This is a genomic window from Methylobacterium sp. Leaf93, assembly GCF_001422345.1.
Taxonomy (GTDB): domain Bacteria; phylum Pseudomonadota; class Alphaproteobacteria; order Rhizobiales; family Beijerinckiaceae; genus Methylobacterium; species Methylobacterium bullatum.
In genome coordinates, this window is sequence record NZ_LMMS01000006.1 from 55,255 (window position 1) to 102,040 (window position 46,786).

At 67.8% G+C, this 46,786-nt stretch carries 55 protein-coding genes and 1 tRNA gene (1 of these 56 cut by a window edge); 33 read left to right on the forward strand and 23 right to left on the reverse strand.

The features are described from left to right. Both ftsY and ASF26_RS06780 read left to right on the forward strand, forming a co-directional pair. A protein-coding gene (gene ftsY / locus ASF26_RS06775) for a signal recognition particle-docking protein FtsY (protein WP_056251237.1) crosses the window boundary here: on the forward strand, window positions 1-297 show its final stretch. It extends 1,095 nt beyond the left edge of the window; 297 of the gene's 1,392 nt are visible here — the last part of the coding sequence; its start codon lies off the left edge, out of view; its stop codon occupies window positions 295-297. A gap of 141 nt (window positions 298-438) precedes the next feature. Beyond that, a complete protein-coding gene (locus tag ASF26_RS06780; protein WP_056251398.1) occupies window positions 439-1,056 on the forward strand; it encodes a septation protein A in 618 nt (205 codons plus the stop codon). 18 nt (window positions 1,057-1,074) lie between these two features. On the opposite strand, the gene ASF26_RS06785 is transcribed toward ASF26_RS06780, so the two are convergent. Genes ASF26_RS06785 through ASF26_RS06795 form a run of 3 tightly spaced genes read right to left on the reverse strand, consistent with a single transcriptional unit; the run spans window position 1,075 to window position 2,609 of the window. Then, complete coding sequence (locus tag ASF26_RS06785) at window positions 1,075-1,677, reverse strand: DsbE family thiol:disulfide interchange protein (RefSeq protein ID WP_056251240.1); 603 nt, start codon at window positions 1,675-1,677, stop codon at window positions 1,075-1,077. Further along, window positions 1,674-1,829 (reverse strand): heme exporter protein CcmD, encoded by a 156-nt coding sequence (gene ccmD, locus ASF26_RS06790; protein WP_056251243.1) that lies wholly within the window; start codon window positions 1,827-1,829, stop codon window positions 1,674-1,676. The genes ASF26_RS06785 and ccmD overlap by 4 nt, the downstream gene beginning before the upstream one ends. Before the next feature lie 3 nt (window positions 1,830-1,832). Then, window positions 1,833-2,609: a heme ABC transporter permease gene (locus ASF26_RS06795; RefSeq protein WP_018044167.1), complete on the reverse strand. Its 777-nt coding sequence runs from the start codon at window positions 2,607-2,609 to the stop codon at window positions 1,833-1,835. 225 nt (window positions 2,610-2,834) lie between these two features. On the opposite strand from ASF26_RS06795, the gene ASF26_RS06800 reads away from it, so the two are divergent. Next, window positions 2,835-3,446 (forward strand): heme-binding protein, encoded by a 612-nt coding sequence (locus tag ASF26_RS06800; protein ID WP_056251247.1) that lies wholly within the window; start codon window positions 2,835-2,837, stop codon window positions 3,444-3,446. Here the strand turns inward: ASF26_RS06800 and ccmB are convergent, their stop codons facing one another. Next, entirely contained in the window at window positions 3,447-4,103 is a 657-nt protein-coding gene (ccmB, locus tag ASF26_RS06805; protein WP_056251403.1) for a heme exporter protein CcmB, read from the reverse strand. Window positions 4,104-4,111: 8 nt separating this feature from the next. Further along, entirely contained in the window at window positions 4,112-4,768 is a 657-nt protein-coding gene (gene ccmA / locus ASF26_RS06810; RefSeq protein ID WP_056251251.1) for a heme ABC exporter ATP-binding protein CcmA, read from the reverse strand. A gap of 548 nt (window positions 4,769-5,316) precedes the next feature. Here ccmA and acnA point away from each other — a divergent pair. Beyond that, window positions 5,317-8,016 carry an aconitate hydratase AcnA gene (gene acnA, locus ASF26_RS06815; protein ID WP_056251252.1) on the forward strand — a complete coding sequence of 900 codons (2,700 nt, stop codon included), beginning with the start codon at window positions 5,317-5,319 and terminating at the stop codon, window positions 8,014-8,016. A gap of 150 nt (window positions 8,017-8,166) precedes the next feature. Here acnA and ASF26_RS06820 read toward each other — a convergent pair whose 3' ends face one another. Continuing rightward, the gene (locus tag ASF26_RS06820; RefSeq protein WP_056251256.1) at window positions 8,167-9,291 is read right to left on the reverse strand and encodes an AI-2E family transporter; all 1,125 of its coding nucleotides are present in this window, start codon (window positions 9,289-9,291) and stop codon (window positions 8,167-8,169) included. A gap of 358 nt (window positions 9,292-9,649) precedes the next feature. On the opposite strand from ASF26_RS06820, the gene ASF26_RS06825 reads away from it, so the two are divergent. The 9 genes from ASF26_RS06825 to ASF26_RS06865 all read left to right on the forward strand — a co-directional run bounded on the left by ASF26_RS06825 (window position 9,650) and on the right by ASF26_RS06865 (window position 17,258). Beyond that, a complete protein-coding gene (locus tag ASF26_RS06825; RefSeq protein ID WP_018044158.1) occupies window positions 9,650-9,952 on the forward strand; it encodes an acyl carrier protein in 303 nt (100 codons plus the stop codon). A gap of 73 nt (window positions 9,953-10,025) precedes the next feature. Further along, window positions 10,026-10,523, forward strand: coding sequence for a 3-hydroxyacyl-ACP dehydratase FabZ family protein (locus ASF26_RS06830; RefSeq protein WP_056251258.1), 498 nt, complete (start codon window positions 10,026-10,028; stop codon window positions 10,521-10,523). Then, window positions 10,520-11,671: a beta-ketoacyl-ACP synthase gene (locus ASF26_RS06835; protein ID WP_056251262.1), complete on the forward strand. Its 1,152-nt coding sequence runs from the start codon at window positions 10,520-10,522 to the stop codon at window positions 11,669-11,671. Before ASF26_RS06830 ends, ASF26_RS06835 begins: the two co-directional genes overlap by 4 nt. A gap of 129 nt (window positions 11,672-11,800) precedes the next feature. Beyond that, window positions 11,801-13,102, forward strand: coding sequence for a beta-ketoacyl-ACP synthase (locus ASF26_RS06840; RefSeq protein ID WP_056251265.1), 1,302 nt, complete (start codon window positions 11,801-11,803; stop codon window positions 13,100-13,102). Continuing rightward, window positions 13,099-13,863: an SDR family oxidoreductase gene (locus ASF26_RS06845; protein ID WP_056251268.1), complete on the forward strand. Its 765-nt coding sequence runs from the start codon at window positions 13,099-13,101 to the stop codon at window positions 13,861-13,863. Before ASF26_RS06840 ends, ASF26_RS06845 begins: the two co-directional genes overlap by 4 nt. Window positions 13,864-13,876: 13 nt before the next feature. After that, entirely contained in the window at window positions 13,877-14,152 is a 276-nt protein-coding gene (locus ASF26_RS06850; RefSeq protein WP_056251272.1) for an SH3 domain-containing protein, read from the forward strand. Window positions 14,153-14,361: 209 nt separating this feature from the next. Beyond that, window positions 14,362-15,387 carry a zinc-binding dehydrogenase gene (locus ASF26_RS06855; protein ID WP_056251277.1) on the forward strand — a complete coding sequence of 342 codons (1,026 nt, stop codon included), beginning with the start codon at window positions 14,362-14,364 and terminating at the stop codon, window positions 15,385-15,387. Window positions 15,388-15,484: 97 nt separating this feature from the next. Beyond that, window positions 15,485-16,489 (forward strand): lipid A biosynthesis lauroyl acyltransferase, encoded by a 1,005-nt coding sequence (locus tag ASF26_RS06860; RefSeq protein ID WP_056251280.1) that lies wholly within the window; start codon window positions 15,485-15,487, stop codon window positions 16,487-16,489. Between the two features lie 40 nt (window positions 16,490-16,529). Beyond that, a complete protein-coding gene (locus tag ASF26_RS06865; protein ID WP_056251283.1) occupies window positions 16,530-17,258 on the forward strand; it encodes a DUF1223 domain-containing protein in 729 nt (242 codons plus the stop codon). A gap of 28 nt (window positions 17,259-17,286) precedes the next feature. On the opposite strand, the gene ASF26_RS06870 is transcribed toward ASF26_RS06865, so the two are convergent. The 3 genes from ASF26_RS06870 to ASF26_RS06880 form a co-directional block, all read right to left on the reverse strand. Beyond that, a complete protein-coding gene (locus ASF26_RS06870; RefSeq protein ID WP_056251288.1) occupies window positions 17,287-18,552 on the reverse strand; it encodes an aminopeptidase in 1,266 nt (421 codons plus the stop codon). Between the two features lie 91 nt (window positions 18,553-18,643). After that, the gene (locus ASF26_RS06875) at window positions 18,644-18,937 is read right to left on the reverse strand and encodes a DUF2218 domain-containing protein (protein WP_026175995.1); all 294 of its coding nucleotides are present in this window, start codon (window positions 18,935-18,937) and stop codon (window positions 18,644-18,646) included. A gap of 315 nt (window positions 18,938-19,252) precedes the next feature. After that, entirely contained in the window at window positions 19,253-20,698 is a 1,446-nt protein-coding gene (locus tag ASF26_RS06880; RefSeq protein ID WP_082477547.1) for an FAD-binding oxidoreductase, read from the reverse strand. A gap of 168 nt (window positions 20,699-20,866) precedes the next feature. Here ASF26_RS06880 and ASF26_RS06885 point away from each other — a divergent pair, with 168 nt between their 5' ends. The 3 genes from ASF26_RS06885 (at window position 20,867) to ASF26_RS06895 (ending at window position 22,245) form a co-directional block, all read left to right on the forward strand. Further along, on the forward strand, window positions 20,867-21,565 hold the full coding sequence (locus ASF26_RS06885) for a fumarylacetoacetate hydrolase family protein (RefSeq protein WP_056251296.1): 699 nt from the start codon (window positions 20,867-20,869) through the stop codon (window positions 21,563-21,565). After that, window positions 21,562-22,041, forward strand: a complete 480-nt coding sequence (locus ASF26_RS06890; protein ID WP_056251299.1) for an NUDIX domain-containing protein — start codon at window positions 21,562-21,564, stop codon at window positions 22,039-22,041. Before ASF26_RS06885 ends, ASF26_RS06890 begins: the two co-directional genes overlap by 4 nt. A 129-nt stretch (window positions 22,042-22,170) precedes the next feature. Further along, window positions 22,171-22,245: transfer RNA gene (locus ASF26_RS06895), tRNA-Gly, on the forward strand. Between the two features lie 333 nt (window positions 22,246-22,578). On the opposite strand, the gene ASF26_RS06900 is transcribed toward ASF26_RS06895, so the two are convergent. The 10 genes from ASF26_RS06900 to ASF26_RS06935 form a co-directional block, all read right to left on the reverse strand. After that, window positions 22,579-23,040 (reverse strand): hypothetical protein, encoded by a 462-nt coding sequence (locus tag ASF26_RS06900; RefSeq protein WP_056251302.1) that lies wholly within the window; start codon window positions 23,038-23,040, stop codon window positions 22,579-22,581. A gap of 34 nt (window positions 23,041-23,074) precedes the next feature. Next, window positions 23,075-23,296 carry a hypothetical protein gene (locus ASF26_RS06905; RefSeq protein ID WP_244475855.1) on the reverse strand — a complete coding sequence of 74 codons (222 nt, stop codon included), beginning with the start codon at window positions 23,294-23,296 and terminating at the stop codon, window positions 23,075-23,077. Window positions 23,297-23,372: 76 nt separating this feature from the next. Beyond that, entirely contained in the window at window positions 23,373-24,164 is a 792-nt protein-coding gene (locus ASF26_RS06910) for a hypothetical protein (RefSeq protein ID WP_056251309.1), read from the reverse strand. 62 nt (window positions 24,165-24,226) lie between these two features. Continuing rightward, on the reverse strand, window positions 24,227-24,421 hold the full coding sequence (locus ASF26_RS06915) for a hypothetical protein (protein ID WP_056251407.1): 195 nt from the start codon (window positions 24,419-24,421) through the stop codon (window positions 24,227-24,229). After that, on the reverse strand, window positions 24,418-24,852 hold the full coding sequence (locus ASF26_RS06920; RefSeq protein ID WP_056251313.1) for a hypothetical protein: 435 nt from the start codon (window positions 24,850-24,852) through the stop codon (window positions 24,418-24,420). The genes ASF26_RS06915 and ASF26_RS06920 overlap by 4 nt, the downstream gene beginning before the upstream one ends. Next, window positions 24,849-25,079, reverse strand: coding sequence for a hypothetical protein (locus tag ASF26_RS06925; RefSeq protein ID WP_056251317.1), 231 nt, complete (start codon window positions 25,077-25,079; stop codon window positions 24,849-24,851). Before ASF26_RS06925 ends, ASF26_RS06920 begins: the two co-directional genes overlap by 4 nt. Beyond that, window positions 25,076-25,231, reverse strand: coding sequence for a hypothetical protein (locus tag ASF26_RS22570; RefSeq protein WP_156462899.1), 156 nt, complete (start codon window positions 25,229-25,231; stop codon window positions 25,076-25,078). The genes ASF26_RS06925 and ASF26_RS22570 overlap by 4 nt, the downstream gene beginning before the upstream one ends. 30 nt (window positions 25,232-25,261) lie before the next feature. Continuing rightward, on the reverse strand, window positions 25,262-25,435 hold the full coding sequence (locus ASF26_RS22575) for a hypothetical protein (RefSeq protein WP_156462900.1): 174 nt from the start codon (window positions 25,433-25,435) through the stop codon (window positions 25,262-25,264). 2 nt (window positions 25,436-25,437) lie between these two features. After that, on the reverse strand, window positions 25,438-25,737 hold the full coding sequence (locus ASF26_RS06930; RefSeq protein WP_056251320.1) for a hypothetical protein: 300 nt from the start codon (window positions 25,735-25,737) through the stop codon (window positions 25,438-25,440). Further along, entirely contained in the window at window positions 25,734-25,955 is a 222-nt protein-coding gene (locus tag ASF26_RS06935; protein ID WP_056251323.1) for a hypothetical protein, read from the reverse strand. Before ASF26_RS06935 ends, ASF26_RS06930 begins: the two co-directional genes overlap by 4 nt. 137 nt (window positions 25,956-26,092) lie before the next feature. On the opposite strand from ASF26_RS06935, the gene ASF26_RS06940 reads away from it, so the two are divergent. From ASF26_RS06940 to ASF26_RS06970, 6 genes are all read left to right on the forward strand, one after another. Then, window positions 26,093-26,386, forward strand: coding sequence for a helix-turn-helix transcriptional regulator (locus ASF26_RS06940; protein WP_056251325.1), 294 nt, complete (start codon window positions 26,093-26,095; stop codon window positions 26,384-26,386). A gap of 185 nt (window positions 26,387-26,571) precedes the next feature. Beyond that, complete coding sequence (locus ASF26_RS06945; RefSeq protein ID WP_056251328.1) at window positions 26,572-28,251, forward strand: AAA family ATPase; 1,680 nt, start codon at window positions 26,572-26,574, stop codon at window positions 28,249-28,251. A 26-nt stretch (window positions 28,252-28,277) separates the two neighbouring features. Next, window positions 28,278-28,523, forward strand: coding sequence for a hypothetical protein (locus tag ASF26_RS06950; protein ID WP_056251331.1), 246 nt, complete (start codon window positions 28,278-28,280; stop codon window positions 28,521-28,523). A gap of 51 nt (window positions 28,524-28,574) precedes the next feature. Continuing rightward, window positions 28,575-29,174 (forward strand): hypothetical protein, encoded by a 600-nt coding sequence (locus ASF26_RS06955; protein ID WP_056251334.1) that lies wholly within the window; start codon window positions 28,575-28,577, stop codon window positions 29,172-29,174. 320 nt (window positions 29,175-29,494) lie between these two features. Then, complete coding sequence (locus ASF26_RS06965) at window positions 29,495-30,286, forward strand: metallophosphoesterase (protein WP_056251341.1); 792 nt, start codon at window positions 29,495-29,497, stop codon at window positions 30,284-30,286. Between the two features lies 1 nt (window position 30,287). Beyond that, complete coding sequence (locus ASF26_RS06970; protein ID WP_056251344.1) at window positions 30,288-30,608, forward strand: hypothetical protein; 321 nt, start codon at window positions 30,288-30,290, stop codon at window positions 30,606-30,608. Between the two features lie 224 nt (window positions 30,609-30,832). On the opposite strand, the gene ASF26_RS06975 is transcribed toward ASF26_RS06970, so the two are convergent. Next, window positions 30,833-31,738, reverse strand: coding sequence for a BRO family protein (locus tag ASF26_RS06975; protein ID WP_056251347.1), 906 nt, complete (start codon window positions 31,736-31,738; stop codon window positions 30,833-30,835). Continuing rightward, window positions 31,735-32,367 (reverse strand): hypothetical protein, encoded by a 633-nt coding sequence (locus tag ASF26_RS22935; RefSeq protein WP_162240219.1) that lies wholly within the window; start codon window positions 32,365-32,367, stop codon window positions 31,735-31,737. Before ASF26_RS22935 ends, ASF26_RS06975 begins: the two co-directional genes overlap by 4 nt. A 204-nt stretch (window positions 32,368-32,571) precedes the next feature. Here ASF26_RS22935 and ASF26_RS06985 point away from each other — a divergent pair, with 204 nt between their 5' ends. From ASF26_RS06985 to ASF26_RS06995, 3 genes are all read left to right on the forward strand, one after another. Next, window positions 32,572-32,835 (forward strand): helix-turn-helix domain-containing protein, encoded by a 264-nt coding sequence (locus tag ASF26_RS06985; RefSeq protein WP_147840852.1) that lies wholly within the window; start codon window positions 32,572-32,574, stop codon window positions 32,833-32,835. Between the two features lie 802 nt (window positions 32,836-33,637). Continuing rightward, on the forward strand, window positions 33,638-34,876 hold the full coding sequence (locus tag ASF26_RS06990) for a hypothetical protein (RefSeq protein WP_056251353.1): 1,239 nt from the start codon (window positions 33,638-33,640) through the stop codon (window positions 34,874-34,876). A gap of 598 nt (window positions 34,877-35,474) precedes the next feature. After that, a complete protein-coding gene (locus tag ASF26_RS06995) occupies window positions 35,475-35,828 on the forward strand; it encodes a hypothetical protein (RefSeq protein ID WP_056251355.1) in 354 nt (117 codons plus the stop codon). Between the two features lie 517 nt (window positions 35,829-36,345). Here the strand turns inward: ASF26_RS06995 and arsH are convergent. After that, complete coding sequence (gene arsH, locus ASF26_RS07000) at window positions 36,346-37,098, reverse strand: arsenical resistance protein ArsH (RefSeq protein ID WP_056251359.1); 753 nt, start codon at window positions 37,096-37,098, stop codon at window positions 36,346-36,348. Window positions 37,099-37,145: 47 nt separating this feature from the next. Between arsH and ASF26_RS07005 the strand changes: the two genes are divergently transcribed. From ASF26_RS07005 to ASF26_RS07040, 8 genes are all read left to right on the forward strand, one after another. Next, window positions 37,146-37,493, forward strand: coding sequence for a metalloregulator ArsR/SmtB family transcription factor (locus tag ASF26_RS07005; protein ID WP_056251363.1), 348 nt, complete (start codon window positions 37,146-37,148; stop codon window positions 37,491-37,493). Further along, a complete protein-coding gene (arsC, locus tag ASF26_RS07010) occupies window positions 37,493-37,918 on the forward strand; it encodes an arsenate reductase (glutaredoxin) (RefSeq protein ID WP_056251366.1) in 426 nt (141 codons plus the stop codon). The genes ASF26_RS07005 and arsC overlap by 1 nt, the downstream gene beginning before the upstream one ends. Window positions 37,919-37,954: 36 nt before the next feature. Then, complete coding sequence (locus ASF26_RS07015; RefSeq protein ID WP_056251369.1) at window positions 37,955-39,250, forward strand: arsenic transporter; 1,296 nt, start codon at window positions 37,955-37,957, stop codon at window positions 39,248-39,250. A 7-nt stretch (window positions 39,251-39,257) separates the two neighbouring features. Next, entirely contained in the window at window positions 39,258-40,421 is a 1,164-nt protein-coding gene (locus ASF26_RS07020) for an MFS transporter (protein ID WP_056251372.1), read from the forward strand. Window positions 40,422-40,465: 44 nt separating this feature from the next. After that, complete coding sequence (locus tag ASF26_RS07025) at window positions 40,466-40,861, forward strand: hypothetical protein (RefSeq protein WP_056251375.1); 396 nt, start codon at window positions 40,466-40,468, stop codon at window positions 40,859-40,861. 82 nt (window positions 40,862-40,943) lie between these two features. After that, complete coding sequence (locus ASF26_RS07030) at window positions 40,944-41,339, forward strand: FixH family protein (protein WP_056251379.1); 396 nt, start codon at window positions 40,944-40,946, stop codon at window positions 41,337-41,339. Beyond that, complete coding sequence (locus tag ASF26_RS07035; protein WP_056251383.1) at window positions 41,336-42,841, forward strand: efflux RND transporter periplasmic adaptor subunit; 1,506 nt, start codon at window positions 41,336-41,338, stop codon at window positions 42,839-42,841. The genes ASF26_RS07030 and ASF26_RS07035 overlap by 4 nt, the downstream gene beginning before the upstream one ends. Further along, the gene (locus ASF26_RS07040; protein ID WP_056251387.1) at window positions 42,838-46,005 is read left to right on the forward strand and encodes a CusA/CzcA family heavy metal efflux RND transporter; all 3,168 of its coding nucleotides are present in this window, start codon (window positions 42,838-42,840) and stop codon (window positions 46,003-46,005) included. The genes ASF26_RS07035 and ASF26_RS07040 overlap by 4 nt, the downstream gene beginning before the upstream one ends. A 170-nt stretch (window positions 46,006-46,175) precedes the next feature. Here the strand turns inward: ASF26_RS07040 and ASF26_RS07045 are convergent, their stop codons facing one another. Continuing rightward, complete coding sequence (locus tag ASF26_RS07045; protein WP_056251390.1) at window positions 46,176-46,586, reverse strand: response regulator; 411 nt, start codon at window positions 46,584-46,586, stop codon at window positions 46,176-46,178. Between the last annotated feature and the right edge of the window lie 200 nt (window positions 46,587-46,786).

Sequence of the window (46,786 nt, forward strand, 5' to 3'; positions counted from 1 at the left end):
CTGCGGGTCATCCGCAAGATCGACGCCGAGGCGCCCCATGCGGTGCTCCTCGTCCTCGATGCCACCGTGGGCCAAAACGCCCTGAGCCAGGTCGAGCTGTTCTCGAAGGCGGCCAACGTCACCGGCCTCGTCATGACCAAGCTCGATGGCACAGCGCGGGGCGGCATCCTCGTGGCGCTCGCCGCGAAGTTCGGCCTGCCGGTGCATTTCATCGGCGTCGGAGAAGGCGTCGAGGATCTCGAACCCTTCGCCGCACGCGACTTTGCGCGGGCCATCGCGGGGTTGGACAAGGACTAGATTCATGGACGGGCGCTCCGGCGACCTGCGCGAAAAGGGCTCGCGCTAGGAAAGCCGGGGCGACTGTCCTACATCCGGCGTCCCGCCCGGCGCCGCTCTGCGTCCGGGCGTGCCGAACCACGAGCCGCTCACGATATGACCCTGCCCATCGAATCCGTGCCGCCGCGCCGCCATCTCGATCCGGTGCCGAAGCTCGCCCTGGAAATGGGGCCGCTGGTGCTGTTCTTCCTGCTGAACTCGTTCGGCACGCGGTTCGGCTTGAGCGAGGACAGCAGCACCTTCCTGGCCATCGGGGTGTTCGTGGTGGCGACGGTGGTGGCCTTGGCCATCCATTTCGCGCTGCTGCGACGGCTGCCGATCATGCCGCTGGTCTCCGGCATCGTGGTGCTGGTCTTCGGCGGCATGGCGCTGGCGCTGCACGACAAGACGTTCTTCGTGATCAAGCCGACGATCGTGAACGCCCTGTTCGGCACCATCCTCCTCGGCGGCCTGCTGTTCGGGAAGTCCCTGCTGTCGGTGGTGCTCGACTCGGTCTTCGACCTGACCGATGAGGGCTGGCGCAAGCTCACCTTCCGCTGGGGATTGTTCTTCCTGGCGCTCGCCGCCATCAACGAGGTGGTCTGGCGGACGCAGACCTACGCCTTCTGGGCCAATTTCAAGGTGGTCGGCATCATGCCCCTGACCATCCTGTTTGCCCTGTCGCAGACCCCGCTCCTGATGCGCTACGATCGCAAAGCCGAGGCGAAACCCGACGTTTAGGAAAAGCCCGTCGACGGATCAGGGTTTCGCGGCGGACGTCTTCTCTGCCGCCCGGATCTTTTCGAGCACGGCGGCATAGTTCTCCGCCGTGACGATCCCGACGAGCTTGTCGCGGATCAGGCCGTCGGGGCCGATGATGAAGGTTTCCGGCACGCCGTAGACGCCGAAATCGATGCCGGTGCGGCCGGTGGAATCCATGCCCACCGCGCGGAACGGGACGCCGCTGCGCGACAGGAAGCGCCGGCCGTTCTCGGGGGCGTCCTTGTAGTCGATGCCGACGAGGTTCACGCCCGGCTCACGCGCCAGTCGCATCAGTTGCGGATGCTCGATCTGGCACGGGGCGCACCATGACGCCCAGAAATTGACCACCGTCACACGGCCCTTGAGGTCGGCGCTCGACAGGCCCGGAACAGCTTGGCCTTCCCCGCCGACGAGGTTGGGCAACGCCGGCAACGCGAAGGCCGGCACCGGCCGCCCGATCAGCGCCGAGGGAATCGCGGCCGGGTCGGCGCCGGACCGAAGGCGGATGAAGAAGACCAGGGCCAGCGCCGCGAAGATTACCAGCGGCGCGATGACGAGGAGCGACCGGCGCGCCGGCGCCGACGAGGATGCGGCGCTCACGGGCGCTCCCCCGCATCGCCTTGAAGGGCGGCGAGCGCATTTTTCTGCGCCCGCTGATCGCTCAGCGAGCGCCAGATCAGGGCGCCGATGACGAGGGCGGTGAAGGCGTAGGCGCCGAGGATGAAGCCGGCATGCGGCCCGAGGGAAGCCATCGCTCAGACTCCCCGGATCGCCTGGCCGAGGGGCCGGGCCGGACGCGGATCGGCATCCAGTCGCTCGGCCTCGCGGATGGTGAGCGCCCTGACCCGGCGGCGCAGGATCTCCGTGCGCATGGCGTAGAGATGCAGCGTGATCCCGAGCAGGGTGAAGGCGAGGATCATCTCGAGCAGCGGGTAGAGCATCGAGGGATCGATGCTGGAGCCGCCCATCCGCATGATCGAGGCCGGCTGATGCAGCGTCGACCACCAGTTCACCGAAAACTTGATGATCGGCAGGTTCACGGCGCCCACCAGCGTCAGGATCGCGATGGCGCGCGCCGCCCGGTTCGGGTCCTCGATGGTGCGCCAGAGGGCGATGATGCCGCAATAGATCAGGAACAGGATCAGCATCGAGGTCAGCCGCGCGTCCCAGACCCAGTAGGTGCCCCACATCGGCTTGCCCCAGAGCGAGCCGGTGACGAGGCAGATCAGGGTGAAGGCGGCCCCGATCGGCGCGGCGGCGCGCTGCGCCACATCCGCGAGGGGGTGGCGCCAGACCAGGGTGCCGATCGCCGAGAGTGCCATCGACCCGTAGAAGAACACGCCGAGCCAGGCCGCCGGCACGTGGATGTACATGATCCGCACGGTCTCGCCCTGCTGGTAATCGGGCGGGACCACGAACCAGGTGAGGTACAGGCCGATTGCGAGCAGCACGGCCGAGAGCCCCGCGAGCCAGGGCATCACGGGGCCGGTCCAGCGCAGGAAGTGACCGGGATGGGCAAGACGTGTCCACATGGTTCGTGGACCTAGCCCAAGGTGCGGTGCAGCATCAATGCGGGCGTTACGCGCAGTCCCAGCCGCGTCGATCATTTCTTCGCGCACGCCCTCGATCTCGTCTATCCAGACGCCGCCCATTTCACCCGCGCGTTCCGTGGCTGGACCGGCCTGCCGCCGACGGAACGGCGCCGTTTGGCGTTGGGATGGGAAACGCGGCCGTCGATGGGGCGTTGAGCCGGCGCCATGCTCGACAAAGCCCTCTACTACGCCCTGACCTTCTTGGAATCGCTTCTGTCCGTGGTCGGCATCCGTGCCACCTACGAGCAGCCGCGCTACGAGGTGGTCGAGCAATTGCCCCGCAACGTCGAGATCCGCCGCTACGAACCGCGTGTCGCGGTCGAGACCGACATGGCGGGACCGGGCGATGCCGAGGCGTTTCGCCGGCTGTTCCGGTACATCACCGGCGCCAATGGCGGAGCCGACCGCATCGCGATGACGGTGCCGGTGGAACAGGGCACCCTGATTGCCATGACCGTGCCGGTGGAGCAGGGCGGCGATCTGCGCGTCATGCGCTTCTTCCTGCCCGCCGCCATCGCGAAGGACGGTCCGCCGGTTCCAACCGACCCGGAGGTCCGAATCGCCCGGCTCCCCGCCGCGACCTACGCGGCGCTCCGCTTTTCCGGCACTCTCGACGCCAGGGCGCGCGAAAAACGTGAGGCGGTTCTCCGGCAGGTCCTGGCGAAGATTGCCCGCGAGACGACGGGGCCTTCGAGCGTGCTGAGCTACGATCCGCCCTTCGCGATCCCTTTCCTGCGGCGGAACGAGATCGTCATCCCGGTCGCCGAAGGGCGCTGATCATTCCGACCAGCGCAGGGCCGCCGCCGCCGCGAAGGTCCCGATCACCGCCGCGATCAGGCTGAGGGCCGACAGGATCAGCAAGGGCGTCGTGAAGGGCACCGTGCCGCCGGACGCCGCCTCGGTCGCGGAGACGCCGAAGATCAGCGTCGGGATCATCAGCGGCAACACCAGGACGGCGAGGATCAGGCCGCCCCGACGGATCGACGCGGTGAGCGCCGCACCGACCGCGCCGATGAAGGTCAGGGCCGGCGTGCCCACCAGCAGGGTGAGGGCGGTGGCGCCCATGGCGGTGCCGTCGAGGGCGACAAGCAGCCCGAAGAGCGGCGAAGCGAGAGTTAATGGCAGGCCGGTAGTGAGCCAATGGGCGATCACCTTGGCGAGCACCACCATCTCCATCGGAGCCGGAGCTCCGGTCATCAGGTCGAGGGAGCCGTCCTCCTCGTCGGCCTGGAACAGGCGGTCGAGGCCGATCAGGGTGGCGAGCACCGCCGCGAGCCAGAGGATGGCCGGACCGATCCGCGAGAGCAGGTTGAGGTCGGGTCCGAGCGCGAAGGGCACCAGGGCGACGATCATCAGGAAGAACACCAGCGACAAGGCGCCAGAGCCGCCGACACGGGCGGCGAGCTGCAGGTCGCGGGCGATGAGGGCGCGCATCACGCCGATCACCACCACACCTCCGAATCGGCCGCATTCGCGCCGGCCGAGGTGGGTGCCGGTTTCAACGCCTCGTCGATGCGCAATTCACGGGCATCCTCCAGACCGAGGGATTGGTGGGTGGCCGCCACGATGAGGCCGCCCTCGGCCCGGTGCCGCGCCATCAATCCGGCGAGCACGGCCTGTGACGCGGTGTCGAGGGCCGCCGTCGGCTCGTCGAGCAGCCAGAGCGGACGCCGGCAGACGAGAAGCCGGGCGAGGGCGACGCGGCGGCGCTGGCCGGCGGAGAGGTAGGCCACCGGCAGGCGCAGGGCATGGCCGAGACCGAGTTCGTTCAGCGCTTCGGCCGGGCTCGCGGTGGGGGCGCCGAGGAGGTCGCGGGCGAAGGTCAGGTTCTCCTCCGCCGTCAGCGGGCTCTTCAGCCCGTCGCGATGGCCGACCACGTGAAGACATTCGGCCAGCGTCGCCTCACCGACTTCGGCGACGGCGATGGTGCCGGCATCCGGCTTCAACCGGCCGGCGAGCAGGCTGAGCAGGGTGGATTTTCCCGCGCCGTTGCGCCCCGTCACCATCAAGGCCTCGCCGGGTCCGAGCGCGAAGGACAGACCCGAGAAGATGCGGCGGCCGGAGCGGCGGGCGGCGAGGTTCGTAGCGGTCAGCCGCACGGGGATCCCTGTTGTCGAGGTCGATACCGAATGCCCCCTCCCTTCTGCGGGCTACGGCATCCACGCATTTCGGGAAGAGCGCGGCCCTCCTCCCCCTTGTGGGGAGGAGTTGGAGGTGGGGGTGGTCGGGCGACCCTCAGCTTACGGAGGCTGGCGGAGCCACCCCCACTCCTAACCTCTCCCCACAAGGGGGAGAGGGACGCGCTCTGCCTTCAAAGAGCAGAGGGGTAAACTCAGTAGCCTCAGCGGGAGAGGGTCGAAGAACGAGGACTGCATAACCCGCATGTGCCCCACCGTCCACGCGAGGCCCGACACTCCTGCACTCGTGTCACAGCAGGGCGTAGCGGCCAGTTTCGAAGTGTTCTATACGGGGCCCAGGCTGCGCCGCGCGAGTCCCGAGCGTCCAAATCGCTCGTCGCGCAACATCCTGTCCGGGCACCCCCGGAGCGGCGCGCGCTTTTTTTAGAAGCGCTCCAGCCGAACACGACTTCGTGGCGCAGGTCATGCCTGCGCGTGTTCGACAACCGCTCGTGAGGAAGAAACAAGCCGTGGCATCACTCGACAGCTTTCACTCCCGCCAGACCCTCACCGTCGGCGATAAATCCTACACCTACTACTCGATCCCCCATGCCGAGCAGGCCGGCCTCGCCGATGCGACGGCTCTGCCCTTCTCGATGAAGGTCATCCTCGAGAACCTGTTGCGGTTCGAGGACGACCGCTCGGTGAAGAAGGACGACATCTCCGCCACCGTCGCGTGGCTCGGCAACCTCGGCAAGGTCGAGACCGAGATCGCGTTCCGTCCCTCGCGCGTGCTGATGCAGGACTTCACCGGCGTGCCCGCCGTGGTGGATCTCGCCGCGATGCGCGACGCCATGGTCGCTCTCGGCGGCGACCCCCAGAAGATCAACCCGCTGGTCCCGGTCGATCTCGTGATCGACCACTCGGTCATCGTCGACGAGTTCGGCACCCCGAAGGCCCTGGCCGACAACGTGGCGCTGGAATACGAGCGCAACGGCGAGCGCTACACCTTCCTGAAATGGGGCCAGTCGGCCTTCGACAACTTCTCCGTCGTCCCCCCCGGCACCGGCATCTGCCACCAAGTGAACCTCGAGTTCCTGTCGCAGACGGTGTGGACCAAGACCGAAGACGGTACCGAGCTCGCCTATCCCGACAGCCTCGTCGGCACCGATTCGCACACCACCATGGTCAACGGTCTGGCCGTGCTCGGCTGGGGCGTGGGTGGCATCGAGGCCGAGGCCGCCATGCTCGGCCAGCCGCTCTCCATGCTGATCCCGGAAGTCGTCGGCTTCAAACTGTCGGGCAAGCTGCCCGAGGGCACCACCGCCACCGACCTCGTGCTCACCGTGACGCAGATGCTGCGCAAGAAGGGCGTGGTCGGCAAGTTCGTGGAATTCTACGGCCCCGGCCTCGACGACATGGCGGTGGCCGACCGCGCCACGATCTCCAACATGGCCCCCGAATACGGCGCCACCTGCGGCTTCTTCCCCATCGACCAGAAGACCATCGACTTCCTCAAGGTGACCGGCCGCGCCGACGACCGGATCGCCCTCGTGGAGGCCTATGCCAAGGCCCAGGGCATGTGGCGCGACGCGCAGACCCCCGACCCCGTCTTCACCGATTCCCTCTCCCTCGACATGGGTGACGTGCGTCCGTCCCTGGCCGGCCCCAAGCGGCCGCAGGACCGGGTGCTGCTGGACGGCGCAAAGCCGGGCTTCGCCCAGTCCATGGAAACGGAGTTCAAGAAGGCCGCCGACATCGCCAAGCGCTACCCCGTCGACGGCGCGAATTACGATATCGGCCATGGCGACGTGGTGATCGCCGCGATCACGAGCTGCACCAACACCTCGAACCCGAGCGTGATGATCGGCGCGGGGCTGCTGGCCCGCAACGCCGTCGCCAAGGGCCTGCGTTCCAAGCCCTGGGTGAAGACCTCCCTGGCGCCGGGCTCCCAGGTGGTCGCCGAGTATCTCGAGAGCGCGGGCCTGCAGGCTCCCCTCGACGCCCTCGGCTTCAACCTCGTCGGCTTCGGCTGCACCACCTGCATCGGCAATTCCGGCCCGCTGCCGGCGCCGATCTCGAAGGCGATCAACGACAACGACGTGGTCGCGGCGGCCGTGCTCTCCGGCAACCGCAACTTCGAAGGCCGTGTGAACCCCGACGTGCGCGCCAACTACCTGGCCTCGCCGCCGCTGGTGGTGGCCTACGCGCTCGCCGGCTCGATGCAGATCGACATCACCACCGAGCCGCTGGGCATTGGCTCCGATGGCCAGCCGGTCTATCTCGCCGACATCTGGCCCTCCACGGCGGAGGTCGCCGAATTCATCGAGGCCAACATCACCTCGACGCTGTTCAAGTCGCGCTACGCCGACGTGTTCAGCGGCGACCATTACTGGAAGGCCGTGGAGGTCACCGAGGCCGAGACCTTCAAGTGGGATTCGACCTCCACCTACGTGCAGAACCCGCCCTATTTCGAGGGCATGACCAAGACGCCGGCGCCGATCACCGACATCGTCGAGGCCCGCATCCTCGGCCTGTTCCAGGATTCCATCACCACCGACCACATCTCTCCGGCGGGCAACATCCGGGCGGCCTCGCCGGCCGGCACCTACCTGCAGGAGCATCAGGTCCGGGTGCAGGACTTCAACCAGTACGGCACCCGCCGCGGCAACCATCAGGTCATGATGCGCGGCACCTTCGCCAACATCCGCATCAAGAACCAGATGGTCCGGGACGAGAACGGCAATGTGGTCGAGGGCGGCTGGACCCTGTTCCAGCCCTCCGGCGAGCGGATGTACATCTACGACGCCGCCCAGAAATACGCCGAATCGGGCACGCCGCTCGTGGTCTTCGCCGGCAAGGAATACGGCACCGGCTCGTCGCGCGATTGGGCGGCCAAGGGCACCAAGCTCCTCGGCGTCCGCGCCGTCGTGGCGGAGAGCTTCGAGCGCATCCACCGCTCGAACCTCGTGGGCATGGGTATCGTGCCGCTGGTGTTCCAGGGGGACACGTCCTGGGCATCGCTCGGCCTGAAGGGTGACGAGACCGTCAGCCTTCTCGGCCTCTCGGGCGACATCAAGCCGCGTCAGACCATGATCGCCGAGATCACCTCCGCCGACGGCACCAAGACAGAGGTGCCGCTCACCTGCCGGATCGATACGCTCGACGAGCTGGAATATTTCCGCAACGGCGGGATTCTTCCCTACGTCCTGCGCTCGCTGGCGGCGTAAGGCCACGATGCGAGGAAGGCCCTTCCCGGTCAGGGGAGGGCCTTTCGTCCTAGAAATTCTACCGGAATCTGAGCCGGCTTCGTAATTCTCGGAAGCACCGTCAGATGGCGGTCGTTTCGGCCGTCCGATGGCGGTTGCGGGCGGCTCGAATTACGGTCCGCGCGGGTCCTGGGATGCGGCCTGCGCCACGTCCCCATTGGTGAATTCCCGCCACAGCAGCACCAGAGCCGCCATCACCGCCGGGCCGAGGAAAAGCCCGAGCAGGCCGAATGTCTCGACCCCGCCGAGGATGCCGAGCAACACCCAGAGGAAGGGCAGGCGGGTGGTGCCGCCGATCAGGACCGGCCTGACGAAATGGTCGGCGACGAAGGTCACGACGAAGCCCGCCGCCGCCACCACCACCGCCGGGATCACCGCCCCGCCAGCGAGAAGAATCAGCGCGGCGATGCCGAAGACCAGCGGCGCCCCGAAGGGGATCATCGCCGCCACCGCCGTCAGCGCGCCGAGCAGGACCGGATGCGGCACGCCCGCAAAATAGTAAACGATTCCAAGGATTACGCCTTCGCCGAGGCCGACCAGGACGAGCCCATCGACGGTGCCGTGGACGGAGGCCACCATCTGGCGCGCCACCCGCTCGCCACGCGGGCCGAACAGGCGGCCACTCGCCGTCAGCGACTGCTTGATGACAGTCCGCCCGTCGCGAAACAGGAAAAACAACGTCAGCAGGGTGAAGCCGAATAGCACAACCCGGCGAACCACTTGAGCCCCGAGGCTCTTGGTCAGGCCGATCGTGGTCGAGTTGTCGAGCTTGTGCAGGATCTCGGAGCCGGCGGACGGGTGGCTGAGATTCTCGTTCCACCAGGCACCGGCCCTGGCCGCGCCGTAGGGCAGATGGGACAGGAATTCGGGGGCTGGAATCCCGCTCTGCTCCACCGACTTCACCCAGGCCATCGCATCATGAGCTTCCCGCGCCGCCTGGACGCCGAGGATCACCAGGGGCGCCAGGAAGACCAGCGCCACAGCCAGGGTGAACAGGCTCGGCAGCAGGATGTTGTGCCCCCCGGGCGGCCACCGCCGCTCGGCCTTCGCGTAGAGCGGCCAGAGCGCGATGGCGAGGATCACGGCCCAGGCCAAGGCCGGAAGGAACGGGTGGAGCACCCACAGGCCGAGGGCGGACAGCGCCAGGACCAGGGCGATACGCGCGCCTCCTTGGGCGCGGCTGCGATGGTCCGCCGGCGGGCCCGCTGCATCGACGGGGAAAAAGGGCACTTCCATTCTCGCTACCTCTGACGGCCCTGCGGAGCATATCCGGCGCCGCACCTCGCTGAGGAAGCAATGGGCGCACAACCCGCTGGGCGTGCGCTCGCATGTAGGTCAGCGGACGGGAGGACGGAATGGTCGGGCTTGATGTGTCACCGCACGAAGGCGCGAGCGCGGCCAAGGTTGCCCGCCACCACCCCCTCGTGTAAGGGACCGCCTTCGATCGGAAGCGGCGCGACGCCGCTTCGGGGGCATGCTGCGCGACCCGGGGGGCGCCGGGCTCACGCGCCAGCCTCGGACCGGCCGCGCCCGCCATGGGATCCGACACCGGATCCGCCACGGCGCGCCATAGAGAAGAAAACGGCGAGAACGCATGTCTGACCAGCCGACCACCGCTACGTTCGACCGCGTCGCGGACATCATCGCCGACACCGCCGACATCCCGCGCGACACCATCTCGCCCGAGAGTCACGCCATTGAGGATCTTGGCATCGATTCACTCGCTTTCCTCGACATCGCCTTCGCGGTGGACAAAGCCTTCGGCATCAAGCTGCCGCTGGAGCGTTGGACCCAGGAAGTCAACGAGGGCAAGGTGCCGGCCGAGGAGTATTTCGTGCTCAAGAACCTCTGCGCCCGCATCGACGCCCTGGTGGCCGAGAAGGCCGCCAAGGCTTGAAGGGCGAGCCCGGCCGGGCTGACCTATTGAGAGTCCAGCGGAGCCTCTAGTCCCCAGCGGAGCCTTTGACGCCATGCGCCTCGAATATTTCGAGATGATCGACACGGTGACGAGTCTCGACAAGGCCGCCGGCCGGATCGAGGCGCTAGCTCACGTGCCGATGGAGAGCCCGGTCTTCGAGGGTCACTTTCCCGGTCATCCCCTGGTGCCCGGGGTACTCCTCACGGAGACCATGGCCCAGGCCTCGGGATACCTGCTCCTCGCCCATCTCGACTTCGTGCAGATGCCGTTCCTAATGGCGGTCGACAAGGCGAGGTTCCGCTCCTTCGTCGGCCCTGGGGCGACGCTCGTCGTGCAGGCGAGTCTGGAGCATGACGGCTCAGGCTACGCGGTGACCAAGGCTTCCATCAGCCACGAGGGCAAACCTCTGGCCGATGCAGAGTTGCGCTTCCGGACGATGCCGTTTCCCGAAGGGCTCGATGCTCCCATGCGCGAGCGCGCCCAGCGGATCGGCCTGATGGATCGCGCCATAGCATCGGGGGCGCCCCCCGGCGGGGCGGTTCCGGCATGAGCAAGACCAGCATGAGTCAGCGCGACGTCGTCGTCACCGGTATCGGCCTCGTCTCCTGTGCCGGCGAAGGGATCGCCGCCCACCTCGAAGCCTTTGCGGCGGGTAGCCCGAAGGCCGTGGATACGGAGCGCTTCGCGCCATATCCCGTCCATCCGGCCCCGCCACTCTTGCTCGATGGACAGATCCCCAAGAAATCCGACCAGCGGCAGATGGAGGCGTGGCAGCGCCTGGGCGTCTACGCGGCCGGGCTTGCCCTCGACTCGGCTGGAGTGAAACAGGACGCCGCCTTCAAGGCAGCGATGCATCTCGTCGTCGCCTGCGGCGGTGGCGAGCGTGATACGGCGGTGGACGGTGCGATCCTGACCGGCCTGCGCGACGCGGCCGACCCGGGCGCCTATCTCAACGAGCACCTTCAGAACGATCTGCGCCCGACCCTCTTCCTGGCACAACTCTCGAACCTGCTCGCCGGCAACATCGCCATCGTCCATGGCGTCACGGGCGCCTCACGCACGTTCATGGGCGAGGAGGCTTCGGGCGTCGACGCATTGCGCAATGCCCAGAGCCGCATCGCTTCGGGCCAGATCGACACGATGCTGGTGGGCGGTTCCTACAGCGCGGAACGTCCCGACGTTCTCGTCGTCCACGAGATGGGCGGATACCTGCGGAAGGGCGATTACCGGCCGGTTTTCGAGCGCGAGGGTGAAGGCGAGGCCGGCTTCATTTTGGGAAGTACCGCCGCCTTCCTCATGCTGGAAGCCGCCGAGACCGCAGCGGCGCGCGAGGCGACGATCTTCGCCCGCCTGCTCCCAGTAAAAAGCGATCGCCCCCGGCGCGAGGCCGGCAGCGTAGGGCGTAGCCTCTCCACCTTGTGGGGCGAGGCCGCTTCCAAGCCGGATCTGGTGATCTCGGGCGCCACCGGCGTCAAGGAGATCACCGCCGAGGAGCGTGCTGCCCTCGACGTACTCGTACCCGGAACCCCCGTCACAGCCCTCGGGGACCTGACCGGCCATTCGCTCGAAGTTACGGCGCCGCTGGGGGCAGCGCTCGCCGCAGCACTCATCTCGGAAGGAAGGGCGCGCGAGATCACGATCACCACCGTCGGCCATCGCCGTGGTGAAGGCGTGATCCGGTTAAGCGCGCTGTCGTGACCGGCAGGGATACGGCTGTCAGCAATCAGAAATTCCGCTAAGACCGATGCAACCGTGATCGATCGGCCCGAATGTTCGGGGCGGAGCATCTTCAAGGCCGTTCGGTCGGAACGATAGCAAGACGGCGCTATGACGAACTCCTCTCCCCGCGATTCACGAAGCTTCCGAGACAGCCATGGCCGGCCATTGGTCGCAGTGACGGGCCTCGGCATCGTCACGTCCCTCGGGCAGGGACAGGCCGACAATTGGGCTGCGCTCACCGCCGGCCGGTCCGGCATCCACAGCATCGCCCGTTTTTCCACCGATGGCCTGCGCACCCGTATCGCCGGGACGGTGGATTTCCTCGACACCGACCCACTCGTGGCGCCCGCATTGTCGCAGCGCTTCGCCGAGGAAGCGGCCGAGGAAGCGATCACCCAGTCCGGCATTGGTGCGAAGGGTGATTTCCCCGGCGCGCTGTTCATCGCCGTACCGCCTGTGGAAATGGAATGGCCCCAGCGCCAGTCCCTGGCACAGGCGTCCGGCCAGAACGGCGACATCACCTATTCCGACCTCCAGCGGGCGGCATCGAGCGGACAGTTCGACGCCTGGCACGATCTCTTCATCTTCGCTACCGTTGCCGACAACATTGCCGACCGGTTCGGCACCAAGGGTTCGCCGATCTCGCTGTCCACCGCCTGTTCCTCTGGCGCCACCGCGATCCAGCTTGGCGTCGAGGCGATCCGGCGGGGCGAGATGCAGGCGGCTCTCTGCATCGGCACTGACGGTTCGGTGAACCCGGAATCACTGATCCGCTTCTCGCTGCTCTCCGCGCTCTCGACCCAAAACGATCCACCGGAGGGGGCGTCGAAGCCTTTCTCGAAGAATCGCGACGGTTTCGTCATGGGGGAGGGGGCCGCTGCCCTTGTCCTGGAGAATGCCGAATCCGCACGGGCGCGGGGTGCGACGATCCTCGGCTACGTCCTCGGCTGCGGCGAGAAGGGCGACGGCTTCCACCGCACCCGGTCGAGCCCAGACGGTGCGCCTGGCATCGCCGCCATTCGCGCTGCCCTGGACGATGCCGGCACCGAGCCGGATTCCATCGACACGATCAATGCACACGGCACGTCAACGCCGGAGAACGACAAGATGGAGGCATTGGGCTGCGCAGCCGTGTTCGGTGAGCGGATCCGCACCCTGCCGATTTCGTCGAACAAGTCGATGATCGGCCATACGCTGACCGCCGCGGGGGCAATCGAGGCGGTGATCTCGCTCCTCACCATCGCCCATGGCCGCATCCCGCCGACGATCAACTATGCGCTCCCGGACCCGGCCCTGTCCCTCGACGTGGTAACCACGGCCCGCGACGCCCGGGTCAGCCGCGTTCTGTCCAATTCCTTCGGCTTTGGCGGGCAGAACACCTGCCTCGTCCTTGGGGACGAGCCCGTATGACGACGGAAACCACTCGGCGCGTTCTCGTCACCGGGGGGGCCTCCGGGCTCGGCTCGGCCATCGTGCGGGCACTGGTATCTGCCGGCTACGACGTCGCCTTCACCTATCGCTCCTCGGGCGATGCGGCGGAGCGCCTCATGGCCGAACTCAGTCAGACCCATCCCGGACGGTCGATTACCGTCCACCCTCTCGACCTCGCCGATCGCGATGCCCTGGAGGCTTTCTGCGAGGCCCAGGAAGGGGAAGCGTTCTACGGCCTCGTACATAATGCGGGCCAATCCTACGACGTGTTGGCCGCGATGATGGCGCAAGACAAGGCCGAAGCGGCGATGCAGGTTAACTTCTGGTCGCTGACCCGCATCGCGAAGGCACTGGTGCGCGGCATGATCCGAGGACGTTCCGGCCGCATCGTCGCTATTGGTTCGGTGGCAGCTCTACAGGCCAATCCAGGCAATGCTGCCTATGCGGCGACGAAAGGTGCGCTGAGCTCCTATTGCAGGACGTTGGCGATCGAATCAGCCAAGCGCGGGGTGACGGTCAACGTCATTGCGCCGGGCTTCATCGATACCGAGATGATGGCGCCCTATGCCGCGCATCGTGACGGCATGGAGAAACAGATTCCCTCAGGACGCTTCGCCAAGCCGGAGGAAGTAGCGGCGCTCGTGGCCTTCCTTATGGGAGATGCCGCAGCCTACATCACCGGCGCGGTTCTGCCGGTCGATGGCGGGCTGACGGCGATGATGGGTGTTCACCGGACCTGAGGCGGATGATCCTATGCGCTTCCGCCTCATCCTCGCGCTGGCTCTGAAAGCGGTTCCCGCCTTCGCCGAGACCGGCGCTTTCCGCGTCGACGGGCTTCCGCGCGGTGACGGGTTGAGCATCCGCGAGACCCCGGACGCCTCGGCGCCCGTGCTTGGCCAAGCGCCGGAAGGGGCGCGCCTGCGCGGCTTCGGCTGTACCAACGAGACGCCGAGCGGCCTCACATGGTGCCGGGTCAAGGCTGGCCCGATCCTTGGCTGGGCGCGGCGGCGCTACCTTGCGCCGGATTGAGCCGGGACGGCTTTCAGTCGATAAGGCCGCCTATCCATTCCAATCCCTCTTCCCCGAGGTGCGGAGTTATTGCGGAGGCCTCCAAGGAGGGCTCCAGATGGCACATGAGCCCTGGAGCCCCCCTTCGAGGCCTGCTGATGCGGGCGCCTCAGGACGAGGTGGTGCGAAGGAGGCTCGGGGTCCGAAGCGCCTGACGAGAGACGAGACCGATGCAAGCCCTCCAACTCTTCGGTGACCGTGACCTTCGCCTCGGCGAGGTCGATCCGCCTGCCGCTCCCGGCCCGGGCGAGGTTCAGATCCGCGTGCGCGCCGTGGGCTTGAACTTCATCGATGTCTGGGGCTTTCGCGGCATGGCCTTCGCCAAGCGCAAGATGCCTCTGACGGTGGGGGCCGAAGCCTCGGGCGAGATCGTCTGCGTCGGCGAGGGCGTGACGGATCTCCGCGAGGGCGACCGCGTGGTGATGTACGGCGCGCAGACCTGCGGCCGCTGCAAGGCCTGCCGGGAAGGTCGCGACAACCTGTGTGAGGACGTCTCCGGCGTCATGGGCTTCCATATCGACGGGTTCGCGCGCGAGCGCGTCACCATGCAGGCCCGTCTCGTGGTAAAGGTGCCCGATGGGGTAAGCTTCACCGATGCAGCCTGTGCGCCGATCGCCTTCGGCACCGTTCAGCACATGCTGTTCGACAATGCCAAGCTCGAACCCGGCGAGAGCATCCTCGTCCATGCCGGTGGCTCGGGCATCGGCACCGCCGCGATCAAGATGGCCAAGGCTATCGGCTGCACCGTGTTCACGACGGTAGGCGACGACAGGAAAGGCGAGATGGCAAAAGCCCTCGGCGCCGATCACGTGATCAATTATCAGAACGAACGCTTCGAGGGTGAGGTTCGCCGCCTGACTAAGCGAAAGGGCGTCGATGTGGTGTTCGAGCATGTCGGTCCTGACACTTGGAACGGCTCGCTCCTTTGCCTCAAGCGAGGCGGCCGCCTCGTCACCTGCGGCTCCACCTCCGGCGTCTCCACCACTATGAACCTGATGCAGTTGTTCCAGCAGCAGTACCGCATCACCGGCTCCTTCGGGTGCTCCATGGCCAACATCCGCCAGTCCCTGGCGAAGATGGCGGACGGGATCACGCCGGTGGTGGACACGGTCCTCCCCCTCGGGGACTTTTCACAGGGGCTGGAACGCCTGGAATCGCGTAAGGTGTTCGGTAAGATCCTGGTGGCGATCGACTGACCTATCGTTGGGGCAAGCATGACTCGCATTCACCTCAGGCTGCCACTTCTCCAAAAAATGTTCTACACGAGCATGATAGCCACTTCCGGATAGTCTCGTGCTGCGTCTTGCCCTCGTCCTGAACCGCCATCTGCCCCGGATGGCGGGGATTGCCATGATTCCGCTGGTCCGCTGCCTGTTCTGGTTAGCGCGGATGCTGGGGACCGAGCGGGCGAGCCGGACTGGCGGGGCGATTGCGCGAAGGGTGGGGCCGATCCTGCCGGCGAACCGTATCGCATTGGCGAATCTGCGTGCTGCTTACCCCGAGAAGGATGAGGCCGCGATCAGGGCGCTCGCGACCCAAGCTTGGGACAATCTCGGCCGGACGGGGGCAGAATACGCCCATCTCGCCACCCTGTTCGATATCGACCCCGACGATCCGGCGAGTCAGCGGATGACCGTTGCCGGCGCCGAACATTTCGAGGCCTTGCGCGACGACGGCAAGCCGGGTCTCATCTTCGCTGCCCACCTCGCAAATTGGGAATTGCCAGCGATCTGCGCCGCTCGCTACGGGCTTGAGGCTACGGCGATCTTTCGCCCCCCCAACGACATCGCCTCAGCCCGCCTCGTCGCCGAGGTGCGCCGCGAGACCATGGGCGGGTTGGCGGCAGCGGGGCAAGGCGCCGTATTTTCGATGCAGGGCGTCGTGGAACGCGGCGGCCATCTCGGCCAGCTCATCGATCAGCATTTCACCCGCGGTGTGGTGGTGGAGTTCTTCGGCCGACCCGTTCTGGTGAACCCTTTGCTCGCCAAGCTCGCCAAGCATTACGAATGCCCCGTTCACGGGGTCCGCGTGGTGCGCAAGGACAATGCCCGCTTTCATCTAGAACTCACCCCACCCCTCGATCTGCCCCGTGATGCCAAAGGCGAGATCGACGTCCAGGGCGCGATGCAGGCGATGACCCGCGTGGTCGAGCAATGGGTCCGGGACAATCCCGGCCAGTGGCTCTGGATGCACAGGCGCTGGCGCCCGAACATGCTGCCAAAACCCAAGGTTGCCCCGCCGACACAGTCGGACTCATCCACGGCCCATCGAGACAACGTGTCTTCCGTTCCAGGCTGAGGCGCTGTCACATAGGTATATGGGCCGATCCGCTTCACGCATGCGCCGCTCCGCGCCAAGCCTCCTCGCGCTGACCATTGTCCTGACGCACATGGTGGGTCCGGCTCGCGCCGAGCCGCCCCGCGCGGTGATCGAACTCTTCACCAGCCAAGGTTGCGGCGCCTGCCAGCAGGCCTCCCGGATGATGGGAGAGTACGCTCAGCAGCCCGACGTCATCGCCCTGACAATGCCGGTCACCTACTGGGACTATCTCGGCTGGAAGGACGAGTTCGCGATTCCGGCGTTCACCGAGCGCCAGCGCGCCTATGCTCTCAGCCACGGTGAGCGCCAACTCTTTACGCCCCAGGCCATCATCAACGGCGAGCCGTCCCCGGTCCGGTCGGACCGGGCATTCCTGGACCGCAGCCTTCGTGCGGCACGACAATCGAGCGGCCTCATCGTATCGGTGAAGGCAACGGACCAGGGGAACCGTATCGCCATCGATATCGGCGCCGGACGCGGCACCGGCGAGCTCTGGCTGCTGCCAATCCTGCGCAGGCACCGGACAGCCGTCGCGCACGGCGAGAACAAGGGGCAGGTGGTGGATTACGTCAACGTGGTGCGCGGGATGCATCGGGTCGGAGCCTGGACGGGCCAAGCCACGCATTTCGAACTCCCGCGCACCCTCGTTCGCTCGGGCAATGCCGACGGTTACGTGGTCGTACTCCAGAGCGGGACGCTGGCCCATCCCGCTCGGATTCTCGGTGCCACGAAGGGTCCCGGCTTCTGAGCCACGGCCACTTCCCGCCTTCGGTGCCTCAGCCGATCCATTCCCCCGCGCGCATCACCGGTACCGCGCGCCCTTCGGCAGTAAGTCCGTCGACATCAATGTCGGCAGAGCCGATCATCCAGTCGATATGGATCAGGCTACGGTTTGCGCCACGTGCCGCGACGTCGTCCTCACTGAAGCCTTCTCCACCATTGAGGAAACATTTGCTGTACGCCTGCCCCAGAGCAATGTGGCTTGCGGCGTTCTCGTCGTACAGGGTGTTGTAAAACAGCAGTCCGGATGCCGAAATGGCGGACGAGGCCGGCACCAGGGCGACCTCGCCGAGACGGCGGGAACCCTCGTCCGTGTCGAGCACCCGCGCGAGGACGTCGCTTCCCGTACGAGCCGTCGCCTCGACGATACGCCCCTCTTCAAACCGAACCCGGATACCGTCGATCAACGTGCCCTGGTAAGACAGGGGCTTGGTGCTTGCCACATAGCCGTCCACCCGCAACTTGTGCGGCGTGGTGAACACCTCCTCGGTGGGAATGTTGGCATTACACAAGATGCCGCTGCGCGAGACGGATGCACCGCCGCACCATTCGTGATCGTCAGCGAGGCCGACGGTGAGGTCGGTATCCGGCCCTTGAAACCGCACAGCCGCGAAGCGATGCTGATTGAGGATTTTGGTGCGGGCGTGGAGAGCATCGTTATGCGCCTTCCACTGGCCCACCGGATCGTCTCCGTCGACCCGGGACGCGGCGAAAATCGCGTCCCACAGGCGTGTCAGCGCCTCGTCCTCCGGGCAATCCGGGAAGACGGTCCGCGCCCACGGGCGGGTCGCCGCCGAGACGATCGTCCAGTTGGTGGCGAAGTTGGCGATAAGCTCGAGGGCCGGCACATAGGCCTTCGAGCGCGAGCGATTGGCGCGGGCGACCTTCTGCGAATCCTGGCCGGCCAGCAAGGATGGATCATCTCCGGCGATCGCCAGCCTCGCGGCCCCGTTGCGGAAGGCTTCGGCCATACCGCCGTAAAGCCAGCCCGCCGCAGTATCGAACGCGTCGTCAGGCGCGTGAGCGAAACGAGCCAGGGTTGCGGCATCGTCGGAATAAAAGGTTGTCACCAGGGACGCGCCGGCCTTGTAGGCTTCGGTGGTAATCGCGCGGGCGAGGGGCGCGGCTTCGAGCGGCGCGGTCATCACCAATTCCTGGCCATGCTTCAGCCCGAGCCCAATTCGGACCGCCACCTCGGCGAGGCGGCCGATCCGCTCGTCGAAGGGGAGGGCGATCGTGTCAGCCCCAGTGCTCGTCGTCATCACCCTGTCTCCTCAGCCCCACCCCGCATAGGCTGCGGGGACGACGCTCAGCAAGATCGGAATTCGTGGCGGGGTTTCAAGCGCGGGGCGGTCAGGCCGCGCGCGACCAGGTGATTTCGCCGAGATTCTCGCGGAAGGCAAAACGCATGAGGTGGTCGGCCACCACGTTTTCGAGACGGGTCAGACCGGCCGGGTCGGGGGTCGCCACACGCATCAGCAGGGCATCGGCTTCTGCCTGGAACGTGCAAATGCGATCCTCGCCGAACGGCACCGTACCGGCCGCATCCGTGGCCTCTACGGGGAACTTATGACTCCAATGGCGGCAAAGCTGCTTCAGGTAGCGGCTTGCCTCGGCAGTAGGAACTCTCGCCTGCGAGGTCGGCATCGTCTGGTCTCCTTCGGTCCCTGTAATTCAAGAGCACAGCCGGCAAATGGTTGTCGCCAGGCTGGGCAGGCCGTCATTGAGGGTACGATCCGCCTCTCATGAAGGGGCCTATATCGTTAACGCCTCCATAAGACGCTGCAGTGCACTCAAGCAGCACTCTCACCGCGACAACGATTTAAATCGGAATTCAAACCCGGTTTATGGCGCGTCGCGAGACGGATTGTGATCCTTTCTTGTGCGTCGCACAATGGGGTTGTGTAACATGCGGATGAGCGTTCGGTTCGCTCCCGAAAGGCAAGGTCATGACCCCGAATCCTATTCGGGAGGAAGCGCCGGAGGTGGATTTGCCGACATTGCTACGATCTTCCCAGGGTTTAGAAGATCGTGCGGATCGAGGGCGAGCTTGAACCGACGCATCAGGTCCAGGCCCACTGGATCGCCGTAAAGGCCCAGTTCGTCGCGCTTGATCAGGCCGATGCCATGCTCGGCGGCGATGGACCCGCCCATGTGATGCACAATGTCGTGAACGATCCTATTGAAGCGAGCCCAGTGCTTGAGGAAAGCGGCCTTCTCCATGCCGAGAGGCTGGCTGAGGTTGAAGTGGATGTTACCGTCGCCGAAATGCCCGAACGCGCAGACGCGCAGGCCCGGCATTTCGGCTTCGCAGGCTGCAATCGCCGTATCCAGGAAGTCGGCCAGACGCGAGAGCGGTACCGAGACGTCGTGCTTGATCGAACCGCCTTCGAGTGACTGAACGTCGGACAGGTTTTCGCGAAGCGCCCATAAGTTCGCGTTCTGCGTCTCGCTCAATCCGATGACTGCATCTTCAACGAGACCATCCTCAATCGAAGCGGCGAGGGCCGTCTCGAGGCCGCCCAAAGCCTCTGGCCCGGCGCGCGTCGTGGACATCTGGACGAGCGCGTAGGCAGCATGGTCGCCGGGAAGGGGGCGCAGAAATCCAGGCCTATGTTTCAGCACGATGTCGAGGCCGAAGCGCGGAATGTACTCGAATGCCGTGAGATCGCGTCCGACCGTCCGCTTCAACTTGTCGAAAAGGGTCAGAGCCGCGTGTGGGGACGACAAGCCAGCGAAACCCACCGCCCGCGACGAGGGCTTGGGATAGAGCTTCAGCACCGCCGCGGTGATGATTCCCAGCGTCCCTTCCGATCCGACGAAGAGGTGTTTCAGGTCGTAGCCCGCATTGTCCTTACGCAGTGCGCTCAGACCGTTCCAGACTCGGCCATCAGCCAGCACCACTTCGAGGCCGAGCACGAGATCGCGCGTGTTGCCGTAGGCGAGGACTCCGGTCCCGCCGGCATTGGTGGCGAGGTTCCCGCCGATCGTGCACGACCCTTCCGAAGGCAGTGAAAGGGGAAACAGCATTTCCTCCACGTCGGCCGCCGCCTGAACCTCGGCGAGCAGGGCGCCGGCTTCGACGGTAATGCTGGCGCTCAGGCGGTCGATGGCGCGAATGCGGGAGAGACGACACAGGGACAGGACGATCCCGCCCTGTGGCACGCCGCCCCCCACCAGTCCGGTATTGCCGCCCTGGGCAACGATTGCGATTCCAGCTTCGGCGCAGGCCGCGACGACGAAGGCGACCTCGCCGGTATCGGCCGGACGGACGACGGCGATTGCGCTCCCCCGGAAGAGGCCGCGCCATTCCACGAGATGAGGTGCGATGTCAGCGGGCGCCGTGAGGACATGCTCCTCCCCCAACCGACCGGCGAGACGAGAAAGGAATTCGGCGGAAGCGCTCACGGAAAGCTCGGGGCAGGAGATGAAGGGGCAACACGAGGGGTCAGGGCAGGACCGGCACGATGGCGGCGGGCGGCTCTCCTCCTATAATAATGATAGTGACCCCTCTTTGCAGGGCGCAGGGCTGCCCCGCAACCGATCCGAGCAAACCCATCAGGAGGCGCCAGACCGATGCTGTCCGTGATCCCGAACCCACCCCGCATTGCCCTGCCTATCGTCGGCAGCGAAGACTTCTTCCCCGTGCGCCGCGTCTATTGTGTGGGGCGCAACTACGCCGCTCATGCCCGCGAAATGGGAAAGGATCCTGAGCGCGAGCCGCCGTTCTTTTTCATGAAACCGGCGGACGCGCTTCAGATCGTCCCGGGCTCGGAGGCGGTGGATCATCCCTATCCGCCGCGTACCGCTAATTACCATTTCGAGGTGGAACTCGTGGCCGCTCTCGGACGCGGCGGGCGGGACATTCCCGCGACTGAGGCGCTGGATCACGTCTACGGCTACGCCGTCGGCCTCGACATGACCCGCCGCGATGTTCAGGACGAAGCAAAGCGCCTTGCCCGCCCGTGGGACCTCGCCAAGTCAGCCGATGCCTCGGCCCCCATCGGACCGCTCCACCGGGTAGAAGGTCGCGGGCATCCGATGCGCGGCGCCATCGTGCTCTCAGTGGACGACATTTCCCGTCAAGCCGGCGACCTATCGGAGATGATCTGGTCCATTGCCGACCAGATCGCCCTCTTGTCCACCTATTTCGAGCTCCATCCCGGCGACCTGATCTTCACGGGCACGCCTTCGGGCGTCGGCGCGGTCGAGCGCGGACAGGCAATAGAGGCGGCCATCGAAGGCTTCGGCGTCATCCGCCTCATCGTCGTATGATCGGAACCCTCCTCGACCGACAGCTCTTCCAGTGGCTGTTCCAGTTCGGCGCCCTCGCGTCCCGGGGGATGACTCTCGGCGTGCGTGGCGTCGCCCTCGACGCGCGGGGCCGCGTCTGCCTCGTGCGCCATACCTATGTGGCGGGATGGCACTTGCCCGGCGGTGGCGTCGAGATCGGCGAGAACGCCGTCGACGCCATGGTCCGGGAGTTACGGGAGGAGGCCGAGATCGTGGTGGAGGAAGCGGACACGATGCGCCTGCACGGATTTTTCCGCAGCACCGCTGCCACGGGCCGCGACCACATCGTCGTCTACGTCGCCCCAGCCTTCACGCTCCTCGGACCAAAGTTTCCCGACCGGGAGATCGCGCAATGCGACTTCTTCGCGCTCGACGCCCTGCCCGAAGGGACCACGCGGGCCACGCGCGAGCGCCTCGGCGAGATCGCCCATGGGCGATCCCCGGCGGCCGCGTGGTGAGGAAGCGAGAAAGTTGCCCGCCGGCAAAAGAACCGCAAAACAGCCCTTGCCACGCCCGCCGTAATGTTGTTTAGAGACGCCGTCCGGGGCCGCCGGCGGGTCTTCTCCTTCAGCGGCGCGGTATAGTGAGCGGGTGTAGCTCAGGGGTAGAGCACAACCTTGCCAAGGTTGGGGTCGAGGGTTCGAATCCCTTCGCCCGCTCCAATTCACTCGGACAGATCAGAACGCGATTACAGCGCGTTAGCAGAGGCCACCTTCGGGTGGCCTTTTGCGTTCCTGGCCCCCTGGTCCCGTTATTGGTCCCGAAACGTGCGAAAACCCCGCCCGGGAGACCCCCGGCAGGGTGGAAGGCGATCGCAGGCCCCGATTGAAACGGGACCGGCCATTCGGTTGCAGGCCGACGCTCTCACGCGCCGTGGACAGTCCCAAGCCAGGAATTTCCGACCTCGTGTGCGCTGTCGCACATAGACGGTTTTTAGCCGATCGAGGGATTTCAGCGCCGGCCACCCGGATTCCCGCGGGCGGCTAAATCCTGCGTCAGGGGGCGAGCCGGCCGAGATACTTCGCGTCCTCCGGATCCGGCGGCGCGAGGATCTCGGGTTGGGCTTCCAGCAGCGGCCCGACCGCGGCCGCGATCTCCCGCTTGTCGAGGAGACGGTAGGCCCCGTCGCGCAGCAGGATGACGGCCGGGGCGGGCTTGAGCTTCTTGGCCCCCTTCTCGGGCGTCAGGTACACGCCGTCGTACCCGGGGGGGCCGGGCTTGAACCACACCACGAGGGCGTCCGGCGTCTGCTGCCTGAACCAATCCGACGTTGCGATCCAGGCCGCGCAGGCCTCCTTGGCCACGCGCTTCCGGTTCACGTTCGACAGCTGGGACGCCAGGAACAGCGCGTGCCCGGCGAGCTCGCCGACCGGCAGGGGCGTGAACACGATCTCGCCGGGGGGCGCGTCGACCCGGGTGAAGGTCTCGATGACGGGTTCGGGTTTGACGTCGGACATGCCCGCATGATGCGGGCGAGCCGTTAACCGCCCGTCAGCCGGCGGAGCGGCCGGCCTCGCGGGCCCGGCGCTCCGGACCGAGCTTCCTTGCCAGGTCCGCCGGCCGCTGCGCCCGCACGAAGCCGCGGCTGACCTGCCCCGAGATCTCGGCCATCTCCGTCAGGGCATCGCCGAGCGCCCTCCTCAGGGCGTCCCTCGCGTCGCCGTCGGCGGCCTCCATGTACGCCCGCTCCATTTCGTCCACGAGCACCTCCATTGATTCGCACATGAGAACGAATGGAGAACAAATTGGTGCGGGAGTCGATCCCTGGACGCGACGTTTCGGCCCTCGGTCAGACGAACCAGCTGACCACCAGGGCGACCGCGATGCCGAGGCCGACCTGCAGAACGGTGGAACGCAGGCGGTCGATCGCTGCGGTCAGATTGGCGGCATCCAGGTTGGGGACGGGATCCGCGGGAGCCTGAGGCGGCGGCCCCTGTTCCGGCACCCCATCATCCTCGTCGACCTTCGGCTGCGGCGCGTCGCTCCAGCTGAGATGGCGGACGGTGCCGCGGGCCACCTCTGGGCTCTCGCTCGCGTTGTCCGCATGGGGAGCCAGATACCAAGTGACGCCGTAGCCGGGCGGCGTGTGCTCGTCGCCCTTCGTGATCCAGAGATCGAGCTTCACGCCGAGGTGGAACGACGGCATCTCGCCAGCGCGGTAGGCCGCGAGCATCGCGGCCATGTCCATCTCGGGGATCCAGCACTCCAGGAACCAGGCGTCCTCGCTCTTGAACTCCCGGTCACCGGCGATGAAGCCGAGCACGCCGGTGAACGGGGTGTAGCCGTTGCCGTCCTCCTGGGGGATGGCGGGCCGGATCGTCACGGGCAGGACCCGGCACGTGTCGCCCCATCCCGCGAGCCGGACGGTGTCCCTCCGGATCGCGGCCATCCCGGACAGCTGGGGTGTCCGGCTGATGGTCCCGTAGTCCGTGGAGACGGCCTGACCCATCTTGAGGTTCGAGACCTCGACCCAGAGGGTCCGATAGGGGTCGTGGTGCCACTCTCCCTCGACCTCCGGGATCGCCATCGTCCCGTCCGTGACGATCGATTTCAGCCGCGCGCGTTTGTCCTGTCTCGCCATGTGCCCCCCCGAGGTTGAGGCACTCTCGCGGGCTGGCGACGCCCCGTCCAGGGCTCCCGTCCTTAGGCCTGCCTGCGTCCCACGCGGCGCCGGTCGTTGCGGGCCTCGCGCTCCACGGCGTGCCCGATCCACAGGGCGAGCGCGTCCCGGATCCGGGACTCCCGCGCGGCCGGGCCGTCCCCGGGATCCGCGGCGATGATGCGCTCGACGGTCCTCGTGGCGCCGCGGGCGAGCTCGTCGATCGTGGACTGCCTCACCACAGGTCTCGCACGTAGCCGAACTCGACCCGCTCGACCCGCTCGACCCGCTCGACGTCACCCTCGCCGATGAAGGTCTTCGATCCGACCGGACTGAACGTCATTCCGGCCACGATGTCCCCGGCGTTGAGGCCCTCCGGCGGGGTGTACGAGCCCGCGTCGATGGCGGCCTGCACGCGCTTCCTCAGGTACTCCGCGAGCGGGCAGGTCGGCTCGACCTTGAAGACGGGGTCGGCAGAGAGCTTCAAGTCGGCGAGCGCGACGGACCAGGACCCATCCTTCGAACCCTCGTTACCGGTGACCGTCGCCTGCAGGGTTCGGCAGGTCACCACCCCGCGCAGCGACTGGAGAGCCACGCGGTTGAGGTGCATCCTGTCCGTGGACAAGGCGAATGTACCGTCGCCGTTGGGGGTAAGTGTCGCCTTCGTCATGCCCGCCTCCGTGCCTTGGCCTCGGAGGCCCGGCGCGTCTTGCGGTTGGGGCCGGCGTCGTCGGGCCGGCGGAAGGCCAGCGACGCGACGAACGGGCTCATCTCCCGGCAGGTCACATCGAACTCGGCCGCGAGCTCGGTGGATCGTGCCATGCGCTCGACCACCTCGCGCACGCCCATGCGCCTCAAGGGGATCCGGCGACCGGCGATGTGGATGCTCTCGCTCATGCCCGTAGCCCCTGCAGCTGCCTCTCAATGCCGAGGCGGACGGCGATGGCGTGGCGAACCTGGCGGACGAATTCCTCGGAGGGGTCCTCGCGGAAATCGTTCGGGGTGCAGTGCCAGGCGCAGTAGACGATCACGGCGTCGCCCTGCGTCACCCTCGAGCCGTTGACGGTGACGACGTCGCCTTAGGTCCCGATCCGGATCTCTTCGCTGTCCGAGGGGAGGCCGATCGCTTCGAGGGCTTCCCTCGCGATCGGCCCGTTGATGGAGGCAACCCATAGGGACGACATCTCTCCCGGCATGACCACGGCCATCCGGGGTGGCGTCATGCGGAAGGGCGTCTCGGTGTAGATGCGCATGGTCAGGCATCCCGTCCGTTCACATGAGCCTGAAGGCGGCGCAGCCCGGTGCTCATCCAGCGACCAGCGTCGAGCATCCCGAGAGCGAAGGCCGCGCCCATGGTCGCTCCCTGCTGAGCCGCATGCGCAGCCGCAGGATCTCCCTCCCGCCATGTCCGGCGTGAGATCAGCGCCTCCAGCGTACCGGCCGAGGTGTCGCAGTCGGCTTGGGCCGCCAAGCGCCTGGCCGTCCGCGGGATGGCGTGTGCCGACAGGCCTGAACGCCGGAGCTGTCGGCGGATGCCACGCTCAGACTTGGTCATGCCGGCCTCCGTGCCTTGGCCTCGGCCGCCCGGCGCTGCTCGGCGAGCAGGCCGTCGAGGCTGTCCCGGAGCGCCCGGACGAGCGTCATCCCATCGATGTCGTCGGGGTCCGTGCAGGCCTCGGCCTCGCGCAGGGCGGCCCGCACCGCGGCGATGTCGTCCTCAATCGCGACGTGGCGCTTGGGCGCCTCGCCACCCAGCTCCTTGACCTGCGCCATCCCATTTCCCCCATCGAATCCGTGCAGAACAGCAGTCTGCCACGCCCCGAAGATTTCCACTGGACGGCGTCCAAAAATTCGCGCAGCCGGCTGAGTCGCAGGGGGTTCCTTGCATGCCGATCGGGTAGGCTTCGGCCATGAGCATCTTCGAACTCGGCGAGTCCCTCGCCACCGCCCGCCGCCATCGCCGCCTCTCGCAGCGGGCCCTCGCGGCCAAGGCCGACGTAAGCGTCGAGTGGGTGTCCCGCTTCGAGCGCGGTGACAGCATGGAGCCATCGATGCACCGCGTGTTGCGATGCCTCCATGTGCTTGGGCTGGACCTGCGGCTGTCGACGTACAACCAGGGCCGGCCCAGCCTCGACGACCTCATCGCGCAGGACGAGGAGGCCGATAGCAGCCCGGTGCTGAAGGCGGCGCTAGGGCTTGGTTAACCTTAGGAACCCCACTCGGTCCGCAACGGCTGCACATCCCTTGCACCCTGAGCCGGCTTGGCGCACATAGGGGTCACACCGGAGTTCTCGCCATGACCTTCCCTCGCTCGAAACGGATGCATCGCCCCGCCGCCTGAGCCCTGCTCGGCGCGCCCCGCGTGCACTCCCGTTCCAGCGAGATCCCCATGACCGACGACGCCTCTCGGGCGCGCGCCGCTGCCGTCCAGGCCGCCCGTGCCACGCTCCTCGACTCCACCGCCCTGACGGGGCCCCGCCAGCCCGAGGCTCCCATCGGGTCGCGTGCGAAGGCGTTCGGCGGCGAGCACGTGCGGTACGACGCCCGCGTCGACGCCGGCCTGGCTCTCGCCCGGTTCCTCGGCGAGGAGCCCCGGCTCCCGGCCGCGCTAGTCCGGCAGCTCGGGCAGACCCGGCGGGACGTCAGCATCGCCTCCCTGCAGAAGGCGGAGGCGGCGCTGCGCGGGCACGCCAACGCGGAGACCACCTCGGACGCGAGCCGGAACGCCGCGGCGCTGCTGGCGGATGACCTGCTTTTCGCACAGGCGGCGCTGGGGTCCGCCAAGGCGGCGGCGTGCTGCAGCTCGATCTGCTTGCGCCTGGCGCTGGCGTCGGCCTCCAACGGGCATCACGCCGCCGCTTGGCTCGCCCTGCGGAACGCCCTTCGATACTGCAGCGACGCCACGGAGGAGCTGGACGAGGCGGGGTACGTTTCCGAGGACCAGGCCAGCAGCCTGGCGCCGTACGACAACCACGTGGCCCGATTCGCCGAGACGCTCGCGATCATCGCGGCGGCGCACCGGCAGATCGGCGTCGAGGAGGACCTCGCCCGCGGTGGCGCCGGCGGCACCGCCAAGGACTGGGTCGACGCGCAGGCGGACGGCCTCGCCGCGCTGGCGCAGCTGGACTGGCCCCTCGGCGACGGAGGCTGGAGGGACCGGGCGGCGCGCGCCACCCCGACGCTCGTCGTCCTAGCCAAGGGGGCCTTGGACCACCTACCCGGTTCCGAGACCACGGGCTCATCGCGGACGTCGCGGGGGTCCACGCCGCGCGCGGAGTTCAACACGCTCGCCGGGGAGGCCCTGCCGCTCGTCCATGGCGTCGACGTCGTGGCCGTCGGCAAGCTGCTCGACGCGCGGTTCCCGTGGTTCACGGACCTCACCGCGCTGCTGCTGCGGGACCTCGCCAACGGGGGTGTAGCCCGGCTGCGGAACACTCTCGCGGTGTCGCCGCCGGGCAGTGGGAAGACGAGCTACCTGCAGGCGTTCTGCGAGGCGGCCGGGATCCCGTGCGTCCTCTACAACGCCGCCGGCGTCGCCGACGCCGCGTTCGGAGGAACCTCGCGCCAGTGGAGCACGGGGCGCGCAAGCGTCCCGTTGCAGACGATCCAGCGGCTCCGCGTCGCCAACCCCGTAATCATCATCGACGAGATCGAGAAGGCGGGTACGAGGTCGGAGAACGGGCGCCTCACGGACTCCCTGATCGCCCTGCTGGAGCCGGCAGGGAGCCGCGCCTTTCACGAGGTCTATCTGGAAACGAACGCCGATCTGAGCGGCACCCAGTTCCTGGCGACGGCCAACGGGACGGGAGGCGTCCCCGGCCCCCTCCTGGACCGCTTCCGCGTCGTGCACGTCGGCCTTCCCAGGGCCGAGGACCTCCCCGTCGCGGCGGCCAACCTCGTCGCCGAGCTCCGCGACGAGCGTGGCCTCGACGCCGGCTGGCTCCCCGACCTCGACGGCGACGAGCTGCATCTGCTGGCGCGCGTGTGGAAGGGGGGCAGCCTGCGCCCGCTCCGCCGCGCCGTGACGACGCTTCTCGACGGCCGCGAGACCCTCGCCCGTCGCCACTGACACCTCATCACTGAAGGAGACCCTCTATGTCCGACGCACGCCCGAATGCCGCCCCGGCCGCCTCCCTCGACGAGGCGATCCTCTCCCTGCGCGCGCGCCGGGAGACGAGCGACCTCCGCTTGGAGGCCGAGCTCTCAGGCCTGTCTGTACTTCACCTGGCGCGGCGGGCGCAGGCCCTCGGCCGCCTCGGGCCCTGCGACGTCGACCGCCTCGTCCAGGGCGTCGTCCGCCTCGTCGACGCCCTGCCGGGCACGCGCGGAGACAGGGCGTGAAATCCGCGCGCGGCCCCCCTCTGCCCAATCCGCATCCCAGGAGATCTTCCCATGCTCATCGACGAATTTCGCACCATCGCCGACGACGCCGTGTGCCGCCATCCGGGCCACGCCGACGTCGCCCCCACGGGCGTCAGCCCGAGCCCTCACGGCCCCCTCGTGACGTGGACGGGCGGCAGCGTGCTCCCCCGGCAGGACGACGGCAGGACAGTGGCGCCGCCCCCCGCGCAGGACGTCCTCCGCGTCCTGGCGCGCACCCTCGCCCTGCGCTGGCAGACCGGCCGCGCCGTCGTCCCGGACGACTGGGACGCCACCCTGCGGGCGCGCCACCCGAGGACGTTCGAGGACGGCGGACCGTACTCGGGTGGCGGGTGGCGTTGGCTATGGGAAGCGGGCGCGAGCCTGATCTCCGAGGCCGGCGCGACGGGATTCCGCACGACGCAGACGAAGGAAAAGTTTGCGCAAGCGCGATGGTATTACTCAATCGAAGGCAAGACTAGGAAGGCGATGCGCAATGAAGTCAACACTATAGTTGACTGCGTAGAGCACCTGTCGGCCTTCATCTGCGAGACGTGCGGAGCGCCTGGTCGGATCCGGCACGGAGGCTGGTCGAAGGCCTGCTGCGACGCCCATGCCGCCGGGAAGAAGTGACGTCTACCGCAACCTGACGCGCCGGCTCTGGTCCGTGCGCGTCGGCGGCCGGGTCGTCGGCCACGTGCCGGCGATCGTACTTGCCGACGTCGTCCTCCGGGCGTCGGAGGCGAGCCGGCAGCGGTGCCTCAGGACGGGGGCCCGCGACGTCCACGCGTGGGCGTCCGGCACGGTGGCGGAGGGGGCGCGGCCGCCCTCGGCGGTGAGGCTTCGATACCGGATCGGGTGTCCCGGATTCAGGACGAATGGACTGTGCGTCACGCGGGCTGCGCGGGCGTGGTTCGAGGCCGATGGATCGGCTTGGTGCGTGGGAGGGTGGGATGACGAGGCTCTGGATTTTCTCTGACGTGCACGACGACGCCGACGCCTGGGAGGGCCCGGCCGTGCCGGCCTGCGAAGTCGCAGTCGTGGCCGGGGACGTCGCCGACGGCCTGACGCGGAGGTCCATCCCCTGGCTCGCGGCGTGCGTCGTGCCGTTCGTCCGGACCGTCGTCTACGTGCCGGGGAATCACGATTTCTACGGGTCGCGTTGGCAGAGTGAGCTGGAGCGCGGGCGCGAGGCCGCGGCCGCCGCCGGGATCCACCTGCTGGCCGTTGGGGAGACCCTGAACGTCGAGGGCCTCCGGATCGTCGGCGCCACGATCTGGACGGACTACCTGCTTCTCGGCGAGGCGTGGCGGGCGCCCACGATGGCCTCGTGCGGGGACCGGTCCGCGGGCATGCGAGATCACAGGAAGGTCAAGGTCCGGCTGCCATCGGGCGAGACGAACGCGTTCCGTCCGAGCGCGGCCGCCGCGGAACACGTGACGCAGCTCGGTCGGATCGAGCGCGCGCTTGCGGAGCCGTGGGACGGCCCAACGGTCGTCGTCACGCATCACGCCCCGCACCCCGCGTCGCTCGGGCGGCAGGGGCCGCTGCAGGCGATCGATGCCGCGTACGCCTCGGACTGCAGCCGCGTCCTCGAAGGGGAGCACGCCCCGGATCTCTGGATCCACGGGCACATCCACCGGTCCGCCGACTACCGGATCGGTGGGACCCGCATCCTCGCGAACCCGCGCGGCCGCCGGGGCGAGAACCCCGCCTTCGACCCGTCCCTAGTCCTGGAGATCTGACATGCGTGCGCTCGCCATCCTCGCCCTGCTCGCTGGCCCGGCCGGGGCGGACCCCTACCAGCCCGCCCCGGGCCTCTATTGCCCCAAGGGGGCCGACGTCCCCGCCATCGTCGTCGGGCCCGCCCCCGGCGAGGTCGGCATCGATCTGATGGAGTGCCACGGGGCGAGGATCTCAGGCGGCCGGGTGACGGCCTCCCGGTGCTACGGCAACGGGGGCCGGCCGGTCCCCTACGAGGCGGAGCTCAGCCTCCTGCCCAGCGGCGTGCTGCTGCACTACGGCGTCCGGTACCGGCGGCGGCCGTCCGGGGGGCCGTGCCCGTAGGCCACCGAGCGCCTGGATCGGGGGGTGCTGCAGCGCGCTCCACGAGCGAGGCCGGATTTCGCTCGCGGTGTAACGCCGATCGCGCGGACTGAAACGCGCGAAAATATGCTGAGAGCGTGCCGAGACCGTGCGCAGGCGTGCCCGGGCCGGGTTGCCAATGATACCGAACCGGCCTTCGCTCCCATTTCGCTGCACCAGATTTCAGGCACGAAAAAGGGGCCCGGTCACCCGGGCCCCTCGTCACCACTCAGAGTCTGAGGGGTGTCAGTCGAACAGGTCGGGCTCCCGTGCGGCCCGCCAGTCGACGGAGACGCAGAGCTCGCGTCCGTAGTGGAGGATGCCCTCGACGTCATCTTCGGCGTCGCACGGGGCTTGCCGCCGTACTCCTCGATCCGGACGCGGAACAGGGCACGGTCGATGAGGTCCTGCCGGGGGAGGTTCGACCTGTTCAGATCCAACAGGTCGCCGCGCTCCTTCAGCCAAGCGATGAACTTGTTCGGCTTTTGCCCGAGGGCCTTGCCACCGGCCTGGAGGCTGTAGAGCTCCTCGCTCTCGGCGAACCGCTCGACGCACTCCACCGCCGGCAGGGCCCGCTGTACCTGCCGCTGCGAGGCGGTGAGCTGGCGAGAGGTGTCGATGAGCTCCTGGTCTGTGATGACGAGGCGCTCGACGAGGGCGTCCTCCCGATCCATCGGGGCCAGGAGCATCCTCCTTAGCACCCTGTTGTCGTCGAGGTCCTCGGGGATCGCGACCGGCGTCGGGGCGGGTGCCACGGCGTAGGAACCGGTCCGCCGGATCTCGGGGAGGACCTCGTTCATCGCCCACCGACGGAACCGCCATGCCGTCGCGCCCTTCACGAGGGCACGCTGGCTGCGCATCAGCAGGGTGTAGAGACCGCCCTCGGTGATGACCAGGACCTCGCCCTGGGGATGCCCTAAGAAGATCTTAGCCCTCTCGTCCTCGTCGAGCGCCTTGAGCGAGACGGACGGGTTCGAGAGGCGGGCGGCCTTGCAGACGTCGGCGCCGACGAACCAGGGCTGCCCGTCGATCTCCACGACGCGGATGTCGTGGTTGTCGAAGCGGAAGATCGAGATCGCCGGCGCGGCCGGGATGCGGACGATGGCGTTCACGCGCGCCTCCCGTCGGTGGCGAGGGGTACGGCCACGAAGGCGATGTTCGGGGGCAGTAGGCCGGCGATGTCCCGCGCGGTCTCGGGCGCACCGATGACGATGCCCCGCTCGTACTGTCTGTTCTCGGCCAGGCATTCGACCATGTCGTGCAGGTCGCTCACGACGGCGGCCCGGCAGACGTAGACGCAGGGCACGTCTTTCCCGTCGATCAGGACGTGCCAGAAGGCCCGGGCGAACGGGCGGACTTTGCTGACCTCGGCGCCCGGCAGAAATGCGCCCGGGTCCCGGCGGAAGATCGCCTCGCGCGCCTTGTCGTTCTTCCCGCCCGGCGCGTCGTCGCCGGTCACCAGGAGGAGGCGGTCACGCGCAGCGGCTTTGGCGGCCTCGATCCGGAGCTCGATCGTACCGAGGACGCTCCTGCGCAGCATCGGGAACGCCGGCTCGGCAGTGCGCTCCAGGAGGAACGACCGCGCCGCGTGGGGATCCTCGACGCTCATGGCCGCCGCGATCTCAAGGACCGAGGCCTCCTCGAAGCGCTCGGCGTACTGCGAAATTCCCTGGGCGAGGGACGCGGCGAGGCTACCGTTCGGGGCGGTCGTGGTGGTAAGGTGGGTGCACGGTTCGGTCACGGGGATGCTCCTGTGGCTGACCAGGCCTCGGCGGCGTTCGCGCGCTTCCGGGGCCATTTTTTTCGCCAGTGGATCCGGCGATGTCGGCACGAATCGAAGGTTATCACCTTCTTCTGAGAACGCGAGTCGATGTGCCGTCATTGCACGTTTCGGGCGCTTTGGTGATAATGGCCTTCCATCGAATCCGGCTCGGAGTGCCTCGTCGTGTATCCCTCCCCAATGCAGCTGCGCGCCGCGCGGACCCTCGTCGGCCTGACGCAGGACGAAATTTCCCGACGCGTCGGCCTGTCCCAGAGGACCATGGTCGCCGTCGAGATGAGGAAGTCGTCCCTGAGCGCGCTCCACTCCGTGATGGGGTTTTACGCCGGCTTGGGCATCAGCTTCTCAGGCACGCCCGACTACACGGTGCAGACCGTCACCTACACGCAGGCGACGCCTCCGGACGTGCCCCCGATCCCGGACACGTAAGGGGATGTCTGGCGGGCGGTGACCTGCGCGCGGCGCGGTTCGCTGCCGCGATGAGTTTGCCTCGGTAGCGCCCGCCCCACCGTGCCAGGACGCTCTCCACGCCCTCGCTCGCCAGCGTGGCCCGCACGGCGGCCGCGGTTGGGGTGGGCCTCAGCCGACTCTCCCAATCCTCCTCGTGGACTGAGCGGACCGCGCGAATCGGTCAGGTGTAGTCAACGGGCACGGATGCGTCCCCAAGGGCGGCGCAAGCCGATCGGCATGCCCGGTAGGTCGGGACAGGGTCGGCGAGGATGCCGACTCGCAGCAGGCCTGCGAAGGTGAGTAGGAACGCCTGGTTACTGGGCATCACGCCTCGGCTCCGATCCTACCGGCGTCGATGTGCTTCACGGCCGACAGGGCCCGCTCCAGGGCCGCCGCGAGGTCGTCGGGTAGACCCCGATCGGGTTAGGAGTTCGAGCCACCAGCTCACCAAGCTGTTCGCGGATTCGATATGTCCTCACGGCATCAGGCGACGGCCGCATGCGAGCACAAATAAATTTTCGACCGCATTAGAGCCCCGTGGAGCCGTCCACGGGGCTTGTTGGCTGAATCCTCCGGTGCCTCGAAGTTAGGCCGTGGGCGAGGCTGAAATCGATGCTTTACCCCCGTGAGATCATGCACCCCGTCGGGGCGGTAGAACTACTGGTCTCGCGAAGTATATCAGCTGATCTCCAAAACACAGACCCATAGACTAAGGCTAATGTCGAGCGGATCATCGGTCCCGACACGGCGGTGTGGTGCCTGACGTGTCGATGGATACGACATGCTCAACACGGCACAGGCGCGCGACCGCGCCCTCGACTTCCACTGGCGCATCCCGGAGAACATCCTCTCGGCCGCCGGCATCCCCGACATCCCCGATCGCAGGCAGGACGTCGCCAGGCGCAGCGTCCTCGCGGCCGCGTGCATCGCGGCCGACATGGCGCCCGGCGAGGATCGCTGGGTCAGCTACTCGCGCCGCAAGGCGTTCTACGCCGGTCAATCGCGGTACATGGGCCTGCCCTACACCTACGACCGCGTGCTCGCCGCCGTGGCTGAACTCGTCGAGCTCGGGCTGATCGAGGAGGTCCGGGCCCGCCCTGGCGACCACCTCTCCACCGGGATGCAGAGCCGCCTGCGTGCGACCCCCGACCTCGTCCACGCCTTCCGCGACGCGCCCTTCGAGTACGAGACGCGTCGCTGCCGCCTCATCCTCAAGGACGAGGCCGGCGACGTCATCGGCTACGACCCGACACGTCAGACGCGACGCCTGGAGGCCGAGCTCGACCGCATCAATGCCTACCTCGGCAACGTCTCGGTCACGATGCCGACGGGCGACGGGTGGGAGCACGCCACGCGCGTTGTCCGGGCCCGCAACGACCGCAAGGAGAAGGGGACGTGGGCCAGCGTCGTCCCGACCCCGAGCCCCGAGGTTTACCGCGTGTTCGGCCGTGGCCGTTGGGACCGCCACGGCCGGCTCTACGGATGGTGGCAGAACCTCCCCAAGGGACGCCGTTGGGAGCTCCTCATCAACGGCGAGGCGGCCTTCGAGCCGGACTTCGCCACCCTCCATCCGCGGATCCTCTACGCAGCCCGTGGTCACGTCTTGCGCCACGATCCCTACGTCACGGGGACATTTCCCCGTGACGAGGGCAAGCTCGCCCTCAACGTCGCCTTGAACGCGAAGACCATGAACGCGGCAGCGGCGGCCATTATGGACAAGGACGACTGGGAGCACGGCTGGGACTACACCCGCGGCCTGCTCAAGGCCGTCGTGGCGCGGAACACCCCCATCGCCGCAGACATCGCTGCAGACCGTGGGATCCGCTGCATGGCCGTAGACAGCGCCATGGCGGTGGATGTCCTCAAGGCCTGCGAGAAGGCGTCCATCCCCTGCCTGCCCGTCCACGATAGCTTCATCGTACCGGCCTCCAAGGGCCCGTGGATGGAGGCCAAGATGGACGAAATCCTGACGGGCGTTCTCGGCGCTGTAACCCGTTCTCCCTCAACGATAATCGGGTGATTGGTTCCACATATGGGCCCCTGGCCCCCCGTTGTCCCCTTGGGCCCGGGCCTCCTGGTTCCCCGCGGGTCGTCATCCCGCCGTCGTCCCCCTGCTACCTTCTCCGTCGCTGCCGCCCGCCCCGTTCCCTGGTGTAGCTCACTACCGTGACGTTCTGCGCCGCCCTCCCTGGATGTGGCTGGCCGTCGACGCTCAGGGGGGGGGGCGGAATGGCTCTACCCCCTACTGGACCGCCGTCGTTCCAAGTCTAGAACCGCCGCTTACCCCTTGCTAGACCGTCGTTATTCGCCCTCTTTTGCTTGTCCGATGCTGTTCAGTGGGGTATATTCTAGACTGTCGACGTATCCGTCGTCCTCGCGATGCACCACATCCTGAGCGCACCCTCCGGCCCCCGGGGTCGGGGGGTGTTATGTTTCAGGGCCCCACGTGACGTTCACCCCCTTAACGCCCCCGGTCCATGCTATCTCACATGGTTAGTCTCTCCCTCGACGTCTTCTGCGACGCGGTCGGCGCCTGGCTGTGGCTCAGGTAGGCCCAACAGGCCGATGGCTACTGGCTCGATCCGAACGCTCCGGCTCCGCCCGACGCGGCCGCTGTCTTGGCCTACGCATACGAGGCGCACCTAGCGGCCGAGGCGGGCGGCACGACGTGGGACGGCTGGGCGGTCGCCGTCAACGAGCGGGCCCTGACGCGCACGCTAAGCGAGGTCACCGCGACGCTGCTCGACGCCCGGAAGGACAGCGACCCGTGGACGTTCGCCGACGGGGTAGATCGGCCCCTCACGAACGACCGCTTGAAGGTGCTGAGCCTGCAGATCCGGAGGCACATTGGCGTCTGTCTGGCGGTCTACAACCAGGTCGCCGCCGGCATCGGCGCCGGCGCCATCACCACCGCGGAGGTCGACGGCGCCTTCGCCGACGTCGACGCGATCGTCTTGAAGGCGGCGTCGTGACCATCCCACTCCTGGCCATCCTCGCTCGCCCCCTGACCGCGTCGACCCTCTCCGAAGTGGCGGTGCTGGAGACAGCGACGCACGGGACCGTCCGGACCTGGGCGGGGTTCGTTCGGCGCAAGGCCAAGGAGGACGTGATGCCTAGCGAAATTTCTGCTCCTGACTGCGGAGCCGATCGCCTCCATCGCCGAGGCCGACGCGCCGGGCACGGACGTCGGCGACCTCGTCTACGTCTCGGGGACGCTCCACTCCGTCCGGTCCCCCTCGCTGACCGAGGCGGCATGCGGAAGCTCCAGCTGAGCCTAGTGAAGCTGACCGCCGTCGACGTTGGCGAAGGATCCGTCCACGTCGCGATCGTCGGCGCCCCGACGAGACGGCCCCCGTGGTCGCCATCGTGGCGGCCGACGTGCCCCAGCGCTCAGACTCTTGTGCTTACGGTCGTGGAGCCCTTGAAATAGGGATCGCTATCCTACCGGGCGAGGCGATGGCGTAGAAGAGGTCGGCGTGGACGTGCAGATCAGGAGAGTCGCTTCACGAACCCGATGTCGACGGCGACGGCCTTGAGCCTTTCGGGCTCGCGCTCCTTGCGTTCCGAATACCGGTCGACGAGGTAGTCGGATCGCTCGCGCGTGAGGAGCGTGAACTTCATCAGCTCCTCGCAGACATCGACCACCCGGTCGTAGAGCGGACCCGGCTTCATCCGGCCGGCGTCGTCGAACTCCTTGTACGCCATCGGAACCGAGGACTGGTTCGGGATGGTGATCATCCGCATCCAGCGACCGAGCACGCGGAGGCTGTTGACCGCGTTGAACGACTGCGAGCCGCCGGAGACCTGCATCACGGCGAGCGTCCGCCCCTGCGTCGGGCGCACCGAACCCTCCGAGAGCGGCAGCCAGTCGATCTGGCTCTTGATGACCCCGGTCATGGCGCCGTGTCGCTCGGGGCTGACCCAGACGTGGCCCTCCGACCAGATCGAGAGGTTTCGGAGTTCCTGGACCTTCGGGTGATCGGCCGTGGCGTCGTCGGGCAGCGGCAGGCCGTGCGCGTCGTAGATCCGCACCTCGCCGCCCATCGCCTCCAACAGGCGCGCGGCCTCGTAGGCGAGGAGGCGGCTGAACGAGCGCTCACGGAGCGATCCGTACAGGATCAGGAAGCGCGGGGCGTGGGTGAACGGTGTCTTCACGTGCAGGGCGTCGGTCGTCGGGACCACGAAATGCCCCTCGCTCAGGTTCGGCATTCCATCGGCGAAGGGCTGCAGGGGCTTGTCCAAGACGTTTCGTTCCTCTACGTTTCAACGATGGTTGATATATTGACATCATGATGGACGAACGGCAAGCTGTGGCGGCCTTCGCGGCCCTCGGCCAGGAGCATCGCCTGCGCATCGTGCGCCAGCTCGTCACCGCCGGGCCGGAGGGCATGGCGGCCGGCATGCTGGCCGAGGCGGTCGGCGTGTCCGGCACCAACCTGTCGTTCCACCTCAAGGAGCTCAGCCATTCGGGGCTGGTCACCTCCCGGCGGGAGGGGCGCTCGATCATCTACAGCGCCGCCTACCCGGACCTGTCCGAGCTCATCCAGTTCCTGATGCGCGACTGCTGCCAGGGACGCCCCGAGGTCTGCGCCCCGGCTGTCGCTGCCCTCGCCGCCTGTTGCACGGAGACCGCCTGATGGACGTCGTGATCTACCACAACCCGGATTGCGGCACGTCCCGCAATACCCTAGCCCTCATCCGCAACGCCGGCATCGAGCCGCACGTGGTCGAGTACCTGAAGTCGCCCCCAAACCGGACCCTGGTGCGCCAGCTTGCCGAGCGGGCGGGCGTGAAGGTCCGTGATCTGCTCCGTGAGAAGGGTACGCCCTTCGGCGAGCTCGGCCTCTCGGACCCGAGCCTGACGGACGATCAGCTTCTGGATGCCATCGGCGAGCATCCGATCCTGCTGAACCGCCCCTTGGTCGTCACCCCACTGGGTGTTGCCCTATGCAGGCCCTCCGAGGCGGTCCTCGACCTCCTTCCCGCCCAACAGGGCGAGTTCGTCAAGGAGGATGGCGAGCGCGTCGTCGACGAGCACGGGCGCCGCGTCGCTACCGCCTGACCCGCCCTGAAAGACCAAGAACAAGAAACGGTCCCGATGCTCGCCCTCGCCATCTTCGTGGTCACCCTCGTCTTCGTCATCTGGCAGCCGAAGGGGTTCGGGATCGGATGGAGCGCCCTGATCGGGGCCGCGGTCGCGCTCGCCACCGGGGTCATCCACCCCGGGGACATCCCGGTGGTCTGGCACATCGTCTGGGACGCCACCTTCACCTTCGTCGCCCTGATCATCATCTCGCTTCTTCTCGACGAGGCCGGCTTCTTCCACTGGGCGGCGCTGCACATCGCCCGCTGGGGTGGGGGTCGGGGACGGCTGCTGTTCCCGCTGGTAATCCTGCTGGGGGCCGCGATCGCAGCGGTGTTCGCCAACGACGGCGCGGCACTGCTGCTCACCCCCATCGTGCTCGCCATCCTGCTCCGGCTGAACTTCAAGCCGGCGGCGGCGCTGGCCTTCATCGTCGCCTGCGGGTTCGTCGCGGACTCGACCAGCCTGCCGTTGGTCATCTCGAACCTCGTCAACATCGTCTCGGCGAACTTCTTCGACATCTCCTTCAGCCGATACGCGGCCGTGATGGTGCCGGTGAACCTCGTCTCGCTGGCCGCGACCCTGGTGGTGCTGTGGCTGTTCTACCGGCGCGACCTTCCGGCCACGTACCCCGTGGCCGAGCTCGAAGCGCCCCGCCACGCGATCAAGGACCCGCTGGTCTTCCGGGCGGCCTTCCCGCTCCTCGGGCTGCTGCTGATCGCCTACTTCGTGACGGCACCGTTCAGCGTGCCGGTCTCGGTGGTCACTTGCGCCGGCGCACTGGTCTTGCTGGCGCTGGCCAGCCGCAGCCGCGTCATTCCCATCCGCAAGGTCCTGACGGGGGCCCCCTGGCAGATCGTGCTCTTCAGCCTCGGCATGTACCTCGTGGTCTACGGCCTGAAGAACGCCGGCCTGACCGACTATCTGGCGCAGGGGCTCGTCTGGCTCTCGGGCCATGGTCCGTTCGTCGCCACCATCGGCACCGGGTTCGCCGCCGCCATCCTGTCCTCGGTCATGAACAACATGCCGAGCGTGCTCGTGGGTGCGCTCTCCATCCAGCAGGCTCCGGATCTCTCGCCGCTGATGCGCGAGCTCATGGTCTACGCCAACGTCATCGGCTGCGACCTCGGCCCGAAGTTCACGCCCATCGGGAGTCTGGCGACCCTGCTCTGGCTGCACGTCCTCGACACCAAGGGCCAGCACATCACCTGGGGTCAGTACATGCGGGTGGGTCTGGTCATCACCCAGCCCGTGCTGCTCGTCACCCTGGCGGCGCTGGCCCTCTGGCTACCCGTGCTCGGCGCCCGGTAGCGATCCGATGGCCCCGGCGCGCCGATGGCCCGTGATCTCGGCCCTGGGCGTGGTCCAGATCCTGACGTGGGGCTCCTCGTTCTATTTGCTGTCGGTTCTGGCCGCGCCGATGTCGAAGGATACGGGATGGCCGCTGGGATGGGTCATCGGCGGCCTGTCCCTCGGTCTCCTCGTCGCGGGCTTGGCCTCGCCGCGGGTCGGCACCTACATCGGCGAGCATGGCGGCCGGCAGGTACTGGCCTTCGCGGCCGTCGCCCTCGCCGTCGGCCTTGCTATCCTCGGCCTCGCTCCGAACCTGCTGACTTACCTCGCGGGGTGGCTCCTGATCGGCCTGGGCATGGGCACCGGACTGTACGATCCCGCCTTCGCCACGCTCGGACGCCTCTACGGCGCCGAGGCAAGGCCTGCCATCACCACGCTGACCCTCTGGGGCGGCTTCGCCAGCACGGTGTGCTGGCCGCTCTCGGCCTTCCTGATCGAACAGGTTGGCTGGCGTGGGACCTGCCTCGCCTATGCCGGGCTGCACCTTTCGGTCACGCTGCCGCTCGTCCTGCTCGCGATCCCCCGGCCCCCCGCACATCCGATCACGCGACCCGCAGGCCCGAGCCCCGTCATTCGTCTCGATGGTCGGGAGCGTCGCGCCTTCCTCCTCATGGCCGGGGTGCTGACCCTTGGCGGGACCGTGATGGCCCTGGTCTCGGTTCACCTCATCACCTTGCTTCAGGCCCGTGGCGTGGCTCTTACATCGGCCGTGGCCTACGGCGCCCTGATCGGACCGGCCCAGGTGGGGGCACGCATCGTCGAGATGGCCGGCAAGGGCCGGCACCACCCGCTCTGGACCCTCACGGCGGCGATGGTTCTCGTGGCGACCGGGATCGCGATGCTGGCAGCGGGCTTGCCCGTGGTCGGACTGGCGCTCGTCCTCTACGGGGCCGGCAACGGGATCTACTCGATTGCCCGCGGCACGGTGCCTCTCGCGCTGTTCGGTCCCGAGCGCTACGCCCCGCTCGTCGGCCGGCTCGCCCGTCCGGGGCTGGTGGCGCAGGCGCTCGCGCCCTCCCTCGGGGCCGTCGTGCTGACGCAGGCGGGCGCCGACGCGACCTATGTCCTCCTTTCCGTACTCGCCCTCGCGAACGTCGCGCTCGCCGTATCCCTTTGGCGCGTCCGGTAGTCCCGTCCCTTCCTCGCCGGTCTACGATGTGGCATCGTCCGACGGTGACCTTCTGGCTCGCCCTTCGCAGGCTGCTTCCGCTCCTGGCGGTTCTCAGCCTCGCCCTTGCGCCGGTGACCGCATCCGCGGCCGCCGCGGGCATGCGCGCGCCGATGGCCGTTCAGGGTAACGTCATGGCGATGCCCGACGAGGCCATGGACGACATGGCCGGGATGGCCATGGACGAGATGCCGTGTTGCCCCAAGGAGCGGCCGGACTTGCCCGATTGCTCGAAGGGCTGCCCCTTGATGGCGCTTTGCTTGGCGAAGGTCGCCACCGGGCTGCCGGTCACCGTCGGACTTCCGGGCCGCGTTGCCGGCGTCGAGGGGCCGATCTGGGGCGTCACCGCCTCCTTCGACAGCCTGTCGCAAGGGCCGCCCACCGAGCCTCCCCGAGCCTGAACCCGATGCCGCCGGCGCCTGCGCCGGCCGATCCCGCGCGCCTGAAGGCCCGGGTCACATCGTTTTCAGGAGATCATCCACCGTGTCCAAGACATCGTTTTCACGCGCCCTGACGGCTGCGCTGCTCGGTCTCGCCCTGACCACCGCGGCCCGGGCCGACACCAAGGACTACGAGTTCCAACTGGTGAAGGACGAGGCCAAGCAGGGCGAGGCCATCCTCGACGTCCGCCTCGTCGATAAGCGCACGTCCAAGCCCGTGCCGAACGCCGTCATCTTCGCCAAGCGCATCGACATGGCGCCCGACAGCATGGAGGAGATGACCTCCAGGATCGAGCAGCTACCGTCGCCGGAGCCGGGCCTCTACCGGTTCAAGGCGAAGCTGACGATGGCCGGCGGCTGGCGCCTCTCGCTCGGAGCCAAGGTTCAGGGCGAGACCGGCACCGTCGAGAACAAGCTGGTGTTCAAGGCCACCAAGTGAGCCGGATGGCATGGCTGGCCGGGACCCTCGCCGCGCTCGCGGCGGGGGCCCTGGGGTATGGCGCGGGGCATGAGGGAAGCCCCGTGCCGGCGCTCGTCCAGCAGGCGCGGACCGGGTTCACCCACTGGCTGCCGAGCACGCCCCGGCCGGCATCCCCGATACAGGCATCGGTCGCGGCGAAGGCGACGGGACCGGTCGTCTTCTACCAGGACCCGGACGGGAAGCCGGACTACGCCTCCGAGCCGAGGCGCACGGCGGACGGTCGCGACTATCGCGCCGTCCGCGCCAGCGAGGAGGTGCGCTTCGACGAACCCGACGAGGCGGAGGCGATGCCCGACGCCGGGCACGGCGACATGGCCATGGGTCAGGCCACCACGCCTGCGGGGGCCCGCAAGGTGCGCTTCTACCGCAACCCGATGGGCCTGCCGGACACCTCGCCGACCCCGAAGAAGGACTCGATGGGGATGGACTACCTCCCCGTCTACGAGGGGGAGGACACCGAGGACGGCACCGTGAAAATCTCGCCCGGCAAGCTACAGCGCACCGGGGTCCGGACGGCGGTCGTCGACCGACGCGTCCTGTCGATGCCGGTGCGCGCGCCCGGCGCCATCGAGGAGGACGAGCGCCGGATCTCGGTCATCGCGATGCGCACCGACGCATTCATCGAGAAGGTCGAGGGCGTCACCACCGGCGACCACGTGCACAAGGGCCAGCCGCTCCTGCGCCTGTTCTCGCCGGAGATGAACGCGGCGGCTGCGCAGTACCTCACCGGCATCGGCTACGAGGGCGCCCGCCGGCGCCTGGAGAACCTCGGCATCCCGCCCGAGGTCATCGACGAGATCGAGCGATCCCGAAAAGTCCCCTCGACCATCACGTGGTCGGCGCCCCGCGACGGCGTCGTGGTCGAGCGCAATGTCTCCGACGGCATGCGCGCCAAGTCCGGCGACACGCTGTTCAAGCTCGTCGACCATTCCAAGGTCTGGGTCCTCGCCGACGTGACCGAACGCGACTTGGCGGCCGTGGCAGAAGGCCAGATGGCGACCGTGCGCGCCAGGACGTTCCCGGACCGCGTCTTCACCGGCGCGGTGACCCGGATCTACCCGCACCTCGCGATGGGGACCCGGACAGCCCGTCTGCGCATCGAAATGCCCAACCCGAACGGCGACCTGCGCCCGGGGATGTTTGCCGACGTGACGATCGCCACCGGCAGCGACAGGCCGGTGGTCGCGGTGCCCGACGACGCGGTCATCGACACCGGCACGAAACAGGTCGTCCTGCTGGACAAGGGCGAGGGTCGCTTCGAACCGCGACCGGTCAGGCTCGGCGTCCGCGGCGACGGCTACGTCGAGGTCCGCGACGGCATCGCCGCGGGCGACCGCGTGGTGACCTCGGCCAACTTCCTGATCGACGCCGAGAGCAACCTGAAGGCGGCGCTGCAGGGGCTTTCGGAGCCCAAACCCGACCCGGGCCCGCAGGCCGCCGCCGAGGGAAAGGCGCCATGATCTCCCGCCTCATCGCCTGGTCGGCAAAGAATCTGGTGCTAGTCTTGATCGGGACCGTGTTCGCGGTGGGAGCCGGGCTCTACGCCCTGAGGACCCTGCCGCTCGACGCGATCCCGGACCTCTCGGACGTCCAGACCATCGTCTACACCGAGTACCCCGGGCAGGCGCCCCAGGTCATCGAGGATCAGGTCACCTACCCGCTGACCACGGCCATGCTGACGGTGCCGCGGTCGAAGGTGGTGAGGGGGTTCTCGTTCTTCGGGGTCTCGTTCGTCTACGTCATCTTCGAGGACGGCACCGACCCGTACTGGGCCCGCAGCCGGGTGCTCGAATACCTCAACACGGTGGCCAAGCGCCTACCGGCAGGGGTGACCCCGACGCTGGGACCGGACGCGACAGGGGTGGGCTGGGTCTATCAGTACGTCGTGGTCGCCAAGGAGCGGTCGCTGGCCGAACTCCGCTCGCTCCAGGACTGGGTCGTCCGCTTCGGAGCGTCGCGTGCCGAGGGCGTGGCCGAGGTCGCCGGCGTCGGCGGCTTCGTGAAGCAGTACAACGTCGTCGTCGATCCGAACCGACTGCGGGCGCAGGGCATCACCATGTCCAAGCTCCGGGAGGCCATCAGGTCGAGCAACGCCGACGTCGGCGGCCGCACCGTCGAGTTGTCCGAGTTCGAGTTCGTCGTCCGTGGCCGCGGGTACCTCAAGAGCGTCGCCGACATCGGGAGCATCGTCCTGAGGACGGAGGCGGGCACACCCCTGCGGGTGAAGGACGTCGCCCGGGTCGAGCTCGGTCCCGACGAGCGCCGCGGCATCACCGAGATGAACGGGGACGGCGAGGTCGCCGGCGGCATCATCCTCCAGCGCTTCGGGGCGAACGCGCTCGACGTCATCGCGAGCGCCAAGGCGCGCCTCGCCGAAGTCGCCGCCAGCCTGCCGAAGGGCACCGAGATCCTGCCCGTCTACGACCGCTCGCACCTGATCGAGGCGGCCATCGAGACCCTCAAGGGCACCCTGATCGAGGAGAGCGCCATCGTCGCTCTCGTCTGCGTCGTGTTCCTGCTCCACGTGCGCAGCGCGCTGGTGGCCATCCTGATGCTGCCGGTCGGCATCCTGATGGCGTTCGCGGGCATGAAGGCGCTGGGCTTGGGCGCCAACATCATGAGCCTGGGCGGCATCGCCATCGCGGTCGGCGCCATGATCGACGCCGCCATCGTCATGATCGAGAACGCCCACAAGCACCTGGAGCGGGCGGACCCCGGCAAGCCCCGGGTCCAGGTCCTGATAGAGGCCGCCTCCGAGGTCGGTCCCTCGCTGTTCTTCTCGCTCCTCATCATCACGGTCAGCTTCCTGCCCATCTTCACCCTGGAGAGCCAGGAAGGGCGTCTGTTCGGGCCGCTGGCCTTCACCAAGACGTTCGCGATGGCGGCGGCGGCGGTGCTGTCGGTGACGCTGGTTCCGGCCCTGATGGTCCTGTTCGTGCGCGGCCGCATCGTGCCCGAGCACCGCAATCCGGTGAACCGGCTCCTGATCTGGCTCTACCGTCCCATCATCGCCGGCGTCCTGCGGGCGCGGGTGCTGACCATCCTGATCGCGCTGGGCGTTCTAGGCGCCTCGGTCTGGCCGGCCCTGCAACTCGGGTCCGAGTTCATGCCCGACCTCGACGAGGGCACCCTGATGTACATGCCGACCACCCTGCCGGGCATCTCGGTGACCAAGGCCGGAGAGCTTTTAGGGAGACAGGACACCATCCTGAAGAGCTTCCCGGAAGTCCTGTCTGTGTACGGCAAGGCGGGCCGGGCCAACACGGCCACGGACCCGGCGCCCTCCGAGATGTTCGAGACCATCGTCAACCTGAAGCCGAAGGCGGAGTGGCGCCCGGGCGTGACGTTGGCGAGCCTCAAGGCCGAGATGGATGCCGCACTCCAGTTCCCCGGTGTCTCCAACGCCTGGACCCAGCCGATCCGCGCCCGCATCGACATGCTCGCCACCGGCATCCGAACCCCCGTCGGCATCAAGGTGCTCGGAACCGACCTCGCCGAGATGGAGAAGGTCGCCCGCCGGGTCGAGGCGGTGGTGAAGGCGGTGCCGGGCACGTCGAGCGCCTATGCCGAGCGCGTCCAGGGCGGGTACTTCCTCGACATCACGCCGGACCGTGAGGTTCTGGGCCGCTACGGCCTAACGGTCGGCGAGGTTCAGGACGTCATCGCGATGGCGCTCGGCGGTGAGAGCGTGACCAACACCGTCGAGGGCCGCGAGCGCTACACCGTGAACGTTCGCTACCCGCGCGCCTTCCGGTCGAGCCCACAATCCATCGCGACCGAGGTGCAGGTACCCATCGCGGGCGGAGGCACGGTCCCCTTGGGCGAAGTCGCCAAGGTCGCGCTGGCCCGGGGGCCGACCCAGATCCGGACCGAGAACGGGCAACTCGCGGTCTTCATCTACGTCGATGTCACCGGGCGCGACCTTGGCGGCTACGTGGCCGAGGCGCGAGCGGCGGTGGCCGGCGAGGTGAGCCTGCCGCCGGGGACCACCCTCCAGTGGAGCGGGCAGGTCGAGTACCTCGACCGCGCGACGGCCCGGCTCAAGATCGTGGTGCCCCTGACCCTCCTGACCGTGTTCCTGCTGCTCTACCTGAACTTCCGGCGCCTGACCGAGACCCTCATCGTGATGCTGTCGCTGCCCTTCGCCCTGGTCGGCGGCGTCTGGCTGATGTGGTGGCTCGGCTTCAACCTGTCGGTCGCCGTGGCCGTGGGCTTCATCGCGCTCGCCGGGGTCGCCGCCGAGACCGGGGTGATCATGCTGGTCTATCTCGACCATGCGCTGGCCGAGGTCCGGACGGAGTGCGAGCGGGAGGGCCGGCCCCTATCGCGAAATGACCTGAGGCGGGCGATCATGGTCGGCGCGGTCGAGCGGGTGCGGCCCAAGATGATGACCGTGGTCGCCATCATGGCCGGGCTGTTACCCATCCTGTGGAGCACCGGCTCGGGCTCCGAGGTCATGCAGCGCATCGCGGTGCCGATGATCGGCGGCATGGTGTCGTCGACCGTCCTGACCCTCGTCGTGATCCCGGCGGTGTACGGGCTGGTGAAGGGATGGGGACTGCCGAGATCCGACATGCGGCCGGAACCCGTCGAGGGGCACACGATGCCCTTGGCCGCGGAATGACAACGAGGACGAGACCATGCTGGTGGTCGAAGACGAGCCGAAGGTAGGCAGGTTGGTCTCCGACATTCTCGAAGACCTCGCCTAACCCGACATCGAGGGTCGCTCGCATCCGGTCGATGATCGAGGAGAGCCGGGAGGAGGCATGGGGCTCCGGCCAACCGATCCCGGGCTTACCTCCGAAGGGGCCCGGGGTGCTTCTCCGGCGGCATCGTCTCGCGCACGTGGTGCCGGACCAAGGAGGGGCTGAACGGCTTCCCGATGAACGTCGCCCCATCGGGCAGGTCCCCGGGTTCAGGTCGCACATTGCCGGAGGCGACCACGATGGCGATGTGGGGCCACGTCACGGCCGTCCGCCGCGCCAGGTCGAAGCCGTTGTCCGGGCCGGGCATCTGCACGTCCGTGAACAGCAGCTGCACCTTGCCGTGGTGCTCGTCGAGCACCCGCATCGCCTGGGCGACGTTCATCGCCTCAAGAACCACGAAACCGGCATCCTCCAGGATGTCGGACACATCCATCAAGATGAGGGCGTCGTCGTCGACCACGAGGACATGGGGGGCATCGGCGGTGTCAGGCAGGGGCATGGATACCAAAGGCCGGCCTGGCGACGTTTCCGTAGGTCCCGTGGATGCGGGCCCCTAGTGGTCGAAACCTGACGCTTGGTACCCATTCGCGAGGTCAGCTTGGGGTGGAGGCTGTGTGAAAAGAGCGTCTGGTGATTAGGCCGGCCTGACATCGCGGAAGGTTGCCCTGAGGTTTTGCAGGACACGCGGGTCGTTGGTGG

Coding starts and splice junctions, on each gene's coding strand:
- ccmD (WP_056251243.1), bottom strand. CDS start 1,829: ATGGCTTCCCTCGGGCCGCATGCCGGCTTCATCCTCGGCGCCTACGCC.
- ASF26_RS06795 (WP_018044167.1), bottom strand. CDS start 2,609: ATGTGGACACGTCTTGCCCATCCCGGTCACTTCCTGCGCTGGACCGGC.
- ASF26_RS06800 (WP_056251247.1), top strand. CDS start 2,835: ATGCTCGACAAAGCCCTCTACTACGCCCTGACCTTCTTGGAATCGCTT.
- ccmB (WP_056251403.1), bottom strand. CDS start 4,103: ATGCGCGCCCTCATCGCCCGCGACCTGCAGCTCGCCGCCCGTGTCGGC.
- ASF26_RS06820 (WP_056251256.1), bottom strand. CDS start 9,291: ATGGAAGTGCCCTTTTTCCCCGTCGATGCAGCGGGCCCGCCGGCGGAC.
- ASF26_RS06825 (WP_018044158.1), top strand. CDS start 9,650: ATGTCTGACCAGCCGACCACCGCTACGTTCGACCGCGTCGCGGACATC.
- ASF26_RS06830 (WP_056251258.1), top strand. CDS start 10,026: ATGCGCCTCGAATATTTCGAGATGATCGACACGGTGACGAGTCTCGAC.
- ASF26_RS06835 (WP_056251262.1), top strand. CDS start 10,520: ATGAGCAAGACCAGCATGAGTCAGCGCGACGTCGTCGTCACCGGTATC.
- ASF26_RS06840 (WP_056251265.1), top strand. CDS start 11,801: ATGACGAACTCCTCTCCCCGCGATTCACGAAGCTTCCGAGACAGCCAT.
- ASF26_RS06845 (WP_056251268.1), top strand. CDS start 13,099: ATGACGACGGAAACCACTCGGCGCGTTCTCGTCACCGGGGGGGCCTCC.
- ASF26_RS06850 (WP_056251272.1), top strand. CDS start 13,877: ATGCGCTTCCGCCTCATCCTCGCGCTGGCTCTGAAAGCGGTTCCCGCC.
- ASF26_RS06855 (WP_056251277.1), top strand. CDS start 14,362: ATGCAAGCCCTCCAACTCTTCGGTGACCGTGACCTTCGCCTCGGCGAG.
- ASF26_RS06865 (WP_056251283.1), top strand. CDS start 16,530: ATGCGCCGCTCCGCGCCAAGCCTCCTCGCGCTGACCATTGTCCTGACG.
- ASF26_RS06870 (WP_056251288.1), bottom strand. CDS start 18,552: ATGACGACGAGCACTGGGGCTGACACGATCGCCCTCCCCTTCGACGAG.
- ASF26_RS06875 (WP_026175995.1), bottom strand. CDS start 18,937: ATGCCGACCTCGCAGGCGAGAGTTCCTACTGCCGAGGCAAGCCGCTAC.
- ASF26_RS06885 (WP_056251296.1), top strand. CDS start 20,867: ATGCTGTCCGTGATCCCGAACCCACCCCGCATTGCCCTGCCTATCGTC.
- ASF26_RS06890 (WP_056251299.1), top strand. CDS start 21,562: ATGATCGGAACCCTCCTCGACCGACAGCTCTTCCAGTGGCTGTTCCAG.
- ASF26_RS06900 (WP_056251302.1), bottom strand. CDS start 23,040: ATGTCCGACGTCAAACCCGAACCCGTCATCGAGACCTTCACCCGGGTC.
- ASF26_RS06905 (WP_244475855.1), bottom strand. CDS start 23,296: ATGGAGGTGCTCGTGGACGAAATGGAGCGGGCGTACATGGAGGCCGCC.
- ASF26_RS06910 (WP_056251309.1), bottom strand. CDS start 24,164: ATGGCGAGACAGGACAAACGCGCGCGGCTGAAATCGATCGTCACGGAC.
- ASF26_RS06920 (WP_056251313.1), bottom strand. CDS start 24,852: ATGACGAAGGCGACACTTACCCCCAACGGCGACGGTACATTCGCCTTG.
- ASF26_RS06925 (WP_056251317.1), bottom strand. CDS start 25,079: ATGAGCGAGAGCATCCACATCGCCGGTCGCCGGATCCCCTTGAGGCGC.
- ASF26_RS22575 (WP_156462900.1), bottom strand. CDS start 25,435: ATGCGCATCTACACCGAGACGCCCTTCCGCATGACGCCACCCCGGATG.
- ASF26_RS06930 (WP_056251320.1), bottom strand. CDS start 25,737: ATGACCAAGTCTGAGCGTGGCATCCGCCGACAGCTCCGGCGTTCAGGC.
- ASF26_RS06935 (WP_056251323.1), bottom strand. CDS start 25,955: ATGGCGCAGGTCAAGGAGCTGGGTGGCGAGGCGCCCAAGCGCCACGTC.
- ASF26_RS06940 (WP_056251325.1), top strand. CDS start 26,093: ATGAGCATCTTCGAACTCGGCGAGTCCCTCGCCACCGCCCGCCGCCAT.
- ASF26_RS06945 (WP_056251328.1), top strand. CDS start 26,572: ATGACCGACGACGCCTCTCGGGCGCGCGCCGCTGCCGTCCAGGCCGCC.
- ASF26_RS06950 (WP_056251331.1), top strand. CDS start 28,278: ATGTCCGACGCACGCCCGAATGCCGCCCCGGCCGCCTCCCTCGACGAG.
- ASF26_RS06955 (WP_056251334.1), top strand. CDS start 28,575: ATGCTCATCGACGAATTTCGCACCATCGCCGACGACGCCGTGTGCCGC.
- ASF26_RS06965 (WP_056251341.1), top strand. CDS start 29,495: ATGACGAGGCTCTGGATTTTCTCTGACGTGCACGACGACGCCGACGCC.
- ASF26_RS06970 (WP_056251344.1), top strand. CDS start 30,288: ATGCGTGCGCTCGCCATCCTCGCCCTGCTCGCTGGCCCGGCCGGGGCG.
- ASF26_RS06990 (WP_056251353.1), top strand. CDS start 33,638: ATGCTCAACACGGCACAGGCGCGCGACCGCGCCCTCGACTTCCACTGG.
- ASF26_RS07005 (WP_056251363.1), top strand. CDS start 37,146: ATGATGGACGAACGGCAAGCTGTGGCGGCCTTCGCGGCCCTCGGCCAG.
- arsC (WP_056251366.1), top strand. CDS start 37,493: ATGGACGTCGTGATCTACCACAACCCGGATTGCGGCACGTCCCGCAAT.
- ASF26_RS07015 (WP_056251369.1), top strand. CDS start 37,955: ATGCTCGCCCTCGCCATCTTCGTGGTCACCCTCGTCTTCGTCATCTGG.
- ASF26_RS07020 (WP_056251372.1), top strand. CDS start 39,258: ATGGCCCCGGCGCGCCGATGGCCCGTGATCTCGGCCCTGGGCGTGGTC.
- ASF26_RS07040 (WP_056251387.1), top strand. CDS start 42,838: ATGATCTCCCGCCTCATCGCCTGGTCGGCAAAGAATCTGGTGCTAGTC.
- ASF26_RS07045 (WP_056251390.1), bottom strand. CDS start 46,586: ATGCCCCTGCCTGACACCGCCGATGCCCCCCATGTCCTCGTGGTCGAC.